This is a genomic window from Butyrivibrio sp. INlla16, assembly GCF_900104155.1.
GTDB lineage: Bacteria > Bacillota > Clostridia > Lachnospirales > Lachnospiraceae > Butyrivibrio.
The window spans coordinates 1-57,671 of record NZ_FMYB01000003.1 but is presented as its reverse complement, the minus strand read 5'-3'; the positions used below and the strand labels follow the sequence as shown (position 1 = coordinate 57,671).

General features: G+C 41.3%; 48 protein-coding genes and 1 pseudogene (1 of these 49 running past the window's edge). 48 read left to right on the top strand and 1 reads right to left on the bottom strand.

From position 1 onward, the window contains the following. The 44 genes and pseudogenes from BLR42_RS02205 to BLR42_RS23780 all read left to right on the top strand — a co-directional run. Window positions 1–492, top strand: the 3' portion of a protein-coding gene (locus BLR42_RS02205) for a hybrid sensor histidine kinase/response regulator (protein ID WP_091866274.1). 2,226 nt of this gene lie to the left of the window's left edge; 492 of the gene's 2,718 nt are visible here — the last part of the coding sequence; the start codon falls outside the window, past its left edge; it ends in the stop codon at window positions 490–492. Window positions 493–518: 26 nt separating this feature from the next. Continuing rightward, complete coding sequence (locus tag BLR42_RS02200) at window positions 519–2,165, top strand: ABC transporter substrate-binding protein (RefSeq protein WP_139165090.1); 1,647 nt, start codon at window positions 519–521, stop codon at window positions 2,163–2,165. Between the two features lie 2 nt (window positions 2,166–2,167). Beyond that, window positions 2,168–2,536, top strand: coding sequence for a hypothetical protein (locus tag BLR42_RS02195; protein ID WP_091866271.1), 369 nt, complete (start codon window positions 2,168–2,170; stop codon window positions 2,534–2,536). Continuing rightward, window positions 2,506–2,877 carry a hypothetical protein gene (locus tag BLR42_RS02190; RefSeq protein ID WP_091866269.1) on the top strand — a complete coding sequence of 124 codons (372 nt, stop codon included), beginning with the start codon at window positions 2,506–2,508 and terminating at the stop codon, window positions 2,875–2,877. Before BLR42_RS02195 ends, BLR42_RS02190 begins: the two co-directional genes overlap by 31 nt. 127 nt (window positions 2,878–3,004) lie before the next feature. Beyond that, entirely contained in the window at window positions 3,005–5,593 is a 2,589-nt protein-coding gene (gene clpB / locus BLR42_RS02185) for an ATP-dependent chaperone ClpB (RefSeq protein WP_022760868.1), read from the top strand. 112 nt (window positions 5,594–5,705) lie between these two features. After that, the gene (locus BLR42_RS02180) at window positions 5,706–5,888 is read left to right on the top strand and encodes a DUF4250 domain-containing protein (RefSeq protein WP_091866267.1); all 183 of its coding nucleotides are present in this window, start codon (window positions 5,706–5,708) and stop codon (window positions 5,886–5,888) included. A 237-nt stretch (window positions 5,889–6,125) separates the two neighbouring features. Beyond that, on the top strand, window positions 6,126–10,427 hold the full coding sequence (locus BLR42_RS02175; protein ID WP_091866265.1) for an endo-1,4-beta-xylanase: 4,302 nt from the start codon (window positions 6,126–6,128) through the stop codon (window positions 10,425–10,427). 184 nt (window positions 10,428–10,611) lie between these two features. After that, a complete protein-coding gene (locus tag BLR42_RS02170; RefSeq protein WP_091866263.1) occupies window positions 10,612–11,337 on the top strand; it encodes a CpsB/CapC family capsule biosynthesis tyrosine phosphatase in 726 nt (241 codons plus the stop codon). Between the two features lie 78 nt (window positions 11,338–11,415). Then, window positions 11,416–12,141, top strand: a complete 726-nt coding sequence (locus BLR42_RS02165; RefSeq protein ID WP_091866261.1) for a YveK family protein — start codon at window positions 11,416–11,418, stop codon at window positions 12,139–12,141. 12 nt (window positions 12,142–12,153) lie between these two features. Further along, a complete protein-coding gene (locus BLR42_RS02160) occupies window positions 12,154–13,017 on the top strand; it encodes a polysaccharide biosynthesis tyrosine autokinase (protein ID WP_091866259.1) in 864 nt (287 codons plus the stop codon). Between the two features lie 10 nt (window positions 13,018–13,027). Continuing rightward, a complete protein-coding gene (locus BLR42_RS02155; RefSeq protein WP_139165089.1) occupies window positions 13,028–13,489 on the top strand; it encodes a DUF5011 domain-containing protein in 462 nt (153 codons plus the stop codon). Between the two features lie 2 nt (window positions 13,490–13,491). Next, a complete protein-coding gene (locus tag BLR42_RS02150) occupies window positions 13,492–14,568 on the top strand; it encodes an LCP family protein (RefSeq protein WP_091866255.1) in 1,077 nt (358 codons plus the stop codon). A gap of 13 nt (window positions 14,569–14,581) precedes the next feature. Beyond that, window positions 14,582–15,364 (top strand): class B sortase, encoded by a 783-nt coding sequence (locus tag BLR42_RS02145; protein ID WP_091866253.1) that lies wholly within the window; start codon window positions 14,582–14,584, stop codon window positions 15,362–15,364. Window positions 15,365–15,505: 141 nt separating this feature from the next. Beyond that, window positions 15,506–16,240: a hypothetical protein gene (locus BLR42_RS02140; RefSeq protein WP_091866251.1), complete on the top strand. Its 735-nt coding sequence runs from the start codon at window positions 15,506–15,508 to the stop codon at window positions 16,238–16,240. Between the two features lie 121 nt (window positions 16,241–16,361). Then, window positions 16,362–17,066 carry a sugar transferase gene (locus BLR42_RS02135; protein WP_022760878.1) on the top strand — a complete coding sequence of 235 codons (705 nt, stop codon included), beginning with the start codon at window positions 16,362–16,364 and terminating at the stop codon, window positions 17,064–17,066. 76 nt (window positions 17,067–17,142) lie between these two features. Continuing rightward, a complete protein-coding gene (locus BLR42_RS02130) occupies window positions 17,143–18,351 on the top strand; it encodes a UDP-N-acetylglucosamine 4,6-dehydratase (RefSeq protein ID WP_091866249.1) in 1,209 nt (402 codons plus the stop codon). 94 nt (window positions 18,352–18,445) lie between these two features. Continuing rightward, window positions 18,446–19,483, top strand: a complete 1,038-nt coding sequence (locus BLR42_RS02125) for an aldo/keto reductase (RefSeq protein ID WP_091866247.1) — start codon at window positions 18,446–18,448, stop codon at window positions 19,481–19,483. A 29-nt stretch (window positions 19,484–19,512) separates the two neighbouring features. Beyond that, the gene (locus tag BLR42_RS02120; RefSeq protein ID WP_091866245.1) at window positions 19,513–20,190 is read left to right on the top strand and encodes a hypothetical protein; all 678 of its coding nucleotides are present in this window, start codon (window positions 19,513–19,515) and stop codon (window positions 20,188–20,190) included. Window positions 20,191–20,530: 340 nt separating this feature from the next. After that, complete coding sequence (locus tag BLR42_RS02115; RefSeq protein ID WP_139165088.1) at window positions 20,531–21,364, top strand: 6-hydroxymethylpterin diphosphokinase MptE-like protein; 834 nt, start codon at window positions 20,531–20,533, stop codon at window positions 21,362–21,364. Window position 21,365: 1 nt separating this feature from the next. Beyond that, window positions 21,366–22,019 carry an acylneuraminate cytidylyltransferase family protein gene (locus tag BLR42_RS02110; RefSeq protein ID WP_091866241.1) on the top strand — a complete coding sequence of 218 codons (654 nt, stop codon included), beginning with the start codon at window positions 21,366–21,368 and terminating at the stop codon, window positions 22,017–22,019. Continuing rightward, the gene (gene kdsA, locus BLR42_RS02105; protein WP_207648505.1) at window positions 22,012–22,788 is read left to right on the top strand and encodes a 3-deoxy-8-phosphooctulonate synthase; all 777 of its coding nucleotides are present in this window, start codon (window positions 22,012–22,014) and stop codon (window positions 22,786–22,788) included. Before BLR42_RS02110 ends, kdsA begins: the two co-directional genes overlap by 8 nt. Window positions 22,789–22,796: 8 nt before the next feature. Continuing rightward, window positions 22,797–23,756, top strand: a complete 960-nt coding sequence (locus BLR42_RS02100) for a KpsF/GutQ family sugar-phosphate isomerase (RefSeq protein ID WP_091866236.1) — start codon at window positions 22,797–22,799, stop codon at window positions 23,754–23,756. Next, entirely contained in the window at window positions 23,756–24,643 is an 888-nt protein-coding gene (locus BLR42_RS02095) for a glycosyltransferase family 32 protein (RefSeq protein ID WP_091866234.1), read from the top strand. Before BLR42_RS02100 ends, BLR42_RS02095 begins: the two co-directional genes overlap by 1 nt. A 10-nt stretch (window positions 24,644–24,653) precedes the next feature. Further along, the gene (locus BLR42_RS02090; protein WP_091866232.1) at window positions 24,654–25,820 is read left to right on the top strand and encodes a glycosyltransferase family 4 protein; all 1,167 of its coding nucleotides are present in this window, start codon (window positions 24,654–24,656) and stop codon (window positions 25,818–25,820) included. Next, a complete protein-coding gene (locus tag BLR42_RS02085; RefSeq protein WP_091866230.1) occupies window positions 25,821–27,008 on the top strand; it encodes a hypothetical protein in 1,188 nt (395 codons plus the stop codon). It abuts the gene before it with no gap. A gap of 19 nt (window positions 27,009–27,027) precedes the next feature. Further along, window positions 27,028–28,122, top strand: coding sequence for a glycosyltransferase (locus BLR42_RS02080; RefSeq protein WP_091866227.1), 1,095 nt, complete (start codon window positions 27,028–27,030; stop codon window positions 28,120–28,122). Beyond that, window positions 28,122–29,639, top strand: coding sequence for a lipopolysaccharide biosynthesis protein (locus BLR42_RS02075; RefSeq protein ID WP_139165087.1), 1,518 nt, complete (start codon window positions 28,122–28,124; stop codon window positions 29,637–29,639). Before BLR42_RS02080 ends, BLR42_RS02075 begins: the two co-directional genes overlap by 1 nt. 42 nt (window positions 29,640–29,681) lie before the next feature. Next, window positions 29,682–30,449: a Fic family protein gene (locus BLR42_RS02070; RefSeq protein WP_091866223.1), complete on the top strand. Its 768-nt coding sequence runs from the start codon at window positions 29,682–29,684 to the stop codon at window positions 30,447–30,449. Between the two features lie 66 nt (window positions 30,450–30,515). Further along, window positions 30,516–31,418, top strand: coding sequence for an AAA family ATPase (locus tag BLR42_RS02065; RefSeq protein ID WP_091866221.1), 903 nt, complete (start codon window positions 30,516–30,518; stop codon window positions 31,416–31,418). 90 nt (window positions 31,419–31,508) lie between these two features. Further along, entirely contained in the window at window positions 31,509–32,030 is a 522-nt protein-coding gene (locus tag BLR42_RS02060) for a cysteine hydrolase family protein (RefSeq protein WP_091866219.1), read from the top strand. An 86-nt stretch (window positions 32,031–32,116) separates the two neighbouring features. Then, on the top strand, window positions 32,117–33,268 hold the full coding sequence (locus BLR42_RS02055) for a FecR domain-containing protein (RefSeq protein WP_091819782.1): 1,152 nt from the start codon (window positions 32,117–32,119) through the stop codon (window positions 33,266–33,268). Window positions 33,269–33,392: 124 nt separating this feature from the next. Continuing rightward, complete coding sequence (locus BLR42_RS02050; RefSeq protein ID WP_091866217.1) at window positions 33,393–34,718, top strand: FxLYD domain-containing protein; 1,326 nt, start codon at window positions 33,393–33,395, stop codon at window positions 34,716–34,718. Beyond that, the gene (locus tag BLR42_RS02045) at window positions 34,715–35,326 is read left to right on the top strand and encodes a VanZ family protein (RefSeq protein ID WP_091866215.1); all 612 of its coding nucleotides are present in this window, start codon (window positions 34,715–34,717) and stop codon (window positions 35,324–35,326) included. Before BLR42_RS02050 ends, BLR42_RS02045 begins: the two co-directional genes overlap by 4 nt. A 155-nt stretch (window positions 35,327–35,481) precedes the next feature. Beyond that, entirely contained in the window at window positions 35,482–36,564 is a 1,083-nt protein-coding gene (locus BLR42_RS02040; protein WP_091866213.1) for an SGNH/GDSL hydrolase family protein, read from the top strand. A gap of 3 nt (window positions 36,565–36,567) precedes the next feature. After that, a complete protein-coding gene (locus BLR42_RS02035) occupies window positions 36,568–37,557 on the top strand; it encodes a LacI family DNA-binding transcriptional regulator (RefSeq protein WP_022760897.1) in 990 nt (329 codons plus the stop codon). A 256-nt stretch (window positions 37,558–37,813) separates the two neighbouring features. Beyond that, the gene (locus tag BLR42_RS02030) at window positions 37,814–40,120 is read left to right on the top strand and encodes a glycogen/starch/alpha-glucan phosphorylase (RefSeq protein ID WP_170832605.1); all 2,307 of its coding nucleotides are present in this window, start codon (window positions 37,814–37,816) and stop codon (window positions 40,118–40,120) included. A gap of 162 nt (window positions 40,121–40,282) precedes the next feature. Continuing rightward, window positions 40,283–41,347 (top strand): hypothetical protein, encoded by a 1,065-nt coding sequence (locus tag BLR42_RS02025; protein WP_139165086.1) that lies wholly within the window; start codon window positions 40,283–40,285, stop codon window positions 41,345–41,347. Further along, complete coding sequence (locus tag BLR42_RS02020; RefSeq protein ID WP_091866209.1) at window positions 41,344–43,485, top strand: RNA polymerase sigma factor; 2,142 nt, start codon at window positions 41,344–41,346, stop codon at window positions 43,483–43,485. Before BLR42_RS02025 ends, BLR42_RS02020 begins: the two co-directional genes overlap by 4 nt. A gap of 161 nt (window positions 43,486–43,646) precedes the next feature. Further along, entirely contained in the window at window positions 43,647–44,795 is a 1,149-nt protein-coding gene (locus tag BLR42_RS02015; RefSeq protein ID WP_091866207.1) for a hypothetical protein, read from the top strand. Window positions 44,796–44,906: 111 nt separating this feature from the next. Beyond that, on the top strand, window positions 44,907–46,040 hold the full coding sequence (locus tag BLR42_RS02010; protein ID WP_091866205.1) for a hypothetical protein: 1,134 nt from the start codon (window positions 44,907–44,909) through the stop codon (window positions 46,038–46,040). 160 nt (window positions 46,041–46,200) lie between these two features. Beyond that, window positions 46,201–47,382, top strand: a complete 1,182-nt coding sequence (locus tag BLR42_RS02005; protein WP_022760903.1) for an acetyl-CoA C-acetyltransferase — start codon at window positions 46,201–46,203, stop codon at window positions 47,380–47,382. A gap of 60 nt (window positions 47,383–47,442) precedes the next feature. Further along, window positions 47,443–48,051, top strand: coding sequence for a hypothetical protein (locus BLR42_RS22585; RefSeq protein WP_170832604.1), 609 nt, complete (start codon window positions 47,443–47,445; stop codon window positions 48,049–48,051). A 124-nt stretch (window positions 48,052–48,175) separates the two neighbouring features. Continuing rightward, window positions 48,176–48,472, top strand: a pseudogene (locus BLR42_RS23785) (polysaccharide biosynthesis C-terminal domain-containing protein); the annotation flags it as partial. Window positions 48,473–48,529: 57 nt separating this feature from the next. Beyond that, complete coding sequence (locus tag BLR42_RS23780) at window positions 48,530–49,135, top strand: MATE family efflux transporter (protein ID WP_278289110.1); 606 nt, start codon at window positions 48,530–48,532, stop codon at window positions 49,133–49,135. A gap of 145 nt (window positions 49,136–49,280) precedes the next feature. Here the strand turns inward: BLR42_RS23780 and BLR42_RS01990 are convergent, their stop codons facing one another. After that, the gene (locus BLR42_RS01990; protein WP_091866200.1) at window positions 49,281–49,883 is read right to left on the bottom strand and encodes a TetR/AcrR family transcriptional regulator; all 603 of its coding nucleotides are present in this window, start codon (window positions 49,881–49,883) and stop codon (window positions 49,281–49,283) included. Window positions 49,884–50,050: 167 nt separating this feature from the next. Between BLR42_RS01990 and BLR42_RS01985 the strand changes: the two genes are divergently transcribed. From BLR42_RS01985 to BLR42_RS01970, 4 genes are all read left to right on the top strand, one after another. Beyond that, window positions 50,051–52,183 carry an efflux RND transporter permease subunit gene (locus BLR42_RS01985; protein ID WP_091866198.1) on the top strand — a complete coding sequence of 711 codons (2,133 nt, stop codon included), beginning with the start codon at window positions 50,051–50,053 and terminating at the stop codon, window positions 52,181–52,183. 98 nt (window positions 52,184–52,281) lie between these two features. Then, window positions 52,282–55,575, top strand: a complete 3,294-nt coding sequence (locus BLR42_RS01980; RefSeq protein ID WP_091866196.1) for a hypothetical protein — start codon at window positions 52,282–52,284, stop codon at window positions 55,573–55,575. Window positions 55,576–55,968: 393 nt separating this feature from the next. After that, window positions 55,969–56,985 carry a hypothetical protein gene (locus BLR42_RS01975; RefSeq protein ID WP_170832603.1) on the top strand — a complete coding sequence of 339 codons (1,017 nt, stop codon included), beginning with the start codon at window positions 55,969–55,971 and terminating at the stop codon, window positions 56,983–56,985. Further along, the gene (locus tag BLR42_RS01970) at window positions 56,982–57,368 is read left to right on the top strand and encodes a hypothetical protein (protein WP_091866192.1); all 387 of its coding nucleotides are present in this window, start codon (window positions 56,982–56,984) and stop codon (window positions 57,366–57,368) included. Before BLR42_RS01975 ends, BLR42_RS01970 begins: the two co-directional genes overlap by 4 nt. Window positions 57,369–57,671 lie beyond the last annotated feature (303 nt).

Here is a 57,671-nt window from a genome sequence, read left to right as displayed (position 1 = left end):
ACAGATTACCTGACTAAGCCTGTGAATATCTCAGACATGGATGCTGTACTCCTAAAGTATCTGCCGGAAAATTTGATCTCGCAGGCGACCGGTGATGAGGCAGAGGCCGAGGATCCATACGAGGGCATCCCGGAGGAGGCATTTGCATGTTCTTGGCTTGATCCGAAGGAAGGCGTTGAATATTGCGGAAGCGGACCTATGTACATGGATGCACTTGAGTTTTTTGCTAATGCGACAGAGAGAAATGCAAACGTAATTGAGAAAAGCCTTGCCGATGGGGATATAGAACTGTATACGACCAAGGTTCATGCATTAAAGAGCTCTTCTCTATCCATTGGTATGAAAGATTTTTCTGCAAGGGCAAAAGCGCTTGAACTGGCAGGAAAAAGTAATGATATAGAAACAATTAAACGTGATACACCTGATTTTCTTAAGTCTTACCGTGAGTTCCGGGAGGACTTGTTGGCTATATTGGCAAAAGCGGCGAAGTAGTGATTTTTCGCAGAAAGGTGTGGAAAATGACAAAACACAAAATTATGAAACCGGTATACCTGTTGACAGCGATTTTTCTTATGGCATCCCTGTTGTCAGGATGTAAGGCAGCTTCGAACGGTATAGGAAAAGGAAATGATGCAAATGCCGAGCCGGACGTATCCAAGTTTGTAGTTGCTGTTGAAGAAGAACCGGATACGGTGGATTTTCAGTGTACATCCATTCACTATACGGTTGCACAGAATGTTTTCAATCGTCTGGTAGAAATGGAAAACAATGCCCACGGCAGCGCGGTTGTTCTGCCGTCTCTGGCAAAGGATTGGGAAGTGTCTGATGATGGTATGACTTACACATTTCACCTTCGCGAGGGTGTAACCTTCAGTAACGGATCACCGCTTACGGCTTCGGATGTGCTGTATTCATTTACCCGTCTTCTGACTCATCCTGATTCCTGCAATCAGGATATCATTGATAATATTGCAGGTGCTGCTAAATTAGAAGCCGGTGAGACTGACCAGCTGGAAGGTTTTAAGATTTTGGGAGATCTTGATTTTTCCATTACCTTAGAGGAACCTTTTGCGGCATTTTTGCCATGCCTATCCATGCCCGGTGCATCTATTATGGATGAAGCAACAACTATTGAGGCAGGAGATCGTTTTGGGACGGAGCCCGAATGGACAGTCGGGACAGGCTCCTTCGTTCTATGGAAATGGAATAAGGGAGAAGGTATGCTGCTTAAAGCAAATAAGAATTGCTGGAATGGAGCACCTAAATGCGAAGGACTGGATCTGAGATTCCTGTCAGAGGCAGAAGATATTGAGGCATTATTTGAAAAGGGTGAACTGGATATCCTGGATCTGGATGGCCTTGGCAGCGATGCTGATAAATATCTGAATGATAGTTCGTATAAGGATCGTTTGTTCCGCGCACACCCGGTAGGTATCACTTATATCGCGCTTAATGAGTCCATAGACCCTTTAAATAATGTGGCTGTACGTAAGGCACTGCAGATGGCACTGGACAGACAGGCTCTTCTTGACAGCAGCAGGAATGGGAGGGGAGAGATTGAACAGGGAATATTCCCTCATGGCCTTAGCGGTTACAATGAGGATCTTCCCGAGATTGCCTATGATCCTGATGCAGCGGCGGCGCTCCTTGCTGATGCAGGTTACGGGGACGGATTTGAAATGACAATCAGTGTCAAATCATCTGTAGCTGAGTGGGAAAAGTCAATGATGGAATCAGTAGCATCAATGTGGGAAAAGATTGGGGTTAAAGCTACTGTCGAGGTTATTGATGACTCCGAATGGATGACGCTTCGAAAGGGCGGACAGCTCTCCTGCTATGAAGCAACCTGGACAGCAGATTTTAATGATCCCGATAATTTCATTTATACATTTTTCGGAAACAAGGAGAACACAACCTTCAGGAGCCTTTGCTATCCACGTGAGGACATCATGAAACGGGTTACCGATGCCCGTGCCATTACGGATAAGGATGAGCGCATCAAGGAATACAGAGACTTGGAGAAGACGATTATTCAGGATGAAGCTGCGTGGATACCGCTGTTTTCACGAATCCGATACTATGTGAAGAGCGAAAAGCTGGATGGTATTAAGGCATCCTGGAACGGCTCGGTGAAGAATAATTATAGAAACATGTCGAAAAAGTAATTTTGGTATATGCACTAAAGTGTTTAGGCAGATGTGAAAAGGAGAAGGATAATGAGACTGCGTCTGAAGGTAAGGCAAAGTGGACTGTACTCGCTTATGTCTGTGGCACCGATCTGGAGACAGAGGGTGGCTATGCAACATACAATATTGAAGAGATAGCGCAGACTACTCCAAATGACTCTGTGAACGTGGTAATTCAGACCGGAGGCACCAAAGAATGGCATACCGAAGACCTTGGCATTGTCCTGGATCCCAAGAAGTCAAACCGTATCAGATACGATAAGGACGGCTTTGAACTGCTTCAGGAACTTCCGCTGCAGATGCCTTCAAGGAAAATGAAATGTCATTTTCGGCTTTGGGTATCAGGATAGATCGCGAAAAAGAAGTTATCACAGAGTGTGATCTGCCGCCCATTTTTACAGATATTCCATCGCAGGAGTATGAACTCCTTTCGCCGCTTTCCGCCAATGCCTTCATAGAAGAAGAGCGAAAAAAGATGATTTATCTTGAACCGGAACGATTTGGGGATGCATCCGATGATACCTGGAATGCTTACTTTTTCAGTGAAGAGCCCGACGGATATTTCAAAGATGCTCATATGGATTTGTCTGTAATAGTTCCGCTTTCGAAGCAGGCAAATCTGCGGCATTGGGAAAAGTCAAAGCCCGAAAAAGTTAAAGAATATATATTGACCATGACATCACTTCGATGAACCGGAAAGAATTATTAGCACTCTCTATTGACGAGTGCTAATAATCGTGTTATAACAGTTGTAGAACAGAATATAATACAAAATTTCAGTCAGGAAGAACTACTAACCGGTAAAAGAGGTGATAGTTATGAAGATAGACAGATTTACACAAAAATCAATTGAGGCTGTCCAGAACATGGAGAAGGTTGCGGTTGACTACGGCAATCAGGAAATCGAGCAGGAGCATCTTTTATACAGCCTGCTGACCATAGAGGACAGTATTATTCCGAAACTCATTGAGAAGATGGGTATCGATAATAAGGTGTTCCTGGCAAGAGTTGATGAAGCTCTGAAAAAGAGAACCAAGGTGCAGGGAGGAAGCCCGTATGTGGGTGCCGGCCTTAACAAGGTACTCCTTAAGAGTGAGGATGAGATGAAGGCGATGGGCGATGAATATGTGTCAGTTGAGCACATATTTCTTGCGATGCTTCACTATCCTAACAAAGAGATTATCAATATATTCCAGGCATTCGGAATCGACAGGAACAGATTCCTTAAGGCACTGTCCGAGGTGAGAGGTAATCAGAAGGTGACCTCCGATAATCCTGAGGCCACCTACGATACGCTTGAAAAATACGGAACAGAGCTTGTGGCCAAGGCAAAGGCGCAGAAGCTTGAGCCCGTTATCGGAAGAGACGCCGAGATAAGAAATGTCGTAAGAATTTTGTCCAGAAAGACCAAGAACAATCCTGTTCTCATCGGTGAGCCCGGTGTAGGTAAGACGGCAGTGGTTGAGGCATTGGCTCAGAGAATTGCAGAGGGCGACGTGCCTGAGAACCTGAAGGATAAGAAAATCTTTTCACTTGATATGGGTTCACTTGTTGCTGGTGCAAAGTACCGCGGTGAGTTCGAGGAGAGACTTAAGGCGGTTCTACAGGATGTCAAGGAATCCGACGGCGAGATAATTCTTTTCATAGATGAGCTTCATACAATAGTGGGTGCGGGAAAAACAGATGGCGCGCTTGATGCGGGCAATATGCTTAAGCCCATGCTTGCAAGAGGCGAACTTCACTGTATCGGTGCGACAACGCTTAATGAATACAGACAGTACATTGAGAAGGATGCTGCTCTTGAGAGACGTTTCCAGCCTGTAATGGTTTCGGAGCCTACAGTTGAAGATACCATAAGCATCCTCAGAGGCCTGAAGGATCGATATGAGGTTTATCACGGTGTTAAGATCATGGACTCGGCGCTCGTTAGTGCAGCGACACTCAGTAACAGATACATATCCGACAGATTCCTTCCCGATAAGGCAATCGATCTGGTGGATGAGGCCTGTGCACTTATAAAGACCGAGATGGACTCTATGCCTGCAGAGCTTGATGAGATGAACAGGAAGATCATGCAGATGCAGATTGAGGAGACAGCTCTGAAAAAAGAGGATGATTCCTTAAGTAAGGAGAGACTCGAAAATCTTCAAAAAGAACTGGCAGAATTAAAGGACAGTTTTGATACACAGAAGGCACAGTGGACCAATGAAAAAGAAGCTGTGGACAGGCTTGCGGTAATTCGTGAAGAGATTGAGAGCGCGAACAGCGAGCTGATGATTGCCCAGAGAAGGGGCGATTTTGAGAAGGCCAGTGAACTTCAGTACGGAAGAATTCCCGAACTGAAGAAACAGCTCGAAGAGGAAGAGCAGAAGGTTGGATCGAAGGACATGTCTCTTGTACATGAGAGAGTATCCGATGAAGAGATAGCCCGGATTATTTCAAGATGGACAGGCATTCCTGTTGCCAAGCTGACTGAGAGTGAGAGAAATAAAACTCTTCACCTTGAGGATGAACTTCATAAGAGAGTCATCGGACAGGATGAAGCTGTGACCAAGGTTTCCGAAGCTATCATGCGTTCAAAGGCTGGTATTAAGGATCCCGGCAAACCGATCGGCTCGTTTATGTTCCTCGGACCCACAGGTGTAGGCAAGACGGAACTGGCTAAGAGTCTTGCGGCTTCGCTTTTTGACGATGAGAACAATATCGTCAGAATTGATATGAGTGAGTACATGGAGAAGTTCAGCGTGTCCAGACTTATTGGAGCACCTCCCGGATATGTGGGATATGAGGAGGGCGGTCAGCTCACTGAGGCGGTTCGCAGGAAGCCCTATGCGGTTGTACTTTTTGATGAAGTGGAAAAAGCGCACCCCGATGTATTCAATGTACTTCTGCAGATACTTGATGATGGACGTGTTACCGATTCTCAGGGAAGGACTGTGGACTTTAAGAATACAATTCTCATCATGACTTCCAATATCGGTGCGCCCTACCTTCTTGACGGAATTCAGGAGGATGGCAGCATAAGCAAGGAAGCAGAGGACCTTACGATGAACGAGCTGCATGCGCGCTTCAGACCGGAGTTCCTTAACAGACTTGATGAGATGATTCTGTTTAAGCCGCTGACCAAGGACAATATCAGCGGAATCGTTAAACTGATCGTTGACGATCTTAACAGGAGACTTTCGGACAGAGAGATTAGCATTCGTCTTACACCTGCAGCTGAGCAGTTTGTTGCGGACAATGCCTATGATGCAAATTACGGTGCAAGACCCGTTAAGAGATTTGTGCAAAAGCATGTTGAAACTCTCTCCGCAAAGCTTATACTTGAAGATAAGGTTATGCCACACGATGTAATTGAAATCGATGTGGAAGGTGATGCGCTTGTCGCACGTGCAATAAAAGTTTGATAAATATTATTGCCTTCTCCGAGGGGGCGCTCGACGTCCGGGGGACGTCGGTTTAGCGCGGACCGAAGCGGAGCGAAGACAGGTGGCGCGAAGCGCCGGATGAGGGGGCCGCATGATACCGAAAGATCCAATAATGCTACTTAGTTACATAAATACCCAGCTCAGGGACAATTACAGCAGTCTGGAAGCGCTTGCGGAAGGACTTGATATAGGAAAAGATGAGCTGGATGGGATTGTAGCAAAACTTAATGGGATTGGATATGTTTATAATCCGGATTCCAATAAGTTTGCCTGAAATTTTATAAATAAAAAACCGCATGAATTCGAGGTTTATTACGTATTGAGCAAGAGGATGTCAAATATTGGCATCCTCTTTTCATATATTGCGATTTTGTTGACAAAATATGATAAAGGCAAGCGCATTTTTTGGTAAGCATTTGGGCAATATTTCCTTTTATAATTAATCAACTTGCTGTGTGATATGGGGGGATTGCACAACGTCGACAATTTTTTAAAGGAGGATGTGTAAGGTATGCACAAAAGGTATTGGGGTATGTCATCTGTTTTGATGGCAGCAGTCCTCGCTGTATCATCTGTCAATGTAGGCACGCTACCGGTTAATGCGGCTACGGAAGAAGCAGTTGTACAGACTGAAGAGACCGCTGAATCTGAGCAGGAGACAGCAGAGAAAGCTGAGTCTGAGACAAAAGAGGAAGTAAAAGAGGAAGCGGAAGAAACCAAAAAAGAGGAGACCAAAGCTGAAGCTCCGGAAGAGAAAAAGGAAGAGGCAGCTGAGGAAAAAGTGGAAGAGCCCAAGGTTGAAGAAACCAAGGCTGAAGAAACCAAGGCTGAAGAAAACAAGGCTAATGAGAGCGAAACTGTTGGAACAGCAGAGGAGACTAAGGAAGCAGCCGAAGAGGCCGCACCTGCAGCTGCCGAGGAGGAAGCTGAAACTGAAGGGCTTGAATTCAGAGGCAGATGGAATCCGAATGATGTTGTAAAAGGAAAACTTACATTCTCAGAGATATATCAGGAGTATGTTTATGATCTCGGAGAAGAGATTCCTACAGATGAGATTGAGAAGATTTCTGTAAAGGTAAAAGATCAGGGTGGAAACCTTTGCATTAAGTTTTATGCTTCACTTAGTCAGCAAGAAGAAGATTTCCATGAATACAACTGCAACGGAAAGGATGAGTATTCCTTTACTCCAAACTATGACGGAGCAGTAAGATACGTTGCTGTTATGAGTAACGATAATGCCGACGTGTATCCTTTGAGCGTCACAGTTACAGACATATCTGTTGAGCGTAAGAATGCTGCAGGATCAGAGGAAAATACTGAAGCTCCGGTATTTATGGGCAGATGGGATCAGAGCATCTCAGCACAGGGAACACTTACATTCAACGCTCAGTATGAGGAGTTCGTTTATGATCTGGGAGAGGATATCCCTACAGATCAGGTAGATAAGATCTCGGTTAAAGTTAAGGATCAGGGTGACAACCTTTGCATCAAGCTATACTCCGAACTGTCAGAAGCCGGCGAGAAATTCCAGGACTATAACGCAAACGGCAGTAGCGAGTATTCATATACCCCTGACTTTGATGGTACTGTAAGATATGTTGGTATCATGTCCATGGCTGAGGGTAACTATCCTTACAGCGTGACCGTCACAAGCATCAAGGTAAATAAAAAGGATGGATCATCTTCCGAGAAGAATGAATACGAAGAGACAATCGTTTTCGAAGGTGATGATCTTAAGTTCAGCAATAAGAATACAGGCGAGGATGTTGAGGGACAAACTCTTTCATACGCTGAACAGTGGAATGAATATTGGATGTCCATTGGCAAGACCTATGCAATAGATGATATCAAGGAAATAAAGTTCTATTTCACTGAAGCAACAAATATTCTTTGCTTTAAGTTATATGATGAGCAGGATACTGAGGTAACTCAGATTTACGGACAGAGTGGACAGAGCACATATACTTATCGTCCTTCTTCAACAGGAGATGCATGCAGAATTGCTATCATGGCTATGAATAACCAGGATGAGGCATTCCCGTTTGATGTTACAGTGAAAAAGATAGAACTTACAGTTGATAACACACCTGAAGCACTTCGTCCCAAGAAGGAAGTTGAGCAGGATATCGTGGATCTTCGCGATCCCGTAACAGCTCTTATGGGTGATGATTTCATCATCGGTACAGCAGCAAGTTATGATGAGTTCCGTGATCCTCTTGATATGGAGCTTGCAACAAAGCATTTCAATGGCGTAACACTTGGTAATGAGCTTAAGCCTGAGTCAATGCTTAAGGCAAATGCAGAGATCACAACAAAAGTTCTTGATGGCGAGGAGATCGCATTCCCGGTACTTGATTTCTCATTACCTGAGAGCCGTCTCGACTTCTTTGTTGACTGGAATGAACAGCATCCCGAGAAGCCAATCAAGATCAGAGGCCACGTTCTTGTATGGCACTCACAGACACCGGATTTCTTCTTCCGTGAGGATTATGATACTTCAAAGCCTTATGTAACACCTGAGGTTATGAACAAGCGTCTCGAGGTATACATCAGAGAAGTTGCTGAGCACTTCACAGGTGAGGGCAGCAAATATGCAGGAATGTTCTATGGCTGGGATGTTGTTAATGAGGCAGTCAGTGACGGAACAGGTACATATAGAAATGCAAGCGAGAACTCAACATGGTGGAGAGTATATGAGTCACCCGAGTTCATCAACAATGCATTCGTATATGCAAACAAATATATGCCTGCAGATGTTGACCTCTTCTACAACGACTACAACGAGACAGTTACTAACAAGATGGAAGGTATCTGCAAGCTTATCGAAAATGTTAAGGCTACACCCGGCGCAAGAATCGACGGTATGGGAATGCAGGCTCATTACCAGGTTGCAGCTAACTCTCCTACAATGGAGCAGTTCAAGATTGCTGCAAGAAGATATGCAGAACTCGTTGATCAGGTTCAGGTTACCGAGCTTGACTTCAAGGGAGCTGCAAGTGCAACGGACGAGAAGCTCGCTGAGAGATACAAAGCAGTTTATGACACAATCAGAAGACTTAGAAATGAAGGCGTGAACTTCACAGGTATGACTATCTGGGGAATCACAGATAAGCATTCATGGCTCCAGACAGCAAACAACAACGGTGGCGGATCAAACGGAAGCTCAAGACAGTATCCTCTTCTGTTCGATGATAACTACCATGCAAAGAATGCGTTCTATGCTCTTGCCGAAGCAGGTGAGCTTGAGCCCGAGATCAGAAGCATTACTCTTGTGCAGAAAGTAAATGATGACTTCTCAGTAGGAGAATCTTACAAGGTTACAGGCGACGATTTCGATGCTACATTTATTCCTGTTTGGGATGAGAACGGGATTACTGTAAAGGTAACCGTAAACGACTCAACAGTGAATGAAACAGATGGCTTCATGGTTCTGGCAGATGACGGAACAGGAGAACTTAAATATAAGAAAGTTACAAGAGACGATTCTTCAGATGCAATAACATATACAGTAACAGATACAGGATACGAGGCAGTAGTAAATCTTGCTGTAGATCAGGAAGCGCTTGAAACAAATAAAGTAAAGATGGATTTTGCTGCATCAGATAACTGTAAGCCTGTTGTATTTGGCGATACAACTTTGGTTAACTCACTTCCTGAGAAACCTGAAGATATGAATAAGCTCGATACCAAGTATTTCGCAGTAACAGTAGTTAAGCCTCTTCTTGCAGTTGCAAGCGGCAGCGTAGTAGTTGACGGTAAGGTTGATGATGCATGGAATGATGTTAAAGCAGTTCCGCTTACAATTAACCTTGGTTCAGAGGTAGAGGCATCAGCTAAGCTCCTTTGGGATTCTAAGTACCTCTATGTTCTTGCAGATGTTAAGGACGCAGTTTTAAACAAGGATTCATCTGATGAGTACCAGCAGGATTCACTTGAAGTATTCATCGATGAGAACAATGCAAAGACAAGTTCATATCAGGATGATGACAAGCAGTACAGAATTAACTATCTGAACGAGCACAGCTTCAACGGCACAAAGTGTATTGAGGATAATGTAAAGTCTGCGGCAGTTCTTACAGAGGGTGGCTATCAGATCGAAGCAGCATTCAAGTGGACAGACATCACACCTAAGACAGGTGCTCAGGTTGGTCTTGAACTTCAGATCAACGATGCTAACGCATCAGGAAAGCGAAGCGGAACACTCAGCTGGGCAGATAACACAGGTAACGGCTGGTCTTCAACAGAGGTATTCGGAACTATCGTTCTTACAGGTGAGGCAGTTGATCCTGTAGAAGAGCCTGCTACAGAAGAGCCCGCTACACAGGAGCCTGCTGTAGAGGAGCCTGCAGAGACACCCGCAGAAACACCTTCAGAGGAACCTGAAGCAAAAACTGAGGAGAAAACGGAAGAGAAGACAAAGCCCGCAGAGGAGAAAGCAACTTCTGTAGAGACAAAGGAAGAAGCAAAGACTGCTACAGCTACTACTCCTGCAGAAAGTGTTAAGGAGAAGGAAGAGAATACTCTTACAGTTAAGGGTAAGACAGTAGCCATCAAGGCTTCTAAGGTTAGCAAAAAGACTCAGAAGATAAAGATTTCCAAACTGGTTAAAGTCAGCAAGGCAAAGGGTGATGTAACCTATACTAAGGTAAGCGGCAACAAGAAGATCAAGATCGACAGTGAGACAGGTAAGGTAACTGTTAAGAAGGGTCTTAAGAAGGGCACTTATAAGGTTAAGGTTGAAGTTAAGGCAGCCGGCGACGATACACACAAGGAAGCAACAACAGAAGTGACCTTCAAGATTAAGGTTAAATAATCAATAATTTGATATTGCTACTAATTAGTAATTTAAAGCTAATTTAAGTATCCCTTTCTGCCCCGGATGAGAGCACTCTCATCCGGGGCCTTTGTTTATCTTATTTTATTGCGATACAAAACCACATGAAGTATAATATATAGTGTATAAGTACAAGTTATAGTAGGTTGGGGAGCTATTTTTCGTGGTACCTTCAATTGATATTCATTGCCATATATTGCCCGGTGTGGATGATGGATCTCCTGATATGGAGACCAGTCTTGCAATGCTGAAAACCGCTTATTCAGAGGGCACTAAGGGCATGATACTGACTCCGCATCATAAGCCGATGCATCACAATGTAAGCCCGGAACATCTTCCGATATATACGGGTGAGCTTATGGAGAGAGCACATCAGGCAGGTATTAACGTTCAGCTTTTTCCCGGAAATGAGATATACTACAGTGATCAGACTCTTAGGGAGCTCGAGAGTGGAAGAACATCAACTCTTGCCCAGTCGGATTATGTACTTATAGAGTTTCATCCAACGGATATGTATAAGACTATACATAATGCCCTGTATGCAGTTCAGTCAGCAGGATACATACCGATTCTTGCGCATGTTGAACGCTATGCAGATATGGCTAAGCATGTGAAGTATGTGGATGAACTGTTAGATATGGGAATATATATACAGGTTAATGCTAATAGCGTAATGGGAAAATATGGCCTTGGAATAAGGCATTTTACCAGAGAGTTATTAAAACAACAGATGGTTCATTTTGTTGCAACCGATGCACATGACAATGGTTCGCGGGCGCCGCACCTCCTGGATTGTCGGGATTATGTGGAGGGGAAGCTCGGCGAAGATTATGCGCTTAAGATTTTTCATGATAATGCCATGAAAGTGCTAAGAAATGAAGTTATCTGACAAACAAATTTGATCCTTTAACCGATTTTTAGGGAAGGATTATTTACTTGATTCTGTGACCGGACGAATGAGGGGCGTATGGGAAAAGATGATGTAATTGAAATTAATCTGGGGGAATTGTTCGCAGTCTTACTTGGAAGAGCATGGCTCATCCTGAGTGCGGGAGTGTTCTTTGCGCTCCTTTGTCTATTTGTCAGTAAATTCGTACTGACTCCATTGTATTCCTCAACTACAAAAATATACATATTGAACAAGGAAGAAGGCGCGACCGTAACCTATTCGGACGTGCAGATATCCACGCAGCTGACGCAGGATTATGCACAGCTGATAAAAAGTCGCTACGTGCTTGAAGAGGTTATTCAGACACTACGGCTTGACATGGATTATGACGAGCTGAGTAATCTCGTATCCATCAGCACACCTGATGATACTCGTATTGTAGCAATCACTGTCAGGGACTCCGATCCCATGATGGCGATGAAGGAAGCCAACTGTGTGCGCGAGGTTGCATCAAAGCATATTCAGAACGTTATGGATATCGATGCCATTAACATAGCAGAGCTTGCAAACATGCCGACTGAAAAGTACAGCCCCAGTGCAAAGAGGTGGACTATGATCGGCGGCGTTGCAGCTGTTGTTGTGGTATCCGCAGTTATCATTCTCAATTACCTTATGGATGACACTATAAAATCAAGTGATGACGTAGAGGCATACCTGGGACTCAGCACCCTTGCCATGATACCTGCGATATCCGATGAGCAGAACAATAAGAAAAAGAGAAAATCAAAATCAAGTAAGACGTAAATGAGGGGTAACATGCAGCAAACCACATTACATTTCAGCGAATCCGAAAATAATTACCAGATAAAGGAAGCCTACAAAACTCTTCGAAGTAACGTTGAGTTCAGCGGGCAGGATGTGCGCGCAGTCTCGGTGACCAGCTGCACACCCGGCGAGGGCAAATCCAGTGTATCCATGGCACTTGCGAGAGCCTTTGCGGAGGCAGGAAAGAAGACGGTTCTTGTGGATGCGGACATGAGAAAATCCGTAATGGTAGGCCGCTATAAGACAGGCTCCGTAAGACTTGGTCTTACGCATTGTCTTGTGGGCCGCGAGAAGCTCTCCAATGTTATATGCGAGACCGATACTCCGAACCTTTATGTTATTTTTTCTGGACCTATTCCGCCCAATCCCAGTGAGCTTCTTGGAGGTCAGATTTTCAGCAAGATTCTTGATAACATGAAGAATGTTTTCGACTATATAATAATCGACACTCCTCCTCTTGGAAGTGTTATTGATGCAGCCGTTATCGCGAAGCAGTGTGACGGCACAATAATGGTCATTGAGGATAATGCCATAAGCTACCGCTTTGCTCAGAAGGTAAAAAGTCAGCTTGATAAAGCAGGTGCAAAGGTTATAGGTGCAGTGCTCAATAAGGTTGATATGACCGGCGGCGTATACGGTCATTATGGCAGATATTACGGCAGATATTATGGCAAGTATTACGGGAAATATTACGGAAAAAATGATTCATACAGTGATGGCAGTATGACCGGAGGAAAACCGGGAAGAATTATGCAGCCGCAGGTAAAGTCTGAGAGACCGGCACCTTCAAGTACAGCGGCTAAGGGCAATCTTGATGAACTTGACTACATTGAAGGCGTAGTCAGAAAGGATTGAGGAACTATAAGTGAAAAGTAATATACTTGCATTCTTTTTCACAATAGGAAGTATAGTGATGGCTGTTTTCATAGTCTGGTTTTACAACATGACTGACAGAATTCAGCCTGAAATGAGGTTCTCTTCATACGAGCTCACTTACGATGAAAATACGAAGGAAGCAGATCTTCTGAACGGAGTGGCAGCTTATGATGCCGTTGACGGAGATATTACAGACCGCATAGTTGTAGAGAAAACCATACTTAATGAGGAGCAGGAGACTGCTGTTGTTTACTATGCTGTGAGCGACAAGTCCGGTAATGTGACCAAGCAGTCCAGAGTTTTTCCTGCAAATATTGATAGTATCAAAAGTAACGGCAATGTGCTGTTTTCAAGCGACCAGAGCTACAACGCTTATCCGGAGGGTGTAGTAACAGACGGATTTAACACAGAGGGATTTGGAACGGGAGAATCAGAAACCGTAGGTAATTAGTTATGAGTAGGCATGGAAGAGGACAAAAAGGATTGAATAAATTCCTGCTTATATGGTGTATAGCGGTCACACTGATTTTGGTGTGCCTTGGAGCTTTTCAGGTTACAAGGGTCATTGGTAAGTCCGGCCTTTTTTCAAAAAATGCTGTAAGTGCGCCTGTTACCAAGAGCACTGAGGTGCTGACTCAGACGGAAAGTGCCATGAAATGGGAGGACGACTGGGTAAAGCATAACGGCGAAATATACGATTATAACGATGATATAATGACATTTCTTGTGATGGGAATTGACAAGAAGGACGAGGAGGTCAGCCCTGTGTACGGCGAGATAAACGGCGGTCAGGCAGATGCACTTTTTCTTATTGTTTTCAATCCTCATGATAAAACGACCAAGGTCATCGGTATTAACAGAAATACCATGACGGATATTGAAATGTACGATGAATATGGCAATTTTGTAAACACGATAAAGGCACAGATTGCGCTTCAGCACGGTTTCGGAGACGGTGTTGAAGGTTCCTGTGAGCTCCAGAAGAGAGCTGTGAGCGATCTGTTTTACAAACTGCCCATACATGGTTATGCGGCTATCAATATGAGTGCAATCACTACGATAAATGATGCTGTCGGAGGTGTGGATGTGACGCCTACAGCTGATTTCGAGAGCGGTGATTACAGCTTTAAAGCGGGAGAAACCGTTCATCTTGACGGTGAAGCTGCTTTTGCTTTTTTACAGAATAGAAATTTGTCACAGATCGGTTCTGCAGATAGAAGGCTTGAGAGACAGAAGCAATATTTGACAGCATTTATCAGCCAGGTAATAGAGAAAACCGAGAGTCAGCCCACACTTGCGGTGGATATATATAAAGAGATAAGTAAGCAGATGGTAACGGATGTTTCTGTGGATCAGCTGTCCTATATAGCGTCCACTGTTTCCGGATACGAGTTTAATTCGGATAGCTTACTTCTTTTAAAGGGTGAAACAAGGATGGGAGAAGAGTTCGAAGAATTCTATCCGGATGATGATGCCAAATACGAGATGTTTCTCGATGTTTTTTATGAAAAAATCGATGTGCAGGGGTAAAGGAAACTAAACAATGAACCGATATAAAGAATGGACAGTTTATAAGTTGCTTGAAAAAGGGGGACTATTTCTGATTGGTATGAGTGTGGCGGCTGTTCTTGCGTCATGCGGTAATCAGACTGAAACCGAAGAGGAAAAAACAAAGAAATCTCAGGAACTTATTGATCAGAATCCTGATATTTTCGGATGGCTTGTCGTACCTGATACGAATATTGATTATCCGATCGCCCAGAATCTAGATGGTGATGATACCTATTACAAGACTCATGATATCACCGGAACGAAGGAGAGTGAAAAGGGCGGAATTTATATTGAGTCGTTCAACATGAATGACATGTGCGATTTTAACACCGTGATATACGGATCCACCACGAAGGACGGGGATATGTTCTCGGAGCTCTGGAATTTCGCGGATGAAGACTTTTTTAACAGCCACGAGACATTCATGATTGCCATCGCGGATAACATACTGACATACGAAGTCTGGACAGCCTACGCGAGAGATAATAATGATGTGATGCATCAATATGATTTCACGGAAGCAGAGGGCTGTCAGCAGTACCTCGATGATATGAAAAAGGATTGGACCTCGGCCACTAACATTCGAAGCGAATGGGAACAGGGGGCGACACCTGACAATTTCCTTGTGAGTCTTGTGACCGTAGATCCTGAGCATCCGGATAAACAGTGGGTGGTCGTAGGGTGCCTTATAGATGATCAAAACGGCACTATTGACAGGAATGACGAGATACCGGATGTAGGTGATACGCAGACACCTGAGCTGCCATCAGATTAATCGTAATTAAGTAAAAATAAAGCTAGTGTTCATGCAGAGTTTATAGTTTTTTAAGTAGTATATTAGTCGTATTTTTGATAATATTAAATTAGGTTATCTTATGAGTATCATACGCTGAAAGGCGTAGAAAGGGGAACTGTTATGAAAAAGATAATGGCTTTATTGTTGGCGGGAGCAATGATTATGTCAACCCCGATTATGGCAGGGGCTACTGTTATCAGATCACCCAAAGCTGAAGAAGCTTACCAGCGCGGTCTGGCAGAAGGCAGATATCAGGAAGCAAAAGCACATGGTGAATATCTTGAGAGAGAAATCGCTGACCTCAAAGCGCAGGTGCAGAACCTTTACAATAAAGTTATTGAGCTTGCAAATAAAAAGACCAACGTAGAAGTAAAGGTTACGGTTAAAAACGGCAAAGCATCAAAACCGAAGGTGGTTGTTAAGAATAACACAGTTGGAAGCGGTTATTCACCGGCATCAGAGCCTTTTGTAAATACAGTTCTTAAAGCCCCGGGACTTGATTGCCCGATCCCTGTAGGACAGGGTGGAAAGCTCGTTATCTGCGGAGTTAAGACCAGAGCAACTTTCGTTATGAGAGAGACCACATCTGCCAAGGTTGATTCCGCAAAGATCCTTGCAGCACAGATCGGTGGATCGGTTAAGAACGTGGTTGAGACCTACGCACCCGGTGTTCGCTTCAGTACAGCACAGGTTGATTTCAAGGTTTACGGTGCTCACGACGGCGATATCTATAGGGTATTCCAGATGGGACCGAAAGGAACCTGGAATGAAGTACAGGTTGACGAAGTACGTGAAGGCCATGTGATTTGCACGGTTAACAGAGCCGGAACATTTGCATTTCTTAAGATGAATTAAGACCAATGAAATTGGTTTTAAATACGAATTGTTGAAAACAATTCAGGAGTAAAAGGTATCAAATATGTTTTAAAGCCTTCGCAAGAAGGTGTCAGCGCAGCTTACGGATGAGGGGAAAATTATGAATGATACTGCTTTAGCCAGACAGGAACAAGCAATCATTGAAGTATCAGGAAGAAAGATCATTAACCTGATTTATCAGGAGGTGTACGATCACAAGGCGAATATTTACAAAGGCCTTAAAAGGGCCTTCGATGTGGTTGCATGCAGCCTCGCACTTGTTGTTTTGTCACCGATTTTCCTCGTGACAGCGCTTGCTATTATGCTTGAAGACGGCGGCCCGGTGTTCTTTACTCAGTACAGAGCCGGGAAGAACATGAAGCCATTCAAGATTTACAAGTTCCGCAGCATGTACAAAAATGCAGAAGCCCAGTTCCAGCGCATGCAGGCACAAAACGAACAGACCGGTCATGCGTTTAAGATTAAGGATGATCCAAGAATCACACATGTCGGAAAATTCATTCGTAAGTATTCGATTGATGAACTTCCGCAGCTCATAAATATCATTAAGGGTGATATGAGCATAGTTGGACCAAGACCGATCCTGGTGAACCAGATGGAAGAGTGCAATGCTTATGAAAAGCAGAGACTCATTGTTAAGCCCGGTCTTACCTGCTACTGGCAGGTTGGAGGACGTGCTAACATCAAATGGGATGAATGGGTTGAACTTGACCTGAAATATATAAAAGATATGAGCATCGCAACGGACATTAAGCTAATACTCAAAACAATTCCCGTGGTGTTTGAATCCGAGGGTGCTTACTAAAGAGAATGGATTACGTGAAGCTCCTTTGCTAAGGCAAAGGAGTTTCGTTTTAGTAGAGGACATGATGAGGTGGAAAATGGCGAAGGATAACATACTCGAACTTATCGGAAGAACAGAACCGCTTTTTGTTAATGATATTCAAAACAGAGAAGCGCAGTTAAAGGAGATTATCTCATCCTCAAGATTCCTTGTAGTCGGCGGTGCAGGAACAATTGGCTCCGCTATTTGCCGAGAACTTTTCGCAAGGGATCCGAAGGTTTTACATGTAGTTGATATAAGTGAAAATAACATGGTTGAACTTGTGCGTGATATCAGATCCTCTGCCGGCTACGGAAGCGGTGAGTTTGCTACTTTCGCGATAGACTGTGGAAGTGAGATTTTTGAAGCTTTTATAGAAGTTCAGAAAAAGCGCATCGGCGGTTATGACTATATTTTCAACACCTCTGCGCTTAAGCATGTGCGCTCGGAGAAAGATCCGTTTACACTGATGCGAATGGTAGACACCAATATTTTTTATACGGAAAAACTCATGAGGATGGCAGAGGATATGGGGGCTAAAAAGTACTTCTGCATATCCACCGACAAAGCCGCCAATCCCGTAAATATGATGGGAGCATCCAAGCGAATCATGGAGATGTTCCTAAGTAGAAGAAGTGAGAACATGTCCTTATCAATGGCGAGATTTGCCAACGTGGCATTTTCGGACGGAAGTCTGCTTTATGGGTTTAACAGAAGAGTAGAGAAAAATCAGCCAATTGCAGCACCTAACGATGTCAGACGATATTTTGTAACTCCGAAGGAATCAGGTGAACTCTGCCTGCTGTCGTGCCTTACAGGAGAGAACAGAGATATCTATTTTCCTAAACTGAGCGAAGAATTAAACCTAATCACCTTCAGCAGCATTGCGGAGAAATATCTTGCAAACCTGGGTTATGAGCCCGTACAGTGTTCTACAGAGCAGGAGGCAAGAGACAGAGTCAGTGAGCTCAAAGCGCAGCACAAATACCCTGTGTATTTCTTTACCAGTGACACAACCGGTGAGAAGGATTTCGAGGAATTCTACACTGATAATGAAGTTCTTGATATGGATAAATTCGAATCCATAGGAATCATCAAAAATGAGCTTGATTTTAATGCTGATTTGTTGGATGATTTTGTAAATACAATTGCTGACATGAAGAGACGAGGAACTTGGGAGAGAGCGGATCTTATTGATTTGTTTAATAGGATGATTCCCAACTTCAACCATAAGGAAACCGGCAAATTTCTTGATGGTAGAATGTAACTGTGTCAGCGAAGCTTACGGAGATTATTAAAGCCTTCCCCCCACAGGGGGAAGGTGTCAGCGTAGCTGACGGATGAGGGGAAGGAGAATGACTATGAAAAATGTAACACTCGGCCGCACCGGCATAACCGTTCCGCAAAATGGTTTTGGCGCACTTCCGATTCAGAGAATACCGCTTGAAGATGCAGTAAAGCTCCTTCGCAAAGCCTATGACGGAGGCATGCGATTTTTTGATACCGCAAGAGCCTATAGTGACAGTGAAGAGAAGGTGGGCGCTGCCTTCGGTGACGGCTATGTGAAAAGAGAAGACATCGTCATCGCAACAAAGACAGGCTCTAAAACTCCCGAAGAATTTTGGGAGCATCTTGAGACCTCACTTGACAAACTTAAAACTTCATACATTGATATTTACCAGTTCCATCTGATGAATCAGTGTTGGAAGCCTGACGACGGTACGGGTATGTATGAGTGCATGATCAAGGCGAAGGAACAGGGGAAGATAAAGCATATCGGCGGAACTGCGCACAAAATCGGAATCGCAAAGGAACTCGCCGAGTCCGGATTGTATGAGTCTGTGCAATATCCGATGAGCTATCTTGCAACCGATCAGGAAATAGATTTAATACATCTTTGTAATGAGAAGAATGTCGGATTTATCTGCATGAAGGGGCTTGCTGGTGGACTTATCACTAATTCGAAAGCTGCAATGGCCTTTGCAAATCAGTTTGACGGACTTGTTCCTATCTGGGGAATTCAGAGAGAGACCGAGCTTAACGAATGGCTCTCCTACATGAACGACACTCCGCAGATGGATGCAGAGATTCGAGATTTTATTGAGAGTGAGAGAAAAGAGCTCATGGGTGATTTTTGCCGCGGTTGTGGATACTGCATGCCCTGCACTGTGGGTATCCAGATCAATCAGTGCAACCGCATGACGCTTATGCTTCGCCGTGCTCCCAGTGACAGCTGGCTCTCCGAATACTGGCAGGCAGAAATGAACAAGATAGAGGAATGCGTGAACTGCGGAGCATGCCTTTCAAAGTGTCCGTATGAGCTGCAAATTCCTCAGCTCCTTAAGAAGAATCTCGAGGATTACAGAGAGGTTCTGGCAGGGAACAGAAAAGTGAAATGAGATTGGATTTAAGATTTATGAGAAATATTATGGAAAGGGTTCCGGCTTTTATTTTGACCGGAACCATAGTTTTGTCAGGAATTCTGACAGGTTGTGGTAGGAATAATGATACATCGGAGAATGGCGGAGATTCTGCTTCCGAGTTGTTTACGAAGATTGAGGATGCTGATAAAACAGAAGAAGTGCAGCAGAATGATGTAGAAAATACCGATTCTACGGTTGAAGAGAACGATGATCGCGATGACTTGACCGGTAGTGATGATGGCAGAAGTTCAGATGAGGATGACGGAATCCTGACCTCTTCGGCAGACATAAACCTTCATGACGATGGCTCCGGCAAAAACTACACCTTCACATACAACGGCGAAGATTTCTCTGCAATTTATGTCGAGGATAATTGGAAAATAATAGACTCATACAAAATAAACAGCGTCAGCGATATGCTCTATATCTGCCAAGCGCTTATAGATGAGAAGCCTGTCCATGGAAGAGATATGCAATCCTACAGAGATGCTGAGGACATGGCCTACGAGTGGGTTCAGCACAACATGGCCTATCAGATACTTCCCGATGACAACGACATGAAATCCCACGCAAAGGATGTCGACTTTGATCCGCATGATCAAAACAAGGACTTCGATGAAATCTATAAGGACAGGACGGGGAAAGAATTATCGCTGGATGATATTTTTGATAAACTGAATTAAATATGGGTATGGAAAAAGTGTCAATTTTGACATAGGAATTCATGGAAAAAGTGTCAATTAAGACCCTAAAAACCATGGGAAAAGTGTTCTTTTTCATATAGGTGGATTTTAGGTCAATGACAAAAACCCATATTAAGCGTATAATATCCCTATAGAACTGCGTGTTCTATGGGGATTTTCTTATGTGGTTAACTTGATGAAAAAAGTTATTATTCGGGGGCATTTTATATTTTGATTAATTAGCGGCAGCGCGCCCGAATATTCGGCGTGGCTGCCGCTTGTTTTTGTATCTAGTAAGAGATTGTAATGGCGTTAATGAGTTTGGTAATTGGTGCGATTTATGAATGTTTATCAGGTATTAAGGGATATAAAGGATAGCCGCTATTTTCGGTTATTATTATGCCCTTATGGAATGCATCATTTTAAAAAAGAAAATACATTGTATAGCGAATCAGAATTCCCTGAGATTATTAAACGTTTTAAGAATATTCATGATGGAGAAAGGTGTTTCATAATAGGGAATGGACCAAGTTTGACTCCGGAAGATTTGCAAAAAATCAAAAACGAATATTCGTTTGCAGCTAATAAAATATATAACATATATTCTAAAACATCATGGAGACCAACATACTATGTCTGTATGGATAGCATGTCAATTGTTGAAGAAATCGGGGATGAGATAGATAAAGTTAGTGCTGATTATATGTTTATTAATTGGCAACAGAGAGGGAATATCCCAAGAGATGAGAAGATTATTCTATGTAATGCGAATCCACGATATGTTGTGAATTTTTGGGATGATAAGAAAGTGACTTTTAGTGAGGACTGTTCATGTTTTATTGATAATGCCAGAACAGTTACCTATACATCTATTCAACTTGCGGTATATATGGGATTTAAAGAAATTTATTTGCTTGGGGTAGATGCTAATTATCCGTTTTACAGAGATGGAAAAGGTCGTAAGCACACGACTGGCGTGACAAAGTCACATTTTGAAAATGGCGGGTATAAGAGGATAGATTACCTAGTAAAAGAAACAAATGATACTGGCTATAAAGTAGCACGAGAGTACTGCGAAAAAAATGGGATAAAAATATTTAATGCTACTCGCGGTGGCAAACTTGAGATATTTACGAGAGTAGATTTTGATGAGATAGACCTAAAAAGAGGATGAGATGAAAGTAGTAGCATTTGTTCCGATAAAATTGAATTCACAAAGACTTGCAAATAAGAATTTACTACCACTTAAGGGACACCCCTTATGCTGGCATATATGTAATACATTACGACAAGTAAATCTAATAGATGAAGTTTATGTATACTGCTCAAATGCTGATATTAAACAATATATTCCAGCAGATGTATCTTTTTTGAAACGAGATAGTTGGCTGGATGGGGATACAGTAAAAGGTTTTGATATTTATAAAAGCTTTATTTCTGAGGTTGATGCAGATGTATATATCTTAGCACATACAACATCGCCTTTTATAAAAAAAGAAACAATAAATGATTCTTTGCAACATATATTAAATGGGGAAAATGATTCTGCATTTTCTGCAAAACGAATACAAACTTTTGCATGGTATGATAATAAGCCAATAAACTATGATCCAAATGATGTACCAAGAACTCAAGATATGGAACCTGTTTGGGAAGAAACAAGTGGGTTCTATATTTTCAAAAAAGAAATATTTACTGAACATCACAGACGCATCGGATTTATGCCATATATAGCAGAGGTCAAAGGCGCAGAGGCTGTAGATATTGATGAAAAAGAAGACTACGAAATAGCATGTTTGTATGCTGATAAAGAGGAGAGCGATGAATAGATTGCTTTTAGTGGCAGGCCCATGTGTTATAGAAACAGAAGAAATCACATTTCAAATTGCTGATGCAATGAGATTAATAGCAGAAAAATATGATCTTGATTATTATTTCAAGGCATCTTTCGACAAGGCAAATAGGACAAGTATTGATTCATATAGAGGTCCTGGTTTAGAAAAAGGACTTGAGATACTTTCTGAAGTGAAACGAAAATATGGGCTACGAATTACAACAGATATTCATGAGCCATGGCAAGCAAACGAAGTTGCAAAAGTAGCTGATATTATCCAAATACCGGCTTTTTTGTGCAGACAAACAGATTTGGTTGTAAGTGCAGCTAAGACAGGAAAAACAGTAAATGTAAAAAAAGCGCAGTTCCTTGCACCATGGGATATGAAAAATGTTGTTAGAAAAATAGAAGATGCAGGGAACAGTAAAATAATTTTATGCGAAAGAGGTACTTGTTTTGGCTACAATTCATTAGTTGTAGACATGACCAGCTTTTGCGAGATGAAAAAATTTGGGTATCCTGTGATGATGGATGCAACTCATAGTGTTCAAAAACCAGGTGGGAATGGAACAGCTACCGGGGGAAACAGGAATTACGTAGAGCCGTTAGCAAAGGCAGCGATCGCGGCGGGAGCGGATGCTTTGTTTTTTGAAGTGCATCCTGATCCTGATCATGCATTATCAGATGGCCCCAACATGGTTAAACTTGATGAATTTGAGAATATGTTGGAGAGAATAATAAAGGTGTATAAAGCCGTTCACTAAGGAGAACTATGGATTATCTGGTTGAGGCAAAACGTGTATTTGATATAGAAATTGATGCATTAAGCAGAATGAGAGATTCGCTGGACTCATCATTTGAGCAAATTTTAAAACAGGTGACTGAATGTAAAGGAAAAGTCATTGTCACCGGAGTGGGAAAATCAGGTCATGTTGGTAGAAAAATAGCTTCTACTTTAGCTAGTTTAGGTACTCCTTCGTTTTTTATGCATCCTGATGAAGCTTTACATGGTGATCTGGGTATGGTTTCAAATGCGGATGTTGTCATTGTTATTTCATATAGCGGAGAGAGTGATGAGATATTGAGAATGCTTCCTGCTATAAAACACATTGGTGCAACTATCATTGCGGTTACCGGAAGAAGAGAGTCCACTCTTTCAAAAGAAGCCGATTATATTCAACTAATTCCAAATTTGGAAGAAGCATGTTATATGGGGCTGGCACCAACTTCCAGTACAACGGTTCAATTGGTATATGGTGATTCATTGGCTGTAACAGCAAGTGCTATTTACGGATTTAAGGATGCTGATTTTGGAAGATTGCATCCGGCAGGAGCACTTGGAAAGAAAACGATACTTAGGGTAAAGGATTTGATGGCAACAGGCGAGAAGAATGCTGTTGTTTCACATCATTCCGCGTTGAAGGATGCCATATTGGAATTAAGTAAAAAAGGGTTGGGGATAGTTACCATAGTTGATGATACTGGAAGAATGTTAGGTGTTATTACTGAAGGTGATTTGCGTAGGCAACTTGAGCGCGGTGCGGATATATATAGTTTATCAGTGGATGATGTTATGTCTTCAAGTCCGGCATATATAAAGAAGGACAAGATGGCTGTAGAAGCACTAAACGAAATGAAGAAAAAAAATATATCCAGTATGCCTGTAGTAGAAATGGGATTATCAATAGGAACAATACGTCTACAAGATATAATCGGGATAGGAATTGTTTGATGACATCTATTATACCTAAAAAAATACATTATTGTTGGTTTGGGAATGGAGACATGTCCGAACTTGAAAAAAAATGCATAGCGAGTTGGGGGAAGTTTTGCCCGGACTATGAAATAAAACAGTGGGATGAGAAAAACTTTGATATAAAGGATTGCAAATATGCTGAGCAAGCATATGCTTCAAAAAAATGGGCATTTGTGGCTGATTATGCGAGATTTGTGATACTTTTCAAAGAGGGTGGAATATATTTTGATACTGATGTCGAATTAGTAAAAATGTTTGATTCATCAAAGATAACTATGCCTTTTTTTTCGAGTGAATCATGCTATAGATATAGTCGAGATAATTTTTTTTATAAGAATGGGGAACAGAATGGAATAGAGGATGCAGTGAACCCTGGGATTGGGATGGCATTTCCTGCAGAGCATCCTATCTTAAGAGAGGTCATTGAAAAGTATAAAAAGAGAGAGTTTCTAATAGGAAATCATTTATATGACAAAACTACAGTTGTTAATATAGTTACAGATATGCTGATAAAAAAGGGATTTAATCCATCCAAGAAAGATATTCAGTATGTAGATGGGATAACAATATATCCACCGGAGTTTTTTTCCGGAATAGATAATATTTCAAAGAAAGATATACGTACAATTAATACTATTGCAATACATCACGGGGCTGGATCGTGGTTATCAGGCAAAGAAAAAAATATAGTTTTGATGCGCAAAAAATTTAAGGGCAAAGGTGCGGTTGTTTATTTAATTGGATGTATGTTGACTATGCCTGTTCAGTTTTATTATGAATGCATACAGTACGGCGCTGTTTTAACATTAAAAAAGTATTTTTATTTTGCAAAAGGACATCATAAAGTGGGTATTCTAAATTGAGTGATTGCGGATGAATAGCAAGAAAATGAACATCTTATTTATTTCATCAGATAATAATCCTGCTGCAGGGGCTTTCCGCAGTATGGCTAAATTATGTGAATTGCTGAATAAAGATGAAAATATAAACATAATAGTAATTCTTCCTAAAGAAGGAAAGGGCGTAAGACTTCTTTCGAATGTCGGGGTGAAATATCACGTTATAAGGTCTTGTAGCTGGGTCCAGCATTTAAACGAACATAAGACAATTCTAGGGACTCTAAAAATGCAAATTAAAAGGCTTGTGAATGTCTTTGCAATAATGAGAATATGTGTGACTATCAAATATAATAAAATTGATATTGTCCATATAAACACTATATCCTCGTATGTTGGTGCTGTTGCAGCCAGATTATGCAAAGTGCCTGTTGTGTGGCATATAAGAGAAGCCTTGGATGTGGATCAGGATAAATGCCTGTATGATGACAAGGCTTATTCGATAATTAATAAAGCGAAATATACACTATATATTTCGGAATTTATAAAGAACCATTATCCTCAGATAAGCATGCCACAAAATGCAATGATTTATAACGGCATAGATGAAAAGGAATACTACTATAAAAGAACGTGGAATAAGGATGAACAAGAGGTAGTACATTTCTTAAATGTTGGGTATATGGGAAATGAAAAAAAAGGACAGATTTTAATTATACAAGCGGCTTCGGAACTGGTTGCGAGAGGAATAACGAATTTTGATGTAACTATGGTAGGAAGTGGCAATAAGGAAAAAGAGTATATCAGACGGGTATCTGAAGCAGGTATATCCGATAAATTTTATTTTTTGGGAGAGCTTGAAAATACTCGAGATGAATATAAAAAGGCCGATGTATTTATTATGAGTTCCAGTGCAGAAGCTTTTGGAAGAGTGACTGTAGAGGCTATGATGGCGGGGTGCTTGATTATTGGCTCAAATTCGGGAGCAACACCTGAAATCTTGGAGAAGGGTAAATCAGGGATATTATTTGAAGCAAATAATAGTCAGAGTCTTACAGATGCTATGGAGAAAGTAATACATAACTTTGGAGACTATGAAGATATTGCTAAAAAAGGGCAACAGTATGCATTAAAAAATTTTAATGCACTTCATAATAAAACGGAAGTGTTGCGGATATATGAAGATATTATTGCGGGACAATAAATGGAAGCAAAAAGAGAACGATTTAGTCAATATTATATGTACTTCGTCATTGCTGTTTGGTTTGGATTTGAAATTATTTTCAATTCGACGGTAGAGTATATTTTTGTATGGAAAAAAAGCGATGTAAATAAGTTTATGGCAGTGTTTGTATTAGTGCTCATAATAATACAAATTCTGTTTTTACAGAGTTATAGATTAGCAGAAATATTTGTGTTGCTACTATTGTCAATTCCTGTTTTGATCGGAACTATCAGATCAGGTGATAATATGATGATGTCAACGTGGCTTTTTGTAATAGCTTCAAAGCATATTGACTTTGACAAGATAATTCAGATTAGCTTTGTTGTGCTGGTTTTGGGTATTGGGATTGTTTTTTATCTGTATTATACCGGATGGATAGAGGAAACATATATTTACAGAGGTTCACAGCTACGTCATTCCATGGGATTTATTCATCCTAATTGGCTTGGAGTTAGATGCTTTCAATTGATTATTGCATGGTGTTATATCAGAAGAAAAAGAATAGGAGTAATGGATTATGCTCTTATTGTAATAAGTGCCTATTTTGTATACAAGGTTCCTAATTGTAAAACAGCATATTATTCATTAGCTATTTTGCTAATTTTACTTATGGGATATCATATTTCTGGATTTGTGGAAAGTGGTAAACAGTTTTTTTTGTCCATAATAATTATGTTATCAATCATTTCAAACGCAGGAAGTATTTTTTTATCATATATAAATTTAAGCAAATATCAGTTTTTGAAAATTATTGATAGGATGATGTCGCATAGATTTTCTGCCTGCCATAGGACCTGGATGTATTATGGGACAACATTGCTTGGCCAAAATATAGATTTATATATTAGAAAAATGAATGTCTTAGTCAGAAGGTTCTATTTGGATACAGCATATGTTGCGATATTTCTAAAATATGGGGTGATTGTATATGGCTTATTCTCTATTTTGTATATAAAAGCAATGTCTAGATATAAAAAAAGTAATAACGGAATTATGGTCATTATTTTAGGAATGTATGCTATTTATGGAATAATGGAGAAGTCATTTTTTTCAATGACTCAAAATATATTTTTACTTGCGTTGGCAAACGCTATATATGATAAGAATGTTTTGAAAGAGGATTTTGATTTTGCAAATGTAAATGCAAAGTTTCGTATAAGTGTGTAATGAATTTGAGAGGTGAGAGATGGCGGATGTTCGATATGCAGTGATTAAGCCATTTTCTGGTGGAGATAATCCATATATTGAAATAATAAAAAAAATAATGAATGAAAATGGATATACTGCTATACCACTCTCCAAAGTTATTTGTTCCAATTATATTTTTAAAAGGATACATTTGTCACATTTAAATTGGTATGAAAATGTGCGAGGAAAAAATTTATTAACGACACATTACTATATTTTAAAGCATAAGATGGCTGTCTTGTATTTGAAATATATCAGGCATAGTAAGATTATTATTACTGTTCATAATAAACACTCGCATGATGCGAGTAAAAAAAACAGTTCAGCAAAGTTGTTAGCGTGGCTTATTAAATATTCAGATGCTGTAATTGTATTATGTGATGATACATATAAATACTTGGATAATATATGCAAATCATACAAAGTGAATGGATGTAAGTGTTTTAAAATACCGCTCCCTAGCTATAGCGATTTTTATAAACACTCAAATATAGATGAATTTGTAAATATTTCAGGCAAAAGAGATAAAAATATATTTGAAATTGCTTATTTTGGATCTATTTCGGAGTATAAGAATGTTGGAAAGCTAATAGAATTAGCTGATATGATAAAGGGAAAAGCTATACATATAACTATAGCCGGAAAGTCATCTAAGGATTATCTTGATGAAATAAAGAATGAGGTATCAAAACGAGACAATATTTCCTTATATTCTGATTTTATTCCTAACGATAGATTGTGGGGGTTCATAAAGGGTGCGGATTGCATTGTGCTTCCATATAAAAATGACTCTATGCTGAACTCAGCATCTGTACTTCTTGCACTATCTGTTGGGACAAATGTTGTTTGCTCTAGTAATGGAACAATCAATGAGTATCCAGCTGATTACACATACACATATAATTACGCTGATGAAAAAGATCATACAGCAAAACTATATGAGCAAATAATGCGTGCATATTCAGATTATTCTACGAATAAGGAATTGTATGACTTAAAAGCTGAAACAATAAAGAATATTATTACGTCGCAAAACTCTTATGAAGTCGTACTGGATAAATTTAATGAGCTCTATAAGACATTGGAGCGTTGATGATGAAAAAACTATTTAATAATGGAACAGTATGGGCTCTGACTTTAGTTGTAGTCAGAACTATCATAGCATTTGTTTCTGTACCGATTGTTACTAAAGCAACAAGTGTAGAAGCATATGGATTTGTTGCGTTGGCAAACAGTTTTATTGCATACATTGATATTATCGCCGTATCGTTTAACTATTTCGCACAGAGATATATTTCTGTATGTTTTCATAAAAGTGAATATGAACAATCGAGAAATTATTATTCTTCGATAATATTTGCGGATATCATTTTATGTATTGTTTCGAGTATTCCTATATTTTTATTTATATATAAGGCAGAAACAATAATTAATATACCTAATGGTCTTTTGAGTGATGTCAAATGGCTATTTGTATTTCTGATTTTGAAGTACGATTTATCACTTTTTTCTGCAACATTTGAAGTGGGTGCTTTTATTAAGAATAGGGTGGATTTGACATCAAAAATTAGAGTGGTGGCCTGTTTGCTTCAGTTCTCTACTTTGTGCGTCCTTTTTATATTAAGAGAACCCAAAATCTATTATGTCGGAATAGCAGCGATTGCATATGAGATTTTTAATTTCATATTTCAGCTTTGGGCAAAAAATTACAATGTGTCTCTGCTGACTTTTTCAAGAAAAAATTATTCTTTCGGACTGATAAAAAACTTAGTAGAGAAAGGCATATGGGTTTCAATCAATAATTTCGGTAATATTTTGAATAACGGATTGGATTTGCTAATAACAAATCTCATGATTTCAGAAATTACCCAAGGAATTATATCCATTGCAAAGATGCTTAGTTCGTTAAACTATGCTGTTGTGTCTGCTGTAAGTGATTCATTAAAACCTGCTCAGTTAAAATTCTATTCTGAAGGGAAGACAAATTTACTTATAAATGAACTAAATTATGCAATGAAAATAACAGGAACACTTTATATTATTGTTATAGGTGCTTTTGTAGGATGTGGAAAAGAGTTCCTGGTCTTATGGTTAGGTAATACAAATGAAATAAGAAAGCTCTATTTGTTTACAATATTATGTCTTTTGGGGGATCTTATACCTAGTGTGATGAAGCCTCTTTATTATACATATACATTGACTGCAAAAATGAAATTCCCATGCTTTGTCACAATAATTATGGGACTGGCAAATGTGATTTCCATGTATATACTAATTGCTAATACCAATATGGGAGGAGCAGCAGTATTGCTGACAACTGTTGTAATAAATACTATACACATAATTGATAGTCCAATTTATTCAGCGTATTGCTTAAAAATACAAGCAAGGTCATTTTATAAAACAATTGGAATATACATATTTACTTGCGCGTTGATGATATCTATTGCAATGGGATTTAGTTTGATAGAGGCATCAGACTCAGTAATAATATTTTTAATTAAAGTGATTTTGTTTTCCATCACTTGTATGTTGGGTTCATATATAGTTATGTTTAATAAGAATGAAAAGATAAGACTCAGAAAAGAAATAATGCGAGAGATGGAATGATTGATAAAACAAGGTGATAGAACATTATAGAGGTAATTTAAAGTGATAACCTACGACGAAATCCTTTCTGCATGGCAGGGAAAGAAAATAGAATCCCTTATTGATCTCGATGATGCGTTATCGGATTATCGGGTTTTCTTTGCATACCATTCAAATAAAATCGAAGATGCTGGAGTATCCCTTCATCAAACGAGAGAGATTTTTGAGAATGGAAAAGTTGTAGGATATACTGGGGATTTGCGCGCGCTTTTTGAAACTCAAAATCAGAAGGTGTGCTTTGAGTTTTTAAAAGAAAAGATAGTATTAAAAGAGCAACTTTCATCTGATCTAATCAAAGAAATTCATGAGAAGTTATGCCATGGCTGCTATGATGAGACTAGATGGGCTAAGGGAGAACGCCCAGGAGAGTATAAGAAAAACTATTATGGAGTAGGGCTCTCGGTAGGTGTTCCTCCCGAGGATGTTGAGGAAGAAGTCAGATTCATTTGTGATGAACTATCGGATGCGAAACTTAATTCTTCGGAAGATGTACTGAAGGCAGCAGCCTGGTTTCATTGTAGCTTTGAGCGGATTCATGCTTTTGCTGACGGCAACGGAAGAGTCGGGCGTACTCTTTTAAATTACATTTTATTAGTCAATAATTTGCCACCTGTGATTATTTTTGATGAAGATAAAGAAACATATTACATGGCGTTGGAGGTGTTTGATCACTCTGATAAAATAGACGGATTTGTTCAGTTCCTAAAAGAGCAGGCAATCAAGACCTGGACAAGAACAAAACCTAATGACGAAGTTTTTATAGCGATATAGAAAACGCAGCAAGCTCACATTTTGCCGGATAGTAATATTCGAGACTCTTAGTATTGGGGGATACGTATGAGTAAGGAATCGAATGCATTAACAACTGATCAGCAGCGGGCAATGGAAGTCATGAGGACCGGAGCGAACATTTTTCTTTCCGGAATATCGGGAACGGGCAAATCCTTCCTGATAAATAAGTTTATCTCTGAGAGAAGAAACAGCAATATTGTTATTTGTGCGCCTACGGAGAAAAAGGCGACCGCAATCTGCGGAGATACGCTTCAGAGAATATTTGATATTCCGGGCAGAATCATCAAGGTGGGTGAGTATAACCACAAACCGGGAAGCATTCTGAATGATGCAGACATAATAATAATTGATGATATAAACAGCTGCAGGGTGGATGAGTTTGAGTATGTGATCCGGACTCTGCGCGATATTATTAAGAGGAAGAGCCTTGCGGAGAAACCTGATCATTACAATAAGCAGCTGATTCTGATCGGAGATTTCTATCAAAAACCGCCGAAGGTGAATGTTGAGGATAGGTCGGATTTTGTGACCGAATGGGGATATAAGAGAGGTGAGGATCGCTTTGCGTTCAACTCATCTCTTTGGGATGACCTCTCACTCGTAAATGTCATTTTGAAAACGCCTGTAGGAAACACGAAGACTCCTGAGTATATGGAGAGACTCAGCAGGATCAGAATGAGCCGGGAGTCGGATATGACCTTCGATATGCGTGAGACACTTCTTAGAACCACTAAGGCAGTTTTCGATTTTTATGTAAAAATCGCGGGCGAAGCGGTGTCAGATCTGTATGAAAGCAGAAAGATAGTTGCACGTGCATATTCCGGATGGAACGATGAGGAAGACAGAAAGGTTCAGGATGAGTGGGCGATGGGAATGGGCCTTGATGAAATAGCAAGAAGACATGGAAGAACTGTCGGAGCGATAAGATCGAGGCTTATGCAGATATAGAGTTTTATGCTTTTCATGGAATTAAAAAAGTAAAATCTGCTATAATCATAGAGTTGATATCTACTGAATTCTATGGAAGGTGTATGAAAAATGAGAAAAATACTTGTAGTTGTAGACATGCAGAAGGACTTTGTTGATGGGGCGCTCGGAACAAAGGAAGCGGTAAGCATTGTTCCGAAGGTTGTAGAGAAAATTAAAAGCTATGACAAAAATGATGTGATTTTCACAAGGGATACTCATCAGACTGATTATATGCAGACACAGGAGGGGGCGAATCTTCCGGTGGAGCACTGCATAGAAGGAACTCCCGGGTGGGAAATTGATGAGAATATAAAGGCCCTCTCAGAAGGTGCAACAATTGTGGATAAGCCTACCTTCGGAAGCACTAAGCTTGCTGAGATGATAAAAGACATTGCAGCTAAGGAAGATATCGAGATTGAACTTGTCGGTTTATGTACTGATATATGCGTGGTTTCAAATGCGCTCATGCTCAAAGCTTTTATGCCGGAAGTACCGATAAGTGTGGATTCATCCTGCTGCGCCGGAGTAACTCCGGATAAGCATGATGCGGCTCTCGAGACAATGAGATCCTGCCAGATAAAGGTGTACTAATTCATAAAAATATTACACTTATTTTATTTCAATTCTTATCAAAATATCGTATTATTTTCATATAGGCCTATGAGAAAGGTGGCGCTATGAGGGGAGAATACGATTATACGATTTATAGAGCAGCTCAGGCGGGCAAGAAATTGCTCGCGATTGCGGTTGCTCTTTTTTTGATTATAAGCTTTTCAGGAGATGCTATAGCTGCTGAAGTGAAATCCGAAACCGAGAATGCAATAAGACTTACCTCCGGTAAGGGAACAATAACCATTACAGACAGCAGGGGCAAAAAGACAAAAGCCACAACCAAGATGCGACTTGATAACGGCAGCATGGTTACAACATCTTCAAAAAGCTTTGCGACTGTGAAAATCGACAGCACAAAGTACATTAAATTGGACAGCTTATCTAAGGCGGAAGTAAGAAAGAAGGAGGGCAAGGCAGAGGTTCTCCTGGATGCCGGTAATCTTTTTTTCAATGTGACATCAGCGCTTTCGGAAAATGAGATTTTCAATATTCGTACTTCAAATATGGTTATGTCTGTTCGTGGAACCTGCGCACAAGTGGAGATTCTGGATTCGAAGCATACCAGGGTGTCTCTTCTTGAGGGTAGTCTCCACTGTAAGATCACAAGTCTTAAGTCAGGGGAGAGCAAGACGGTGATCCTCCTTGCCGGACAGGCAGCAGATTTTTATCTTTCGGGAAAAGGTGAGGGTGACTGCAAAATCGTCACAGAGGATGTGAATCCTGATGCTATAAGGGGATTCGTACTTGAGGAACTCTTAAATGATAAGAGTCTTGCAAACAAGGTATTTCAGCAGAGCGGACTTGATTTCAGGAGCCTCACAAGTGATGTCGTAGAGTCCAGAATCAAAAAGGATCAGAGCACAGCTGTAAATACATCGGCAAAGGCAAAGGATGACTCTAAAAAAGCTATACAGATGGACTTTTTCAGAGAGCATGAGGAAGGAAAAATACTCTATACCACAGAGGGTGATGTTGTTATAATTCCGGAGCCTGTAAGTGAGGAGCAGATAGCAAAGGAGGCACCTCCGGCAGATCAGGCCTCTGCAGATAATTCATCCGATAATAATAGCGGCAGAGGACGCACTGTGATCAGAGAGATTTCAGCAAAATCGGGTCCGTCAGGTAGCGAGAGCGCACATTACAGGATTATTCCCAGTCCCACAGCAGTAGTTCTGTTTCATGCGTATGAGGGCGTAGGAACCTCCGCCAAGGATTAAATACTTTAGATGTCTCATAGGATATCCTCTCATCTGTCGAGAATCATTCTGGCATTAAAAGATTGAAACAGCCTCGGATGTTTATTACAATAAAATCGGAAGAATATTTTTTGAGGGGAACATTATGAAATATGCTTTTACTACATTTGCATTAATAGTGACGCTGCTTGGGGGCTTTATTTTCGGCGCATATTATATGTATAGAAAGAACAACCCTCTTCCCGTAGAACAGGTTAATGAGGCGCCCTCACAGGAGGAGGCCTTGGATAATTCGGCCTACTATGACAGTGACGGAAACTGGATTTTTAAGTACGGCGAGAGTGAGAGCGGCTATGGTGGAAGCGGCGATTCAGTTTCCACAGGCGCTGATGCTTCTGAGAACATCGATTATCGAATCACCGGAACTACCTTTGTTTATGAGGATGATGGTCTTTATTCCGGTTTTCACGCAGTAGTTACTATTGAGAATATTGGTAAGAGTAATCTCTATCTCGGCTCGGAATCAGTGTTTGATATAGAGGACAGAAACCTTGAGGTTGTGGATTCCTATGATTATGTCAGAGCAGTTCCTGATGTCATCGCACCGGGTGAGAAGGGTTATTTCTACGTTCCTTACGGTCAGATAAAAACAAGAGAGGACAGCGTAACCATTGAAGAGGGAGATCTTTCCGGAGATTCACCTGATCCTTCAGAGGCCAACAGTGCTCCCGCAAATGTAAACGGTGAGGATTTTAACGCTATAGATATAGATGAGCTTGAAAAAGCTCTTAAGGAGGAGGGGCTGACCTCTTCTTCAATAAAGGATGTTGAAAAGATAGCAGTAAGCGCAGATAAGCTCATGGCAGCCGCAGATTCTGCCGGAGGAACTACTGTCGATGAAGCTGATCAGAGTAGTGGCGGCACAGAGCTTCTTCCCGCTGATGAGAATGGCGAAGAGATACCGCCTGAGGGACAGGCACCTGCTGAAGGAGCACCGGAGGGTACAGAGGAAGTTACCTCCGGCGATGCAGCTATTTCAGAGGACGGTGCAGCTTCTTCAGCAGCTGAGAGCTCATCCAAAGAAGAACAAAAGCCAAGTTATCCCGGACTCTCACTTTACAGAGTGCATGAGTACTTTATAATGCCCAACCTTGATGTTAAAAAGTGCGCGAATGATCCTCGCAGCGACTTTGATATAAGTAATATAATGTATGGAAGTAATACAAGCGGCTATTTCACTCTGTCTGCAGATGTTACCAATCTCTCCGACAGAAATGTTGATTATATTCCGGTTACGGTTGTTGCGCTTGATCGCAGGGGTAATGCGATCGCTGTAGGAAAGGATTCCATCACGGATTTTTATACCGGCGCAGTAAGAAGCTTCGGAGTAAGCTATATTCTCACAAGAGAGGAGCGCTCCAACATAGTTCAATGTGTTGTCTATGCAAGGGAAGCAGTTAGCAAGCAATGATAAGCGAATTAATTAGTAATTACGGTACACTCATCAAACAGGTACTATCGGATTTGGTGAGTGTAACTAAATATATGAATATAGGCATAGGGATCGCCCTGATGTACGGGGCGGTCTATTTGTTGTACGTTGTAATATGTAAGCTTTTGGGAAAAGAGAGAAAGCTTACCACCGGACATGCAGTTGCGGTTTTTGCACTGCTGATTTATTTAACGGCAACTCTTTTCATAGTATTCATGAGCAGAGAACCCGGGCAATATGAGGGTGTAAATCTGGAACTGTGGTCCTCCTGGGGCACGACGACTTTAAAGAGAGCGATGTTTATTGAAAATATCATTATGTTCATTCCGATGGGTATACTGTTGCCGAGTGCTTTTAAGAGGTTGAGGAATCCTTTTGTGTGTGTATTCACCTGCGCTGTTCTCTCCATTTTTATTGAGCTGATTCAGTTTGTAAAAGGGCTGGGAATCGCAGAGTTGGACGATGTTGTGACTAATACTGCAGGAGGTGCCATAGGATGGCTTATTTGGGGCATTTTCTGGGTGATAGGGCTGATTATCACGCGTATTTTCGGAAAAAAAGAGGAAGAAGAGAAAAAGAAAAGCTAAAGAAAAATATTACAAAAACTTGACGAATGTGTAAAATTGGAGTAATATCTCGAACTATGGGGAGCAGTATCGCTCCCTATATCTGTATTTAAGCACATTTTGCAACCTTTAAACTTGTTTCTCATAGGAATTTCAAGGAGTTTAACAGTATTTTTATGAAAAGAACAGGTAACAGGAACAAAAACGTCAGGAAATTTATCCCGGCAGCACGAATCGTGTTTGCCGCTTCCATACTTCTTATAATAGTACTTCTTGTTCAATTTGGTGCGAAGGCCATTGATGAGAAGAGTGCTATCGAAACTAAACAGGAGACTATCCACGTGCCGGCCGATAATACGGCAAGCGCTGCAGATAGCAGTTCCCTGACCGTGGGAATATTCACCGCTCTCAATGCCAAGGCAGCCGATACCCAGACTATTGTGAAGGAAGGTATTACAGGAAAAGAGATTGAGGAGACAGAAACTCCAAAGGCAGAATCTGAGGAGACAGACGAATCGGATATCGATTATATGGTAACCGACTATGCGATAACCGTTTATGAAAATGTAAAGAATTACTATTCAAATGATCGTGTCAATATCAGATCAGGTGCGGGCATAATGTTTGACAGACTGGATACAATTTCCAGAGATTCAAAGGTAGAAGTTCTCGGAGAGACCGATAACGGATGGTATCAGGTAAAGCATGATGATGAAGTCGGATATATCAAGATGGATTATCTTCAGGAAGAGGAGCCGGGTACCGAGTACATTTTTGCCGGCGATTCCAGAACAGTTCAGATGAGTCAGGCCGTTGATAAGGATGACTACGAATGGATTGCCAAGGTGGGTGAGGGCTTCTCATTTTTCTCTAATGAAGCGGTTCCGAAGATCGATGCTGAGGCAGGAAGCGGAAGCACAATTATCATCAACTATGGCGTAAATGACCTTTACAATGCCGAAAAATATATTAAACTTATAAATAAGAAGGTAGATTCATGGATAGCTGCAGGTGCCACTGTTTACTACGCGGCGGTTACTCCTGTAAGTGATTATCCCACTATCACCAATTCGGATATCGAAGAATTCAACAGTGAGATGAAAAGCGGGCTTGACAGCAGAATCGGATGGCTTGACGGATATTCATATCTCCAGAATAAGGGATTTTCATCAGGTGATGGCCTTCATTATAATTCAGATACTTATAAGACGCTGTATACATACTATATGAATCAGGTTGCAGCGCAGAAGGAAGCATGATACATGGTATCCATTAAGGATGTGGCAAGAGAAGCGGGAGTTGCCATTTCAACAGTTTCTAAGGTTTTAAATCATTATCCGAACATAAGTGAATCAACTCAGAAGAAGGTTATGGAGGCAGTTGACCATTTAAACTTCGTCCCTAACCAGGTTGCGGCTGCGCTGTCCTCGAAGAGATCGGGAAGGATAGCGCTTCTTTTGAAGTTAAACATGAAGACGCAGGCGATAGATGAGATAGATATGCAGTATATCTCAGGTGCTCTCGCCATGGCTCAGGAGAAAAAGCTCGATGTCATAACTGTGTTCTATTCTGTTATTGCTGAGATGAATTTAGAGGAGATGATTAGATACTTTGCGTCTCAGAGTATCAGCGGAATAGTCATTTTCGGAATGAACAACGATGATAAGGTTCTTCATCAGCTGGTTGATTCACAGAAATTCAAGATAGTTGTGGTGGACGGCGCCAATATAAATGAAAACACATCAGTTGTGGGCGTTGATCATTATCAGGCTCAGTATGATGTAGCTGAGAAGACTATACGCGAGAATAAGTGTAAGAAGATTCTCTACATCGCCGGTATGAGAAACAGCTTTGTAACTGATGAGAAGATAAGAGCAATGGAGGATCTTGCGAAAAAGAAGAAGCTTAAGCTTTTCATCCGCAATGGCGACTTCTCCGAATTAAAGGCGCGAAATCTTACTCTTAAGTATGCAAAGAACAGGGATGTGGTTGTATGCGGTTCCGACTTGATGGCAATTGGTGCGATGAAAGCCCTTATCGATATGGATATTTTCAGACCGGTCTGCGGTTTCGACGGTATCATTCTGATGGGGTACGTTGGTAAGCAGATGAATACGGTTAAGCAGAATTTCAACAATGTTTCAGCCGAGGCAGTCTGCGAATTGAACCGCCTCCTCAACGGCTCCGCCGGCAGGAAGGTCCGCCTCCCTCATACACTGGTTCGACTTAAGTATGAGGACATCATCTGTTAAACTTATTGCAGTGCGAAGAAAATAAAAATGATCAGGCTGTGCTTGCACAAAGCTTGATCATTTTTATTTTCTTCATAGGGCGGTAGCCCTACAACGAGGAATCATTGATTCCGAGTCTGCAATAGGTTCTGTTATTCAAAGAATACAACAGTCAAAAAATTTCGAAAAAATTAATATTGCGGAAAACGTTTTCACATGATATGATATATTCAGTTTTGGAGAAAACGTTTTCTCCAAAAAGGCGAAAGGAGGAATTATGAGTCAGCACAGTAATTTACAGCAGGATGTTTTAGTAACCAATATGGAGGAGTCACTTAGCGGCATTGCGAACGAGAAGTTCGGCAAGAGCCTTAAAGATTTGAGCGATAAGGAGACCTATGTTGTTCTTCTTGAGTACTCAAATCGTCTTATGGATGTAGCGCAGATTACAGGCGGCGAGAAGAAGATATATTATATTTCAATGGAGTTCCTTATCGGAAAGCTCCTTTCAAATAACCTTATCAACCTCAGAATCTATGATAAGGTAAGCGAGATTCTTGAAAAGAACGGCAAGAGCCTTGCAGCCATCGAGGAGTGCGAGCCCGAGCCTTCACTTGGTAACGGCGGTCTCGGAAGACTTGCAGCATGTTTCCTTGATTCAATTGCAACCCTGGGACTTTCAGGAGAGGGTATCGGCCTTAACTACCACTATGGTCTCTTTAAGCAGGTGTTCAAGGACAACCTTCAGACTGCAGAGAAGGATGCGTGGATTGAGAATGAATCCTGGCTTGAGAAGACAGACACTACATTCGAGGTTGCTTTTGGTAAAAAGAAAGTGGTTTCAAGACTCTACAATATGAATGTTGTCGGCTATGACACAGGTGTTAACAAACTTAGACTTTTTGATGTTGAGACAGTTGACGAGAGCCTTGTAAAGAAGGGCATCACTTTTGATAAGGAAGAGATCGAGAAGAATCTCACACTTTTCCTCTATCCCGATGATTCTGATGAGGCAGGTAACCTCCTTAGAATTTATCAGGAGTACTTCCTTGTAAGTAATGCAGCTCAGCTCATCCTGAAGGAGCAGAAGGAGCATCAGTATGACCTTCGCGAGCTCAATAAGCATGCAGTTATCCAGATCAACGATACGCACCCCACAATGATTATTCCCGAACTTATCAGAATTCTTGTTGAGGATAAGGCATTTTCAATGGATGATGCCATCGATGTTGTATCTAAGACCTGCGCTTATACAAACCATACAATCCTCGCAGAGGCACTTGAGACATGGCCTCTTAAGTATATTGAGAAGGCTGTTCCGCAGCTCGTTCCTTATATAAAGGAGCTTGATAAGAGAATCCGCGCTAAGGTTAAGGATCCTGCAGTTCAGATCATTGACAAGGATAAGAAGGTACACATGGCATTTATTGACATCCACTACGGTTTCTCTGTAAATGGTGTTGCTGCCATCCACACTGAGATTCTGAAAAACTCAGAGCTTAACGATTTTTACAAGCTTTATCCTGAGAAGTTCAATAACAAGACAAACGGCGTAACCTTCAGAAGATGGCTTATGTCCTGTAACCATCCTCTTACTGAGTTCATCTCTGATAAGATCGGTGACGGATTCAAGAAGGATGCTGATAAGCTTGAGGATCTCCTTAAGTTCATCGATGATCAGGAGACTCTGGATAAGCTTGATGCCATCAAGCACCAGAAGAAGGAAAAACTTGCTGCTTACCTTAAGAAGAAGGAGAACGTTGAGGTTGATCCTAACTCCATCTTCGACATTCAGGTTAAGAGACTTCATGAGTACAAGCGTCAGCAGATGAATGCCCTTTACATCATCCACAAGTATCTGGAGATCAAGGGCGGCAAGAAGCCCGCGCGTCCCATCACATTTATTTTTGGTGCGAAGGCTGCTCCCGCTTATGTAATTGCGCAGGATATTATTCACCTGCTTCTCTGCCTTCAGGAGATCGTTAACAATGATCCCGATGTAAAGGATTACATGAAGGTTGTTATGGTAGAGAACTATAACGTAAGCTATGCTGAGAAGCTTATCCCCGCTTGTGATGTATCCGAGCAGATCTCACTTGCAAGTAAGGAAGCTTCAGGAACAGGTAACATGAAGTTCATGCTTAACGGTGCAGTTACTCTTGGAACTGATGACGGTGCAAACGTAGAAATCCACAATCTCGTAGGTGATGATAACATTTACATCTTCGGTATCAGTGCAGATGAAGTTATCACTCATTACAAGAAGGCAGACTACGTTTCCAAGGATTACTACAAGAAGAGCAAGGTCATCAAGGAAGCAGTTGACTTCATCACATCCAAGCAGTGCCTTGCAGTGGGCCACAAGGAGAACTTGAAGCGTCTCCAGGATGAGCTCCTTAAGAAGGACTGGTTCATGACTCTTATCGATCTCGAGGATTATATCCGTGAAAAGGATTTGATTTTCGCAGACTACGAGAACCGTGATAAGTGGAAGAGAATGATGCTTACCAACATTGCAAAGGCCGGCTTCTTCTCATCAGACAGAACAATTGAAGAGTATAACAGAGACATCTGGAAACTTTAATAATCACCCCGCCTCAAAAGCTTGAGGCGGGATTTTTTTAGGGAAAATGTGATAAAATAGAGCAATGTGCAGGGGAACATATGATTAGGAGGAATTTGGGTTTTTAAAAAAAGTATTGCTAAAAGTATTATTACTCGTTCACTTTCAATATTGATGGCGGCCATGATTTTATTGATGGCGCCCATCACGTCTTACGCAGAGGGCTCCGATCCTGTTTATGATTCCATGACGCTTCGCTCCGAATCGATGAGTGATTACATGATCAAGGCGAATAGATATTACGGACACATTCTTAGTGATACTTCATCCCCTGAATCAAAGAGAGTGCTCTCAATGGGGGCGGTTTATCTGACAAGCGGGGAGACACTTCCTGAGAAGTTCACGGTTTATCTGGGTAAAATAAAACTCTTTGCGTATTCGCTTTCCAAAAGAAAATGGATTGTCATCGACTCACAGCCATATCCCAGTGGAATTCGAGTTTATACTCTTCCGTGGAAAAATTCCAAGTCTAAAAAATGTAACAGCATAACCTATACTGACAGCTATGCGAAGGTAGACCTTACTGCGGATGAGATGAAGAACTGCGTGCTGCACTTTTGGGGAAAAACGGCATCGATTGATAAGTCGGATTACCTCTTCTATGCATGCGGCTTTGAATTCTGGACTGATGAAGCTGCTGCAGGCAAATTCACGGCAACAAGCGGAATTGATACCAAGAATGCATCGGGTTCGCAGACTGTAACCCAGCTCTACTCATCACGCGGACTTACGACGCAGACTTATAAGAGAATCCAGTGGGGACACACTGTTCCTAACGACGTTTATTCGAAATACAAAACCTCTACGCTTAATGCTCTTTTCGAAAACGGACAGCTTGAACCCGGACTTTATACGGGAACAGAGCCCAAGGGGACGGTACCTGTCGATCCCTATATGAAAAAGACAAAGCTAAACGATGTCATCACCGGAAAATCGACACTAAAGCTCAAATGGAAAAAAGTGAAATCCGTAATCGATGGCTATGAAATTCAGTTCAGCACTAACAAGAAATTCAGAAACAAGGTGGGTTCGATTTTTATAGATAAACCGAATGCCATGGCCAAGAAATTTAAGCACATAAAATATGGTAAGAAATTCTATGTGCGCATACGTACTTATAAAAATGTTGGAAGGCAGAAAGTTTATTCCAAGTGGAGCAAAAAAGTAGGGGGGAAATTAAAGAAATGACAACAAAATGTAGAATGGATGAAAAGCTTATAAGAGCCATTGAGGATATGGCGGCGGGAAAAGAAGAGGGCTTCAATGCGGTATATTCAGCAACCTACAATCACGTTTATTTCCGTGCAAAGGCATACATGAAGGATGAGGCTGATGCGCAGGATCTGACGCAGATTGTTTATATTGAGGCCTACAAAAACATAAAGAGCCTGCAGAATGTGGAGTCTCTTTTCGGATGGTTGGACGGAATCTGCCATAATCAGGGAATGAAAATCTTTCGCAAGAAAAAAGATGTGTTTCTAAATGGCGATGAGGAAGGAAATGATATCTTCGAGACACTTGAGAGTAACGACCTTGCGTCACTGCCTGAGCTGTCGGCAGATCAGAAGGAAACAAGCAGGATAATTCAGGAGTTCATCGATGAGCTTCCGGAGGTTCAGAAAGCTGCGGTTATCGCTTATTATTTTGATGGTTTTTCAGTCGGAGAAATTGCGCAGATGCAGGATTGCTCGGAGGGAACGGTTAAGAGCCGCCTGAACTATGCGCGCAAATTCCTCAAGGATAAGGTTGAGGGAACAGAAAAGCGAGACGGTATCAGACTTCACGTTGTTGCACTTCCTACTTTGTACTATGCTATCAGGCTTATGTCAGAGAATACGAAGCTCTCCGCAAAGGCTGCAGAGGGCATCTATGCGGGAAGCTGTGCGCATGTCGGACTTACACCCGGAGCTATCGCACTTGGAAACGCAGGAGCAGGAATGTCAGCAAATATGGCTGCTACAGGTGTTGCAGTTGCAGGCGCAGCAGGGACTGCTGCCACAGGTGCCGGAATATCGATAGGCGTGAAAGCTCTGATAATTGCCGGCGCGATTCTGGCCGGAGCGGGCGCAGGTGCCGGAGCGACTTATTATGTGGTGAATCAGAATGCTGCAAAAACAGAGAAATTAGCGGATGCGAGTGATGAGGATCTGGAAGGGTTAGCGGAAGCGGTTAATCAGGGGGATTCTGAAGAACAATCCCAGGATGCGCAAAATCAAGATGGCACAATACCATCAGGAAGTGGAGAAAACAATGATGGAAACAATGATGAAAGCCCGGATAATACATCTGATGATGTAACCCTTACAGAAGATGAGAAAATTCAGATTGTTGATGCCATCGGCTTTTATTCTCAAGATTGGCTGGACGCAGGGAACTTTGTATTTTGTGCAAGATTGTATGCTGTATATACATTATGGAATAACCCTGAAGGAAAAAAGGCCTTCCCTTGGAAAAAGGATGATAAACTGGATGTTCCTTTTGTAAAGGATTTCTATAAGGCCCTTGGAATTGAAATTCCCGGGGATTATGATTTTGATGATAATGGTGTCACTGTGGACTCTGACAATCTGCTCGGAGAAGGCGAATTGGCAATGGACTATTATGCCTATGAGGGACTTGATATAAAAAATAATGGAGACGGAACATATACGTTGACCGGACAATACAGTTGGAAATCACTGGATGATGAACCCGGGTCAGCACCCAGTTTGTTTCCCTTCACCGCAACAGCTGTAAAGGGTGGTAATCCGGATATTTTCGGGGGACTTATCATTAAGGATTGCAGCACCTTTGACTATTCGAAATGGAAAGTAAGCAGTTCTAAAGTATCAATGAATTCGGAGCTTATGGCGAAAAAGGCAGCTGAGCTTATAAAGCAAAAACAGGCGGAAGGAATAGTTGATAGCTATTATCCACTTTACTTTGTGTATGATGTTACGGCTGATGGTATTCCGGAGTTTATAGTCCAACAGGGAACCTGTGAGGCTGATTACATGATGAACATTTACACCTGGGTGGATGCTAAATCCGATTGGATTAAAATGGGAGAAACTCTGGGAGCTCATGTTGGTGATTACTGGGGAAAGAATTCACATGATGGCTTCTACGGATCTTCGGTGCACATGGGATATGAATTCGTATATGATTATGATGGTAAAAGTAATACCACAAATCAGATATACGAAGGCGAAGTTGAATGGATAGACTATCCAAATGGTGATTCCGATATTAAAACCCTGTATCAACCAACGGATGCTACACTACTCACGTTTTATTCAGACACCTCAGCCGGTGCGATTAAGTCTGTAATTGAAAGCGCAAAATAAATTAAGCATAGTTAAAAGAGGCAGTTGTAGCTTAGGCTACAGCTGCTTTTTGGTGCAATAATATTTTTTTTTATATTTTTTCAAAAATATAAAACCAAATCAAAACCCGCCGGTACTTATAGATAGAACAACAAAAATAAGATAAGGAGAGGGAAACGAAGATGAAGAAAAATGGATTATTAAAAAGGACAGGAGCTCTGCTTCTTGCAATGTTTATGTCAGTTGCATCTTTTAGCACATTTGCTCCTGAGACAAAGCTTACAGTTAAGGCAGCCGGTGAGACACAGGATACGGCAACTGTGCTAACGCCTAATTCAGAATGGACAGCATGGACACCACTTGTTGATGGAGGAACATACTTCTACAAAGTGGTTTTGGCTGAAGATGGGGAGCTTACATTAAGTGCTGCATTTAAGAATTGTTATGGCGTGAACGCATTTCTTCGTAAAGAGAAGAACACTGATATCTTGTGTCATGTACAAACTATTTTCGGGACAGAAGAAGATGCTCCTGTTACAGAATCCGATAAACGTGTTTTGTCAGCGGGAACTTACTACATTGAAGTTACTGGAAAAGGTGTCAGAAATAAAGATAAGGGTAATGGTTATCAGAACTATAAGATAAAGACCGGTTTTAATAGTTACGGAACATCTGAAAGTGTCGAAGACAGCTATGATAATCCTAAGGAATATACAATCAATACTGTAGCTACAGATGCATTTACTTGGACAGAGAACATGGATTGGTACAGATTTAATGTAGATAAAGAAGGAAAGTATATTTTTAGCATTACCAGTTATGGTTTTGAAGGTGGATCAATAACCTGTAATGCTAAAATAATGAATTCTGATTTGACAGAAGAAAAGCTTTCGCTTGAAAGAAATGGAGGATATACTCAGGAGATTAAAACAGGAGATGCTTATCTTACTCCAGTAGTGTATTACATAAAGCTTGAAGGCAAAAACACAAAATATTCTTTTTCTGTAAAGGGCTCTACAATCAAAAAGAGTAAAATAACAAAAGTAAAGTCACCCAAGAAGAAAAAGGTAGAGGTTACCTTCAAGGAAGCAAAAGATGCTAATGGCTATCAGATTCAGTACTCAACTGACAAGAATTTCAAAAAAAATGTAAAATCAAAATCTTTTGAGAATGATAAGGCTGAGAGCATTGGAAACGGTTACAGAAAAATCACCATTGGCAAGCTTAAGAGACATAAGAAATACTATTTTAGAATCAGAGGCTATGTAGAATCAAACAAGTCAAGATTTTACTCAGACTGGTCAAACGTAAAGCATACAAAAATAAAATAAATGTAATAAACATTCAAAATCCGGGAATCTTTAAGGTTCTCGGATTTTTTTCATATTTTGTGGTATACTTGTAAAGTTGTATGACATTTCGAAGAAAAGAGGGAAAAGAGGATGAAAAAAGAAAAATTGCTAAAGAAATTTGGGGGAGTGCTTTTGGCATTAACTATGGCAGTTAGTCCAATCGGTGCCTTTAATCCGGAAACTAAAATTGTTGCCGAAGCTGCGGGCGGAAGCACTTTTGATACAACTGTAGAATTGCCGGCAAATATGGAGTGGACCGGATGGAATGAAATAGGTGTTGCCAGCCAGGATTTCTATAAAGTTACATTACCATCAGATGGTATATTCAAGATTGGTCTTATGTTAAAAAACACAAGCCATATAGGTTTAGATGTTTTTAATAGCTCTGATACGTCATATAGAGTAATGACTACAGGTCAGATGAATGTAGATGATTCAGCCTGGACAGGAACGGATTCCAAGGCTCTTTCAGCAGGCACATATTACATCAGAGTATCAAGTGAAAGTCCCCGTAATAGAAGCCAAAAACAGAGCTATAGATTAAAAACAGTTTTTGAGAGCTATGGCGTATCAGAAAATGGGAAGGATAGCTACGACAATCCAAAGGAATATACTCTGAACACTTCTGTGACGGATTCTTTTACAGCCACTGACGCAGAGGATTGGTATAGGGTGAACATCACCCAGGAAGGTAAGTATCATTATACGGCTGTGGCTGAAAGCGAGGTCGTTTCCGGATACAATTATGCGGACGCAACTTTATATAATCAAGACCTGTTTGAGAAACAACATCTGGGAAAAGCGTGTGCAGGATCACCGGCATCCAGCGATATCTATTTAGCACCGGGTACATATTACTTAAAAATCGAGGGCAATCAGGTAAAATATACCTTCTCATTAAACAATGCCAAAATTGAAAACGGAAAAGTAACCAAGGTAAAATCTCCCGGTAAGAAAAAGGCAGAGATAACCATTAAGGACGTTACAGGTGTTAATGGTTACGAAATCCAGTTCTCGACTAACAAGAATTTTACGAAGAATGTAAAAACAAAATCTTTCGAAATTGCAAAGACGCAAATTGCCGGAAATAATAAAAGAAAGATAAAAATAAACAAGCTTAAGAGACATAAGAAATATTACTTTAGAGTCAGAACTTATATCGAGCATAATAATGTCAAATACTATTCAGACTGGTCAGACGCAAAGAGTGTAAAAATAAAATAATCATTCAGAATCCGGGAAGCTTTTGGGTTTCCCGGATTTTTACTAATCATGGAGCTTTTGATATAATATTATTGTATTTCGTTTTGTAATTCATCCGGAATTATCATCACGAATTCCGGAAAAAATAAAACAATTTTCATTATAAGGAGGAAAGAAAGGCATGGCACGAAAAGTAGTTTTGGCAGGAGCTTGTAGAACAGCAATAGGTGTTATGGGGGGTGCCCTTAAGGACATTCCGGCTCCGGATCTTGGAACAATCGTAATTAAGGAAGCATTGAAGCGTTCAGGTGTAAAGCCTGAGCAGGTAGATGAAGTATATATGGGCTGCGTAATTCAGGCAGGTACAGGCCAGAACGTAGCACGTCAGGCAGCAGTTAATGCAGGAATACCGGTTGAGGTTCCTGCAACTACAATTAACGTACTTTGCGGATCAGGTCTTCACTGTGTAAACCTTGCAGCAAAGCTTATCTCTATGGGAGATGCAGATATTATCGTAGCAGGTGGTACAGAGAGTATGTCTCGTGCACCTTATGCACTTCAGAATGCAAGATTTGGTTACCGTATGAACAACGGTGAGCTCATCGATACAATGATCAAGGATGCACTTACAGATGCGTTCGGAGGCTTCCACATGGGTATCACAGCTGAGAACATCTGTGAGCAGTGGGGACTTACAAGAGAAGAGCTCGACGAGTTTGCTGCAAATTCTCAGCAGAAGTGCGAGAAGGCACAGGCTAATGGTGTATTTGATGAGGAGATCGTTCCCGTTCCTGTAAAGGTTAAGAAGGAAACTGTTATGTTTGCTAAGGATGAAGGCCCCAGAGCAGGCGTAACAAAGGAGAGCATCTCTAAGCTTCGTCCCGCTTTCAAACCTGATGGAATGGTAACAGCAGCTAACTCTTCAGGTATCAACGACGGCGCAGCAGCTATCGTTGTTATGAGTGAAGAGAAGGCTAAGGAGCTCGGAATCAAGCCCATGGCTACATGGATTGCCGGTGAGCTTGCAGGCGTTGAGCCCCGCATTATGGGTATCGGTCCTGTTGCTGCAACCAAGAAGACAATGGCTAAGGCTGGCTATCAGATTTCTGACTTTGATCTTATCGAGGCTAACGAGGCATTCGCTGCTCAGTCAGTTGCAGTTGGTAAGGATCTCGGTTTTGACCTTAACAAGCTCAATGTAAACGGCGGCGCTATCGCCCTTGGACACCCGGTAGGATGCTCAGGCTGCCGTATTCTTGTAACACTTCTCTATGAGATGCAGAGACGCGACGCCAAGAAGGGACTCGCTACTCTTTGCGTAGGCGGCGGAATGGGAGCTGCGGCAATCGTTGAACGAGACTAAGATATTATGCCTTCCCCCTAAGGGGGAAGGTGTCAGCTTTAGCTGACGGATGAGGGTTATATGAACGTAAACCTTGGTAAAGGCTTCGGCCCTTTAGACTTTGATGAAAACGGAAAAATGTTTTCTCTTTTCCCTGAAAATCTCCCCTATGTGGATGACGACTTCGACGGCAATGATGCGGACTTCACAGTATACGTGGACGCTGAACTTGTAGAAGCTGTCTGCAATGCGGGACTTGATTTTGAGGAATTCCTTCGCGCGGAAGAAGATGAGCGCCGTGAGATGCTTGAGGATGTTGGACTTAATCCGAATGACTACGAGCTTGATTTCGACCGCGATGTCAGAGAACGTCTTGAAGAAGAGGGGTACTACGACATGGAGTACGACGGCGACTTCGAGGAAGCCGAAGATGATGAGTACGACTTCGAAGAAGACGATGATGACGAGGAAGACGAAGATGAGTATGATGAAGAGGATGAATCCGACGAAGACTATGATGAGGAAGACTTCGAGGATGATTCCGAAGATAACTATCCGGATGAGGATGACGAAGACGATGATTATCCGGATGATGAATACGGCTCAGACGACGACTTTGGAGGAGACGGCCGGGGCGGCAATAAACATGGTGACTCGGGAGATGCTTTTTTTGGCAACCTGGGAAGATAAGAACTAAGAGACTTTGGTATCCATGCACTTTATGGATACCAAAGCTATTTATTGTATAGGTAATTCCTATGAAATAAAAAAGTAATCAGAGGGAACGGTATGAACAAAGACAGAGGCGTTCGATTATGCAAAGACTTATGTAAGCGTGATTTTTGCAGGTGTTCCGTTTCTGGTATTTTATCAGTTCTTTGCCGCAACATTAAGAAGCCGCGGTAACAGCAGAATCCCGTTGGCGGCCTTGACTATTTCATCTATTTGCAATATCGTGCTGGACCTTCTTTTTATATGCGTGTTTAATATGGGAATTGCAGGTGCGGCCCTTGGTACTATTCTTTCAGAAGCTCTAGTGATGATTGTTTGCGGATATAACGTCTATGGGATGCTGCATGAAAAGAAAGCCGATGATGATATTGCCCGTGACAATAATGAGTATATTAGCAGCGATGTGGTGAGAAGGCTTATAGTTGTCGGACTTCCAATGGCGTTGCAGAGCGGGATCACGGCAATCGGCGGCCTAATTGTCATCAGTAATGTAAACCACTTTGACATAACTTTTCTTACGGGTTATACAATTGCAGGAAAAATCTATGCTCTTTTGGAGATAGCTGCTTCATCCTACGCAGTGGCTGTTGTAGCCTATGTTTCGCAGAATTTTGGTGCAAGAAAAATTGACAGAATTCATTCCGGAGTAAGGGCCAGCCTCATAATAGGCATAGGCACTGCGCTAGTATGTTCATTTATAATGATAGCCTTTGGGCAGAGTGCGATGGGACTGTTTGTCGATTCGTCGTCCGTTTCACCGGATGTATTTAAATACGGACGAGATTACCTTCTGGTTCTTGGGATTTTTTATCCGCTTTTATATACGCTCTACATAATACGAGCTGCGCTTCAGGGGGGCGGGAATTCATTTGTTCCGATGATCTCAAGTTTTGGTCAGCTGATTATGCGAGTGTTCTGTGCTGTGGTGATCACGGGCTTTATTGGCTGCCGCGGCATCTATTATGGTGAGATAACCGCCTGGATTTTTGCGAATCTTATTCTTATTGCGGCCTATTACTATGAGCTTCATTTAAAAAAATAAGTACTTGCAATGATTGTTAGTCTGTGCTAATATAACCGTGTTAGCAAAAGCTAACTAAATGACATACATAGTCATAAGAAATCTCCTACCTGAAAAACCCGCGTCTTGCCAACGCGGGTTATTTCGATTAAAGGATATTTGCAATTTACTTTATTTCATAGGTTTTCATAATGCCGCGAACAGCGTATTCGAGTTCGGGCATCAGTTCATCAAGTGGCTGTGGCTGCTTGTAGATAATAGAACTGTAGCCTGCGGAGCTGACCATCTCGACTATCAGAAACATCATGAGCTCGGGATTTCGATATTTCACCTCGGATTCCTCAAACATCTCGGTGATTATCCTCAGGAAGTCAGTCTCGGAGTCATCAATGTTCGTGGTCATGGCCTCCTTAAACAGAGCCCAGCTGAGATCCTTATAGATAAGGGATAGGAGCATGTGATTATTTGAAAGCTCAATGAGGATATGCTTCATCATAAAAATAATTTTATCCTCAACCGAATGAAGTTCTTCCTTTAGAAGTTCTTCGTAAGCGACACCAAAGAGCTGATTTGATTTACGCGCAATCAAACGGTTCCTTATATCATATTTGTCTTTGAAATACAGATAAAAGGTTCCCTTCGCAACTCCGGCCTTCTTAACAATGTCGGAAATTGACGTCTGATTGATTCCCTGCGAAGTGAACAACTCAAAGGAGGTGTTTAAGAGAGAATCAAGTTTCAGTTTTTTGTTTTCATCCCATTTTCCCATAGCTTTATCCTAACATATTAATTGAGAAAAGGCTCGAGAAAACCCTACGGGTTTTCCTCGCTTTTTACATCTTAAAAATAAATATTGACCATCGGTCATTTTTGGAGTATAACATAAAGTGTAAAAAATGACCAGTGGTCATAAAATATTTTTGTGAGGAAATGGTTATGAAATTTTTTTCTAAGGCAATTGTAAAATCCAGATTCATAATACTGATTGCCAGCATCGCACTGATGATTCCGTGCCTTGCGGGAATGGCAGCCACGAGAGTTAATTACGATATCCTCTCATATCTGCCAGGGGAGATTGAGACCATGAAAGGTCAGGACATCCTCATGGATCAGTTCGGAACCGGAGCGTATTCGCTTTTCGTAGTTGAGGGTATGGCTGATAAAGACATAGCCGAGTTGAAGGCGAATATTGAGACAGTTAATCATGTAAAGAAGGTAATCTGGTATGACACCTTCATGGACTATTCCATTCCGAAGGAGATGCTCCCGGATAAGGTAACCGAGGCACTCGGAACCGGAGACACACAGCTGATGTTTATCATCTTTGATGATACGACCTCGAGCGACGGCACGATGGAGGCCATAACAGAGATCAGGAAGATAGCCAATGAAAAATGCTTCCTTTCGGGAATGGCGGCAATCGTTCTTGATACCAAGAATCTTACGGAAAAAGAAACACCTATATATGTAGGAATGGCAGTACTTCTTGCTGTAATTGTTCTTTCACTGACAATGGATTCCTACCTTATACCTTTCTTCTTCCTTATGAGTATCGGAATTGCAATCATGTTCAACATGGGAACAAACATATTCCTGGGACAGATTTCATTCCTTACAAAATCGCTCAGTGCGGTTCTTCAGCTCGGTGTTACACTGGATTATTCAATTTTCCTGTGGCACAGTTACCAGGAGGAGCTTGAAAAGGGTATAGATGATAAAAAGGAAGCAATGGCAAACGCTATCACCGCAACGTTCCAGTCGGTGCTTGGTTCATCAATTACAACCATCGCAGGTTTCGTGGCACTTTGCTTCATGAGCTTCACAATCGGCCTTGACCTTGGAATCGTCATGGCGAAGGGTGTTATCTTTGGCGTTATTGCCTGCGTAACAGTTCTTCCCTCAATGATTCTGATATTTGATAAAATAATAGAGAAGACCAAACATAAACCGGTTGTTCAGGAATTTGTAAAAACACCCAGATGGATATCCAAGCATGCCATCATATTCGGAGTGCTTTTCCTGTGTCTCCTTCCTCCGGCAATCTGGGGATACAGACACGCAGCTGTTTACTACGATCTGTCAGAGACACTGCCCGTTAAGCTTTCGAGCAGACAGGCGATGATAGAGCTTGAAAAGAATTTTGAAACAAATACAACCTATATGATCCTTGCGGATGCAAACCTTGACACGGCTACAATGCAGGGCATGGTGAATGAACTTAAGAGTGTTGATGGAGTTGATGGAGTACTCGGACTTGAATCACTGATGGGACCGCTTCTTCCCAGGGACATGATTCCCACTGAGCTTAAGGATGAGCTTTCAAGTGATGAGTATCAGATGCTAATGGTTACAAGCCAGTATAAAACAGCATCCGATGAAGTTAACGCTCAGATTGATAAGGTAAACGAAATTGTGAAAAAGTACAGTCCTACAGCAATGGTTGTCGGTGAGGCACCTTGTACTAAGGATTTGATCACGATTACCGATAAAGATTTTAAGACAGTCAGCATTGTTTCTATTGGCTGTGTATTCCTTATCATTGCATTTGTAATGAAATCTATATCTCTTCCTTTTATACTGGTTGCAGTTATAGAGTTTGCTATTTTCATCAACATGGGTATCCCCGGATTTACGGGAACCGTAATACCTTTCATATCATCGGTTGTTATCGGAACAATTCAGCTCGGTGCAACTGTTGACTATGCAATCCTTATGACAACTCGTTATTGTAAGGAGAGAAAAGATGGCCAGAGCAAGAAGCAGGCTACGCGAATCGCGCTTTCAACAAGTATGAAGTCGGTTATCGTAAGTGCGCTAAGCTTCTTTGCAGCAACCTTCGGCGTAGGACTCGTATCCAGCGTCGACATGATCGGATCGCTTTGCTTCCTTATGGCAAGAGGCGCGTTGATCAGTATGGCAGTAGTTATTCTGGTTCTGCCTTCCATGTACATGATATTCGATGGACTTATCATTAGAACTACATGGGGTATGCATGATTGCATTAAAAGAGATGCAGACAGAAAGAAAAATAAAGACGTTGCAGTCCTTGATCAGGTAGGACTTGGTTGAAACAGTAATAAAACATCAATTTGAAATAGAGTTTTCGCAAACACTTAGTCAGAGAAAAAGGTTATATATCTGACGAGAAAAGGAAAAGAGGAATTGGAATGTATAAGAGAAATTTACTTAAAGCTACATCAGTTTTAACAGCGTTTGCACTTGCATTCGGTACAATGACAGGCTGCGGACTTGGTAAAAAAGCAGAAGATACAGTACAGGTTCAGGATATTACCGAGGAGAGCCCCGAAGCCGAAGAGCTTGTGGAGACAATGACACAAGCAGCTTTTACCGGAAATAAAGAGAATTCTGAGAGCGGAAAAGAAGAGACTGTATATGTTATGACTGATGCCGATGGTACAGTTGATGAAGTTGTGGTAAGCAACTGGTTAAAGAACGCAAACGGCGACAAGTCACTTACAGATACAACAAACCTGAAGGACATCGTAAATGTTAAGGGCGATGAGTCCTTCAAGGACAACGGCGACGGAACTGTTACCTGGGATGCCGAAGGACAGGACATCTACTATCAGGGAACACCCACACAGGAAGTTCCGGTCGGCGTAAAGGTTACCTACGAACTTGACGGAAAGCAGATGAAGGCCGAGGACATCGCAGGCAAGAGCGGAAGAGTAAGAATCCGCTTTGACTATACAAACTCACTTAAGAAGGAAGTTGAGATTGATGGACAGAAAGAGGACATCGATGTTCCTTTCACAATGATCTCCGGAACAATGCTTGATAACGCGAAGTTTGCCAACGTCAAGGTTTCAAACGGTAAGGTAATCTCCGATGCCAACAACTACGTTGTAGTCGGTGTTGCAATGCCCGGACTCAAGGAGTCACTCAAGATTGATGATGAAAAATTAAAAGAGAACGATATTGACGAGGATGAGGTTGATATCCCCGATTTCGTAGAGATCACTGCAGACGTTCAGGATTTTGAGCTTCCCATGACAGTATCAATGGCAAGCGCAAACGTAGTATCAGACCTCGGACTTGATAAGATTTACAATTCAGATAAACTCGACGACTTAAACGGCGATATGGACAAACTTTCCGATGCATCTACAGAGCTTAGGGACGGAACGGGTGAGCTTGCAGACGGAACACAGAAGTTTGAGGACGGAACATCAGAGCTTTACGACGGAACTGTGGAGCTTGCTGACGGAACAAAAGAGCTTAAGGACGGAACCGGCGAACTTAAGAACGGTGCAGGCGAGCTTAAGGATGGAACAAGCCAGCTTGCGAGCGGAACAGGTGAGCTTAAGAACGGAACCGGTGAACTCAGAAACGGAACCGGCGAACTTAAGGACGGTACAGGCCAGCTTAAGAGTGGCGCAGGCGAGCTTGCAAAGGGAAGTAAGTCTCTTTCAGATGGTGCAACGACACTTAGCACAGGAATCGGAACATATACAGATGCTGTGGGTCAGATTTCTTCAGGTGCTACAAGCCTTGATACCGGTATCGGTCAGCTTAAGGACGGTGCTACAACACTCACAGGCGGAATCACTTCTGCCAAGGATGGTGCTAAGAGCGTTGCAGATGGCGCAGCACAGCTTAGTACAGGTATAAATACTGCTGCGGATGGAGTAAAACAGCAGCTTGACGTACTTAAGCTTGCGAAGAGTGCATTCGAGGCAGAGTTTGGACAGGAACTTGTTTATATAGCTCAGAAGGACGGTTCTGTCAATGCGCGCAATGCAGCTGCACCTTCAGATAATTCAGCAGCCAAGAATGTTGTTAAGGAACTTACTGACAGAATAGCTGATACTTATGCTGATGAAATATCAGCCGAAGTTAAGAAGGCAAAAGATGCTGAGCAGAAGGCTCAGGAATCTGAAAAGAAGGCAGAAGAGTCTGAAAAGAGAGCAGAGGAAGCAGAACAGAAGGCAGAGGAAGCTACTAAGAGAGCGGAAGCAGCAGAGAAGGCGCTTCAGGAAATTCTGAATAATCAGGAGAACAGCTCTTCAGATCAGAGTCAGTCACAGGATGATTCAAATAGTGATAAGTCAGAGAAGAAGGAAAAAGCTTCTGATACTGAGGGCAAGAGCGAAGAAACACCTCAGGAGAATGAGGGAGCTACTGAAGAAAGCGGTTCAAATGAGAATACTGAGAACACTGAAAATGCAGAGAATACTCAGGTAACTCCTGAAGAGAATTCAAATCATGAGAACACTGAGCAAACTGAGCAGACAAGTGAGGAGGCTCAGAATACAGAGACAGCTGAAACTTCAGAAAATGCCGGAAATACAGAGGCACAAGCAGAGGAATCAGTAAACCTTGGAAGCTCTGAGAATACAGAAGAGAGCCAGGAAGTATATACAGGTGAAGTTGATCAATATGCTGATGAAGCAGGACTTGCGGCAATTTACGCAGTAACAGGCTTTGATGCTACAAAGATTCAGCAGCTTAAGGCCGGTGCAGCAGTTGCTATGAGCGCGGGTTCTCAAGAGTCAAATGCACAGATGCTTAAGAATTTTAATGATATTTTGGATAAGGCAGATGGACAGGCGGCTAATACGGAATCAACTGATGAGCAAAAGCGTATGATATATTTACAGGCCCTTAGTCAAGTGGCAACAGCAACCAGTACAACTACATCAACAGGTGCCGAAGCTATTATGACTATCGGAGCTGCATATAAAACAATAGAGTCTTCCATCACTGCTATGGAGAAGCTCTATGGTACAGATACAACTCAGGGTCTTAAGGACATTCAGGCAGGCGCTTCACAGCTGGCAGTTGGTGCTAACAGCCTCTACGATGGAATGAAGAAACTTGATGCAGGCGGAACAACTCTTGGTCAGGGACTTGTTTCACTTAAGGATGGTTCAAAGCAGCTTGCAGATGGCGCTAAGAAGCTTAATGATAACAGTAAGTCACTTAAGGATGGCGGAACAAAGCTTGCAAACGGTGCTTCAAGCCTTAATGACGGAGCAGGCAAGCTCAGAGACGGAGTAGGCAAACTTGATGATGGTGCAGGCAAGCTTAATGATGGTGTTGTAAAGCTTGATGACGGTGTGGGTAAGCTCGACGATGGAGCAAAGAAGCTTGATGACGGAGCAGGTAAGCTCTACGACGGAACTGTAAAACTTGATGACGGTGTAGGCGAGCTCAACGATGGAGCAGGCAAGCTCAGAGACGGAGCAGGCGAACTCAATGATGGTGCTGTAGAACTTAACGACGGCGCAAGAAAGCTTGCAGACGGTATGGTTGAGTTTGACGAGGATGGTATCCAGAAGCTCACAAGCACAGTTGATGAGGATCTTCTTTCAGTAAAAGACAGACTCAGAGCAGTTGATGAAGCTTCTCAGAGTTACACTTCCTTCTCAGGCGCAAACGAGGATGAACCCAGCACAGTACAGTTCATCATTCGTACCGCACCCGTAAAGGCGGACTAACCCATATCACTTGGCAATTGACTGAAATAATACGCCCCAGTATATATATTCATTTCCAACCTCATTGCAAAGAACGCAAGAATCGGTTGGATCTGAACATATATACTGGGGCGTTTTTTGATTTTTGGAAGTAATTAGTTCAGAGTAAAATCCATTGGGAGAGTCGTATTTGTCGCTTTTATAGAGTCATTGCACAATATGCAATGACTAAAAAACGTTAATTGCATATCATTCAATTGACTTTTGGCATTTGAGAAATATATGGTAAGAATGTCACATGTGATAAAAAACTTTCAAATAATCAAGCAGGAGGAATATTGTTATATCTTCCTGCTTGATTGTAATAATAAAATACATAAATGCAAGAATATGTCAAATATATATAGAGTAGTAATGAATTATATGGGACAAGATTGTAGCATAGAGAAAGAGGTAGAGATTCAGAATTTCGCGAATATAACATATAACAAATTAGCAAAGCAAAACAATGGCTTTTTGATGGATGCGGATTCTATTCACATATGTGATTTGCTTGGATGTGATTCTGAATTAAATGGAATATATTCTGAAAATGGACAAGAGACTCACATTACAATAACTCCTAATTATCTGAAGTTTAATCCAATTATAACAGTCAACGGTGAATCTGTTGAAAAGATGATTGACTATGATGAGAATGTGCTAAATATTCTTGTTCCTGAGAAATATATGCAAAAGGAAAATGAATTGATTAGGCAATTTACAGATTATTTAAATTTTAATAGATTTCAAATATATGAGAGAGTATATAAAAAAAGTATCAATAATATATGGGATCCAAAAGAAGAGCAGGCTTTTGTGAATATTATTCCAATCAAGAATGGGCAGGCATTTTATACATTTACTGATATTATAAGGAATGAAGAAAATAATAGTATAGTGGATCCTGTTTCTGTAATATATACCAATAATTTTCACCCTAGTTATATTCTGGGTGAAGCGTCAAGAGTTCTTTATTTTCAATATGATGACAATGATAAAGAGAATATTGATAGCTATTTGTCTGAAATAGCAGGGATAAATGGATTTATAAAAGCTGAGTCTATCTATAAGGAAAAGCTTCACAATTTAGGAAGATTTGTTATTGATACCATGCTTTCTTGCCTTTGGCTGGTGCTGATTTTTTTGAGCTATATTGAAGTCAGTGTCTCATCACACAAGGATAGAAAAAGATGGACAAGTGCTATCAATGCATTGACTATAGTTATCGCTATGGTAATTTGTGTTTTTGCATCACAAGTTAACATTATATTTGTAGGCCATTTAAATATAGTGAAAGGAATGATTTTATTGGTGGGGATTGAAATGATACTTGTTTTACGAGACTATAATGACGAACGTATATATGGTGGAAGGAGTAACGAAATATGATGAAAAATATAATTGTAAGAAGGTTTATTGTTATTTTCACATTTGTTTTTTTGCTTTTATCAAAAACGGATGCTCGAATTGTAAGTGCTTCCGTTCCCAATAACATGAATGAGAGTATTAAAGAATCTTCATATTTCATAATCAGTATAAGAGAGGTTTCTACTCCTGGTGACACTTTTAATTTAGATAAATCAAAAAATGATGGGATTCCGGTCACATTGGAAGTGAAGATAGATGGAAAGGCGACTCCGGATAAGACATATTATTATACAAAAAAGAACGGTGGCGTAAAATATGCAGGGACCCTTAAACTTAAAAAGATTAATTACAGAGACGGGGTTACATATGCGACTGTTACTATTCACGGTCTAATGATTGACTAAAAATATATAAGTGCTGATTGATGCAAGAGGTCGTAAACTCAGATTATGTCTGGGGTTACGGCCTCTCTGCATTTTGCACTAATTTCTGATTGAAAGTTTGTGGAAAATAATGGTACTATATAACTAAATAATACCAATACACGTATTGACATAAATATTGGTATGATATATAATAAATAGTACCAAGTACAGTTAAGGAGGTTGGATGAAAGATGTCGATAGTGAAGTACACAAACAAAAAGACTGGAATGATTGCCGTTTACGAGTCTACATCTCATTATGATCCTGAGACAAAACAGTCCC

Coding starts and splice junctions, on each gene's coding strand:
- BLR42_RS02125 (WP_091866247.1), top strand. CDS start 18,446: ATGAAAAATGTAACACTCGGCCGCACCGGCATAACCGTTCCGCAAAAT.
- BLR42_RS02080 (WP_091866227.1), top strand. CDS start 27,028: ATGGCGGATGTTCGATATGCAGTGATTAAGCCATTTTCTGGTGGAGAT.
- BLR42_RS02120 (WP_091866245.1), top strand. CDS start 19,513: ATGGAAAGGGTTCCGGCTTTTATTTTGACCGGAACCATAGTTTTGTCA.
- BLR42_RS22585 (WP_170832604.1), top strand. CDS start 47,443: ATGAACGTAAACCTTGGTAAAGGCTTCGGCCCTTTAGACTTTGATGAA.
- BLR42_RS01975 (WP_170832603.1), top strand. CDS start 55,969: ATGAATTATATGGGACAAGATTGTAGCATAGAGAAAGAGGTAGAGATT.
- BLR42_RS02020 (WP_091866209.1), top strand. CDS start 41,344: ATGACAACAAAATGTAGAATGGATGAAAAGCTTATAAGAGCCATTGAG.
- BLR42_RS02135 (WP_022760878.1), top strand. CDS start 16,362: ATGAATGATACTGCTTTAGCCAGACAGGAACAAGCAATCATTGAAGTA.
- BLR42_RS02005 (WP_022760903.1), top strand. CDS start 46,201: ATGGCACGAAAAGTAGTTTTGGCAGGAGCTTGTAGAACAGCAATAGGT.
- BLR42_RS02175 (WP_091866265.1), top strand. CDS start 6,126: ATGCACAAAAGGTATTGGGGTATGTCATCTGTTTTGATGGCAGCAGTC.
- BLR42_RS01980 (WP_091866196.1), top strand. CDS start 52,282: ATGTATAAGAGAAATTTACTTAAAGCTACATCAGTTTTAACAGCGTTT.
- BLR42_RS23780 (WP_278289110.1), top strand. CDS start 48,530: ATGGCGTTGCAGAGCGGGATCACGGCAATCGGCGGCCTAATTGTCATC.
- BLR42_RS02115 (WP_139165088.1), top strand. CDS start 20,531: ATGAATGTTTATCAGGTATTAAGGGATATAAAGGATAGCCGCTATTTT.
- BLR42_RS02075 (WP_139165087.1), top strand. CDS start 28,122: ATGATGAAAAAACTATTTAATAATGGAACAGTATGGGCTCTGACTTTA.
- BLR42_RS02035 (WP_022760897.1), top strand. CDS start 36,568: ATGGTATCCATTAAGGATGTGGCAAGAGAAGCGGGAGTTGCCATTTCA.
- BLR42_RS02140 (WP_091866251.1), top strand. CDS start 15,506: ATGAAAAAGATAATGGCTTTATTGTTGGCGGGAGCAATGATTATGTCA.
- BLR42_RS02150 (WP_091866255.1), top strand. CDS start 13,492: ATGAGTAGGCATGGAAGAGGACAAAAAGGATTGAATAAATTCCTGCTT.
- BLR42_RS02110 (WP_091866241.1), top strand. CDS start 21,366: ATGAAAGTAGTAGCATTTGTTCCGATAAAATTGAATTCACAAAGACTT.
- BLR42_RS01970 (WP_091866192.1), top strand. CDS start 56,982: ATGATGAAAAATATAATTGTAAGAAGGTTTATTGTTATTTTCACATTT.
- BLR42_RS02045 (WP_091866215.1), top strand. CDS start 34,715: ATGATAAGCGAATTAATTAGTAATTACGGTACACTCATCAAACAGGTA.
- kdsA (WP_207648505.1), top strand. CDS start 22,012: ATGAATAGATTGCTTTTAGTGGCAGGCCCATGTGTTATAGAAACAGAA.
- BLR42_RS02090 (WP_091866232.1), top strand. CDS start 24,654: ATGAATAGCAAGAAAATGAACATCTTATTTATTTCATCAGATAATAAT.
- BLR42_RS02100 (WP_091866236.1), top strand. CDS start 22,797: ATGGATTATCTGGTTGAGGCAAAACGTGTATTTGATATAGAAATTGAT.
- BLR42_RS02190 (WP_091866269.1), top strand. CDS start 2,506: ATGTCATTTTCGGCTTTGGGTATCAGGATAGATCGCGAAAAAGAAGTT.
- BLR42_RS02165 (WP_091866261.1), top strand. CDS start 11,416: ATGGGAAAAGATGATGTAATTGAAATTAATCTGGGGGAATTGTTCGCA.
- BLR42_RS02065 (WP_091866221.1), top strand. CDS start 30,516: ATGAGTAAGGAATCGAATGCATTAACAACTGATCAGCAGCGGGCAATG.
- BLR42_RS02145 (WP_091866253.1), top strand. CDS start 14,582: ATGAACCGATATAAAGAATGGACAGTTTATAAGTTGCTTGAAAAAGGG.
- BLR42_RS02160 (WP_091866259.1), top strand. CDS start 12,154: ATGCAGCAAACCACATTACATTTCAGCGAATCCGAAAATAATTACCAG.
- BLR42_RS02085 (WP_091866230.1), top strand. CDS start 25,821: ATGGAAGCAAAAAGAGAACGATTTAGTCAATATTATATGTACTTCGTC.
- BLR42_RS02050 (WP_091866217.1), top strand. CDS start 33,393: ATGAAATATGCTTTTACTACATTTGCATTAATAGTGACGCTGCTTGGG.
- BLR42_RS02025 (WP_139165086.1), top strand. CDS start 40,283: ATGATTTTATTGATGGCGCCCATCACGTCTTACGCAGAGGGCTCCGAT.
- BLR42_RS01990 (WP_091866200.1), bottom strand. CDS start 49,883: ATGGGAAAATGGGATGAAAACAAAAAACTGAAACTTGATTCTCTCTTA.
- BLR42_RS01985 (WP_091866198.1), top strand. CDS start 50,051: ATGAAATTTTTTTCTAAGGCAATTGTAAAATCCAGATTCATAATACTG.
- BLR42_RS02180 (WP_091866267.1), top strand. CDS start 5,706: ATGATACCGAAAGATCCAATAATGCTACTTAGTTACATAAATACCCAG.
- BLR42_RS02030 (WP_170832605.1), top strand. CDS start 37,814: ATGAGTCAGCACAGTAATTTACAGCAGGATGTTTTAGTAACCAATATG.
- BLR42_RS02060 (WP_091866219.1), top strand. CDS start 31,509: ATGAGAAAAATACTTGTAGTTGTAGACATGCAGAAGGACTTTGTTGAT.
- BLR42_RS02055 (WP_091819782.1), top strand. CDS start 32,117: ATGAGGGGAGAATACGATTATACGATTTATAGAGCAGCTCAGGCGGGC.
- BLR42_RS02130 (WP_091866249.1), top strand. CDS start 17,143: ATGGCGAAGGATAACATACTCGAACTTATCGGAAGAACAGAACCGCTT.
- BLR42_RS02015 (WP_091866207.1), top strand. CDS start 43,647: ATGAAGAAAAATGGATTATTAAAAAGGACAGGAGCTCTGCTTCTTGCA.
- BLR42_RS02095 (WP_091866234.1), top strand. CDS start 23,756: ATGACATCTATTATACCTAAAAAAATACATTATTGTTGGTTTGGGAAT.
- clpB (WP_022760868.1), top strand. CDS start 3,005: ATGAAGATAGACAGATTTACACAAAAATCAATTGAGGCTGTCCAGAAC.
- BLR42_RS02200 (WP_139165090.1), top strand. CDS start 519: ATGACAAAACACAAAATTATGAAACCGGTATACCTGTTGACAGCGATT.
- BLR42_RS02040 (WP_091866213.1), top strand. CDS start 35,482: ATGAAAAGAACAGGTAACAGGAACAAAAACGTCAGGAAATTTATCCCG.
- BLR42_RS02010 (WP_091866205.1), top strand. CDS start 44,907: ATGAAAAAAGAAAAATTGCTAAAGAAATTTGGGGGAGTGCTTTTGGCA.